Source organism: Mesorhizobium sp. M0522, assembly GCF_040321085.1.
GTDB lineage: Bacteria > Pseudomonadota > Alphaproteobacteria > Rhizobiales > Rhizobiaceae > Mesorhizobium.
In genome coordinates this window covers 1-56,240 of record NZ_JAMYQW010000002.1, presented here as the reverse complement: position 1 = coordinate 56,240, position 56,240 = coordinate 1, and the positions used below count along the sequence as shown (strand labels likewise).

Genomic DNA, 56,240 nt, shown 5'->3' with positions numbered 1-56,240 from the left:
AAGGCCGTGGTCATGGCGACGGGGCACAGCAAGGCGTCGCAGCCGTCGAAGAACCGTTCCCACGCCAGTATGGAGCGGTCGCGGCGGGCGAGCGCCTCGAACCAGCGCGAGACCGGTGTCGGCTTCTCCCGCGGTTCGGGCTGGGCCGCCTCCAGCATCATGCCGATCAGCGCACCGCCTTGTGCTAGGTCGTCGTGCAGGTCGAGCTTCGGCAATTTGGCATCCTCGACGATGGCGCCTGCCGACTGAAGCTCCTTTGCCAGACTTTCGACCGCCGCGCTGATCTCGCCGGCCACCGGAAAGCCCGGAAAGGACGGCGCGACGGCAATCCGCAAATTTCTGAGATCCAGCTCCGGCATGGTTTCGACCGGTACCGGCGCAAGGTCGGTATCGCTTCCATCCGGCCCGGCAATGAGGCCGTAGATCAGCGCCAGGTCCTCGACGCTGCGCGCCAGCGGTCCGAGGCAGGAGATCAGCCGCACGCTGCGCGGCGCCCCGCCTGGATCGGGAAAGGCGCCGGCGAGCGAGACGCGGTGCTCGGTCGGCTTGAGGCCGTAGACGCCGCAAAAGGCAGCGGGCAGCCGGATCGAATCCTGCATGTCGGTGCCGACCTCGAACGGCGTCATTCCAGTGCCGAGCGCCGCCGCCGCACCGCCACTGGAGCCGCCGGCGGTGCGCTGGAGGTTCCAGGGGTTGCCCGTGCGGCCGAACAGTGGATTGCTCGACTGCCAGTCACCGAGCATTGTCGCCACGTTCGTCTTGCCCACCAGTATGCCGCCTGCCGCCTTCAGCCGGGCAACGACCGGACTGTCTGCCCTCGGGGCATAGTCGGCGAAAGCCGGGAAGCCGACAGTGGTCTCATGCCCGCTGTTTCGTGCGTGTCCTTCAGTGTGAACGGCACGCCGTGTAGCGGCCTAAGGGCCTCACCGCGGGCCTGGGCTTCATCGGCCTTGCCAGCGCGTTGCCGCGCACCGTCCCGATCGAGGGTTACGACTGCGTTGACCGCCTCATTGTGCCTGTCAATCTGCGTCAGATGCGCGTCCAGCGCTTCCACAGCGGAAATCTTGCGGTCGCGAATGGCGGCAGCCAATTCTGTCGTCGGGGAAAAGACGATATCCATCGTGGATGCTCCGGGCTATCGCGCCGCGCTCCTCAAAATGGCGGATTGCGGCGCGGCTTCAAGCCTGGCTCGACATTTCGACGATGGCGGCGCTTGATCGGGATTGCGCTGCCGGGATCCGTTGAGCGTTGGCGCCGTCCAGCGGCCTCGCCGCGCTCGTTACCTCTACGGCTTACCGTCCTCTGTTATGCGTCCGCTCATAGAGCTCACGGATGATGCCGCTTGCCGTGGTCTCGAACAGAAACGGCAAGAAAGCATGAATGAGCGCGGCAAAGGCCGCCATGAACAATCGCGACGAGAACCATGCGGCGAAAGCCATATGGCCGAAATAGCTCTCGCCGACCGCGGCCGGGTGAGAGGTGAAAAGTCTTGCGAGTCGTGCCGTCATGTCGATCCCTCCTGCCGGCATGAAGAGCCGGCGATGAGTATACTGGCATGGGTGTTCGGTTCATCGGTCTCAAATTGTCCTTGTGAAAGGCTGAATTTTGGGACAAACATCTCACATGACGCCGGAAATCGACGAAATAGACCGGAGATTGCTGGCCGAGCTGCAACGCGACGGCACGCTGTCCGTCGACCAGCTCTCGGCAAGAATATCGCTGTCGCGCAATGCCTGCTGGCGCCGGGTCAAGCGGCTGGAGGAAGACGGCGTCATCACCGGCCGGGTGGCGCTGGTCGACGCCGACAAGCTTGGGCTGGGCCTTTCGGTGTTCATCCTGATCCGCACCTCGAACCACGATCCCGACTGGCTGCAAAGATTCCGAGCGGCGGTGACCGGCTTTGCCGAGATCACCGGCGCTTACCGCATGTCCGGCGATCTCGACTATGTCCTGCGCGCCCGCGTCGCCGATGTGAAGGCCTATGACCGGCTCTATCAACGGCTGATCGCCAAGGTGGCACTGTCGGACGTTTCGGCCTCCTTCGTCATGGAGGAGATCAAGGAGACCACGGTCGTTCCGATGGAACTGCGCTGAAGCGGAACTGTGCTGAAAGAAAGCCGTTGATAGCATTGCCGCCGAGTTGACTGAACCGGCGTTCGCGACGATAGGATCAGCCTCATGCGCGCAGCACTTTATCCCACCTCCGTCATCGGTCCGGCTGTCGGTTTCGTCAGGCTGCCGCATGGCGAGGGATTGCCGCTTCCTGCCTATGAGAGCTCGGGCGCCGCCGGCATGGACCTGCGCGCCGCCGTCCCGGACGACAGGCCGCTCTTGATTCTGCCGGGAAAGCGCGCGCTGGTGCCGACCGGGCTGGTCCTGGAAATTCCGGAGGGCGTCGAGGGCCAGGTCCGGCCGCGTTCCGGCCTCGCCTTCAAGCACGGGCTCACCTGCCTCAACACGCCGGGCACCATCGACAGCGACTATCGCGGCGAGGTCAAGGTGCTGCTGATCAATCTCGGCGACGAGGATTTCGCGGTGACGCGCGGCATGCGGATCGCCCAGATCGTCTTCGCCCCGGTGACGCAGGCGACCGTCGAGGAGCGCACATTGGCTGGCGGCACAACGCGCGGCTCGGGCGGCTTCGGATCGACCGGCACGGCCTGATGAAAATACCCAAGCTCGTCATCTTCGATTGCGACGGGGTTCTGGTCGACACCGAGAACCTGGCCAATCGGCGCCTCGCCGAATGGCTGACCGCGGCCGGCTTTCCGGCCAGCTTCGAATATTGCCGCAAGAATTTCTCCGGCCGCAGCATGGTCTCGGTGCAGAAGGAAGTCGAGGCGACCGGCGTCAGCCTCGGCGCCGATTTCGTCGAGCGCTGGAACGCCGGCCTGCCGGACCTGTTCGCGCATGGCGTCGAGGCCATCCCCCACGTTCGCGAGTTCATCGAAACCGTGCACGCCGCCGGCATCGCCACCTGCGTCGCCTCGTCGGCACGGGTGTCCAAAATGCACATCACGCTTGGCCAGACCGGACTGCTGCCGCTGTTCGAGCATGCGCTGTTCAGCTCGACCATGGTCTCGCGCGGCAAGCCGTTCCCCGACCTCTTCCTGCATGCGGCAGCGACGATGGGCTTCGCGCCCGCCGACTGCATCGTCATCGAGGACAGCGTCGCCGGCACGGCAGCCGGCATCGCCGCCGGCATGCGCGTCTATTCCTACCACGGCGACCCGCTTTCCGACCGCGATGGACTGATCGAAGCCGGCGGCATCCTGTTCGACGACATGCGTGAACTGGCCGGGCTGGTGCCGATCCACTGATCGCCTATGCGCAAGCTGCACGCGCGCCCGATCTCAGACCGGGCGCGGCGCTCCAAGTACTCGGTCGACCGTGTCGCGTATGAGACTGCGCAGATTGGCCGGCCTGTCGAGATGACTGACGACAAGGAGGCCGTCGGCCGCCACCGTTAGCGCGTCCGCGGTGCGGTCCGGATCGGGATTTGCTTCAGCGATCAGCAGATCCCTTAGGATGCCCCACTTCCAGTGACGATGCTTATCGATTGCCTCGCGAACCGGGCTCCTCGGGTTGGGGTATTCGGCCGCGGCATTCTGGAACGGGCAGCCGCGGTAGCCCGGCTGATCCGCCGCGTCGGCGATGAGATCGAATATGGCAAGGATCATCGGGCGAGGTGGCCGCCGGCCAAGGCTCGCGATTGCTGCCCGTCCTCCCTTGCTGATCTCCTCGATATAGGCGCGGACGAGATCGTCCTTGGCCGCGAAGTGATGATAGAACGTCGCCTTGGCAACGCCGGCCTCGGCGATGATGCGGTCGATGCCGACGGCACGGACCCCCTCCAGAGAAAACAGCGCGGTCGCCGTATCGAGGATGCGGCGGCGCGCAAGACTTTCGGGACGATCGTTGATTCGGGCTGCGGACATGCCTTGACCGTATAGCAGACAGGTCTGTATACATCCACATGTAGACAGATAGGTCTACCTGTTAACAGAGGGACCAGCGAACATGGCTTCGATAATCAGGGAAATCATCGTAGACGCTTCACCGGAAAGCGTATGGGCGACGGTCGGCGACTTCGCCGGCGGCGCCCAACGGATAGCCCCAGGCGTTTTCGTCGACTGCCGGGTTGATAAGGGCGACGTGCGGGCCCTTACTTTCGCCGACGGCAAGATTGTGCGAGAGCGGCTCATCGCCCGCGACGAGCAGAGCCGGCGGATCGTGTGGGGATGGCTCGGCGACGAGGTCACCCACGATAATACCTCCATGCAGGTCTTTGCCGAGCGCGAGGGCCGGAGCCGCCTGGTCTGGATCCACGACACTCTGCCCGACGAACTCGGCGCATGGCTCGCAGCCGCCATGGATCAGCTGGTGCCGGTTTTCCGGCAGACTCTGGCGAGCCAAGCCAAGCCAACATAGTGAGGCAACGCCAGGTGTTTCCTCTTGGCCGCAAAATGCTCTAGCTTGCGCGCGCCCGACATAACGAGCGCGCGCGCATGACCTTCTCCCTGCTTCGTTTCATCTTTGCCTGCCTGCTGCTGCCCTGTCTTTGGACGACGGCCAGCGCGGAGGCCGTCAGCTTCCCGGAGCTCGGCAGCGCCGTCCCCGGTCACGGCGATGTCACCTATCTCGATCTCGCCAGGATGGTCATTCCCGATCTGGCGGCGGACAAGGCCGGCTTTTTCCGGGGTTCGATGCCGATCGAGATGCGCCACATCGCTGGACCGGAGTACGACGGCTCGCCGCCGGCGACGTCGGGTCTTTCCAGCGGCGACGTGCTCGACATCAAGGCCGGCGGCAAGGACCGGCTGGCGATGCTGCTCGACCTCGGCGACTCGCCTGACAGCGCCGAGGGCTATGCAGTGCTGGCACTCTACGACATCACCGGCAAGCCGGCCTTGCTCGACGCGGTCAATGTTGCCGTCGACCGCAGCACCTACTTTCGCGATCCGGGCAAGCTGTCGATCGGGCCCGGCGATGACGTCATCATCACCACGAGCACGCATTTCAATTCGAGCCAGGGCTATGTGATCACGCCGCTGGTCATGGTCCGCAACGACAGGTTCGAGCTGATCGACATGATCTATACGTTCGACGAAAACCTCTGCACCAACCGAAGGACGCAGAATGTGGCCTTCCAGGCGATTGCCGACGGCCAGCCCTATGCAGCCATCAAGGTCACGGTGACCGACGCGACAGTGCCGGGCGATGAAAGCTGCGACGGCCAGCCGCCGCCAGAGGCGTCTTCGCGCGACATCTCCGTCACCTATCATTGGGACAAAATCGCTTCGCGCTACGTCAAGGATTCCGATGCGCTGGACCGATTGGCGGATGAGAACGCCAAACGCTTCTGAGCCAATCGCATTTGTTTGCCCGGCGCCTTCCGCCGGGCTAGAATTTGCCTCACATTCTGCACTGGAGGGGAGCATCCATGGACAAGGGCAAGATTTTTCGCGACCTGCATGTCTCGATCTTCGTCATGGCCAATTCCTGGGACGTCGGCACGACCAAGCTTTTGGCCTCGTTCGGCTTCAAGGCGCTGGCCACGACTAGCGCCGGCTTTGCTTTTTCGCGCGGCCTGCCCGATGGCGCGGTGACGTTCGAGGCAATGATCCACCATTGCCGCGAAGTGTCGGCGGCGACCGGGCTGCCGGTTTCGGCCGATCTCGAAAAGGGCAAGGGCGACAGCGCGACAAGTGCCGGCGAAACCATCTTCGCCGCCGAGGCGGCTGGCCTCGCCGGCTGCTCGATCGAGGACCATACCGGCGAGCCCGACAAGCCGATCTATGATTTCGCGCATGCCGTCGAGCGCGTCGCGGCGGCGGCGGAAGCGGCACGGGCGCTGAAACGCGATTTCGTCTTCACCGCGCGGGCCGAGAATTTCCTCTGGGGCAAGCCCGATCTCGACGACACGATCAAGCGGCTGCAGGCTTTCGAGAAAGCCGGCGCCGACGTGCTCTATGCACCGGGCCTGGGCGACATCGAGATGGTGCGAACCGTCTGCTCGGCGCTGACCAAGCCCGTCAACGTCATGGCCAGGCCCGGCTTCACGATCGCCGATCTTGCCATGGCGGGGGTAAAGCGCATCTCGCTCGGCCCATGGCTGACCAATTTCGCCTTCGGCATGCTGGAGACCGCGGCGCGCGAGATCCAGCAGGACGGCACCTTCGGCTTCACCCGCGCCGCCATGCCGTTCGGCAAGCTGCAGGCGCTGTTTGCCAAACCTTCCGCCTAGGTCGGGCCGGGCGAATGACGCTCACCGTCGTCGACATGCACACCGGCGGCGAGCCGCTGCGGATCGTCACCGGCGGCTACCCCGACATTCCCAAGGGCACGATCCTCGAAAAGCGTGCCTATGTGCGCGACCATCTCGATCATCTCAGAAAGATCCTGATGTTCGAGCCGCGCGGCCATTACGACATGTATGGCGCGCTGCTGGTGGAGCCCGACCTGCCGGGCGCCGACCTCGCGGTGCTGTTCATGCACAATGAGGGCTATTCGACGATGTGCGGCCACGCCATCGTCGCGCTCGGCCGCTACGCCGTCGACGAGCGGCTGGTGGCGCCACGCGAGCCGATGACGACCGTCAATATCGAGGCGCCATGCGGGCTGATTTCGGCTGCGGTCGAGGTAAGGGATGGCAAGGCCGGCGCGGTGTCCTTCGAAAGCGTGCCGGCGTTTCTGTTCGCCGGCGACCAGCGGATCGAGCTGCCGGGCTATGGTCCGGTCGGCTTCGACATCGCCTATGGCGGCGCCTTCTATGCACTGGCCGACTGCCGCCAGTTCGGGCTGGAATTTGGCAGGAACCGCGTCCGCGATTTCGTCGATGCGGCGACCGCGCTGACTGATAAGCTGAAGGCCGAATTGCCGCTGTCGCATCCCGACCATGCCGATCTCGCCTTTCTCTACGGCACCATCCTGACCGACGGACAGGATGCGTTCTCCGATACGCCGACCAAAAACATCTGCGTTTTCGCCGAGGCCGAGGTCGACCGTTCGCCGACCGGCTCCGGCGTCACCGCGCGGCTGGCGGCCATGCACGCCAAGGGGCAAATCGAGATTGGCCGGACGCGGCTGTTCGAGAGCATCGCCGGCTCGCGCTTTTCCGGCGCCGTCGTACGCACGGCCACAGCCGGGCCGCATGACGCCATCATCGCCCGCGTCGGCGGCCGCGCCTATTACTCAGGGCGGGCCGAACTCATCGCCGAGGACGATGATGAACTGGGGCGCGGCTTTCTGCTGCGCTAGCTCCCTTCCCGTGCCGAGATCGCCTTGTGCAGGTGCACCATCATGGCGGCGGCGAACAGTGGCGTCAGAAGGTTGAGCAGCGGCACGGCGAGGAAAGCGGCGACCACCAACCCGGCCAGGAACACGGTGATGGAGTGCTTTCTGCGCAGCGCCCTGGCCTCGGTCTCCGGGCGAAAGCGCATGGCGGCGAACTCGAAGAACTCGCGCCCGAGCAGATAGCCGTTGACGACGAAAAAGGCGGCGATGTTGATGCCCGGCAACAAGAGCAGCAGCAGGGCGACGATGTTGCCGAGGATGACGACGCCGAAAAACCGGATCGCCAGTACCAGCGAGCGCAACGCCGGCACGGCGCGGCCGGGCGGGTCGTTTGGATAATCGGTGCGCTCGACCACTTCGGCGACGTCGTCGAGGAACAGGCCGGCGATGATCGCCGTCACCGGCGCGATGAGCAGCGCCAAGCCCAGCGCAAGGCCGACGCCGGCGACGACGGCACCCAGCCACCCGGCCCAGGAGGGTAGGGCAGGCAGCCATGCATCGATCCACGGCCAGGCCAGCCATTCGAACAGGCTCTTGATCCCGAACCAAAGCGCCGCCAGCGCCAGCAAGGTCAGCCCCAGCGTCTTCAGGAACACGGAACGGAATTCGGGCGAGAACAGCCGGCTCAACGCGGCACGGGCGGCGTCGAGGATCACGGCGTTTCCAATTCCATGTCAAACGAGGCCCATGGGCGATATTTCGGGATAGGCGGAGACAGGTCGCGAGACAAGCGCAAACCGCGCGGTACGAGGCATGCGTTCTGCCCGGATTTATAACTCGCGGCCTAGGCAAAGCCGCATCAAACCGCTAGACCCGCCCGCGCCCGGCGTGGCAGAAAGCCGGTGGGTTTTTTGGCGGAGACATGAATTGATGCCGGACTATGACGTGCTTTGTATCGGAAATGCCATCGTCGACATCATCGCCCAGTGCGACGAGGCGTTCCTGGAGACCAACGGCATCATCAAGGGCGCGATGAATTTGATCGACACGAGGCGCGCCGAACTGCTCTACAGCCGCATGGGCCCGGCCATCGAAGCCTCGGGCGGCAGCGCCGGCAACACGGCGGCGGGCGTCGCCAGCTTCGGCGGCCGCGCCGCTTTCTTCGGCAAGGTCTCCAACGACGCGCTCGGCGAAATCTACGCGCATGACATCCATGCCCAGGGCGTCGCCTTCGACACCAGGCCGCTTAACGGCGAACCGCCGACAGCGCGCTCGATGATCTTCGTCACGCCCGACGGCGAGCGCTCGATGAACACCTATCTCGGCGCCTGCGTCGAGCTCGGCCCGGAGGACGTCGAGGCCGACAAGGCGTCGGGCGCGGCCGTCACCTATTTCGAGGGCTATCTGTGGGACCCGCCGCGCGCCAAGGAAGCGATCCGGCAGACGGCGAAACTCGCCCACGCCGCCGGGCGCGAAGTGTCGATGACATTGTCGGACTCGTTCTGCGTCGACCGCTACCGCGACGAATTCCTCGATCTGATGCGCTCCGGCACCGTCGACATCGTCTTTGCCAACAGCCACGAGATCAAGTCGCTCTACCAGACCGCGTCGTTCGACGAGGCGCTGGCCCAGATCCGCAAGGATTGCAAGATCGCCGCCGTCACCCGCTCGGAAAAGGGCTCGGTGATCGTGCGCGGCGACGAGACCGTGACCATCAATGCGACCCAGATCCGCGAGCTGGTCGACACCACCGGCGCCGGCGACCTCTACGCCGCCGGCTTCCTCTACGGCTACACGCAACGCCGCAGCCTGAAGCAGTGCGGCGATCTCGGCTCGCTGGCGGCCGGGCTGGTCATCCAGCAGATCGGCCCAAGGCCACGGCAGAATTTGCGCAGCGAGGCCGAGCAGGCGGGGCTGCTGTAGCGGCACCTCTCCCTTCTCCCCCTGTGGGAGAAGGTGGATCGGCGCGCAGCGCCGAGACGGTTGAGGGGTGCTGGACGGAGTGCTGCCGGTGCCAAGCTGGAACACCCCTTATCCGACCGAGCTTCGCTCGGCCACCTTCTCCCACAGGGGGAGAAGGGAGAGGCGCTGCTGCTGCCCCCCGCTCGTCAAGCTCCCGCGCTATACGCCGCGATTGCCGCCATGTTGACGATGTCCGAATCCTTGGCGTTCAGCGAGACGATCTGGACCGGCTTGTTCAGGCCGACCAGCAGCGGGCCGATGACGGTCGAGCCGCCGAGCTCCTGCAGCATCTTGGTCGAGATCGAGGCCGAGTGGAAGGCCGGCATGACCAGCACGTTGGCCGGGCCGGTCAGCCTGATGAACGGGTACTGCGCCATGGCACGGGCGTTGAGCGCCACGTCGGCGGCCATCTCGCCGTCATACTCGAAATCGACGCGGCGCTTGTCGAGGATGCGCACCGCTTCCTGGACGCGCTCGGAGCGCTCGCCCTGCGGATGGCCGAAGGTCGAATAGGCGAGCATGGCGAGCCTCGGCTCGTAGCCCATGCGGCGGGCAAAGCCGGCGGCCTCCTCGGCGATGTCGGCGATCTCGACGGCATCCGGCATGTCGTGCACCGCGGTGTCGGCGACAAGCACAGTGCGGCCCCGCGCGAGCACGATCGACACGCCGATGACGCAATGGCCGGGCCTTGCGTCGATGACGCGGCGGATGTCGTCGAGCGCCGTCGAATAGTTACGGGTAACGCCGGTGACGATGCCGTCGGCATCGCCCAGCGCCACCATGCAGGCGGCGAAATGGTTGCGGTCGTTGTTGATCAGCCGCTGGCAGTCGCGGAACAGAAAGCCTTTGCGCTGCATGCGTTCGTAGAGATAGTCGGTGTAGACCGAGTTGCGCCGCGACAGCCGCGCATTGATGATCTCGATGCCTTGCTTGCCGAGATCGATGCCGGCATTCCTGGCGTTTTCCTTGATGATGTCGTCGCGGCCGAGCAGGATGGCGGTGCCGAGCCGCTGGTTCACATAGGAGACGGCGGCGCGCATCACCTGCTCCTCCTCGCCCTCGGCAAAGACGATGCGCTTGGGCTGGCGGCGGACGCGGTCGTAGATGCGCTGCAGCGTCGAGGCGATCGGGTCGCGGCGGGCGGAAAGCTCCTGCGCATAGCGGTCGAGATCGAGGATCGGCTTGCGCGCGACGCCGGAGTCCATCGCCGCTTTGGCCACCGCAATCGGAATGGCCGAGATCAGGCGCGGGTCGAACGGCACCGGGATGATGTAGTTGGGGCCGAATTTCGGCCGCATGCCCTGATAGGCGGCGGCGACGTCGTCGGGCACGTCCTGGCGCGCCAGTTCGGCGAGCGCTTTGGCCGCGGCGATCTTCATGTCGTCGTTGATGGTGGTCGCCCGCACATCGAGCGCGCCGCGGAAGATGTAGGGGAAGCCAAGCACGTTGTTGACCTGGTTGGGATAGTCGGACCGTCCCGTCGCCATGATGGCGTCGGTGCGGATCTCGGCGACCTCCTCAGGCGTGATCTCGGGGTCGGGATTGGCCATGGCGAAGATGATCGGGTTCTTGGCCATCGACTGCACCATTTTGGTGGTCAGCGTGCCTTTGGCCGAGAGGCCGAGGAACACGTCGGCGCCGTCCAGCGCCTCGGCCAGCGAGCGCGCGCCGGTTTTCACGGCATGCGCCGATTTCCACTGGTTCATGCCTTCGGTGCGGCCCTGGAAGACGACGCCCTTGGTGTCGCAGAGGATGATATTTTCGGGCGCAAAGCCCATCGCCTTCATCAATTCGATGCAGGCGATGCCGGCAGCGCCGGCGCCGTTGCAGACCATTTTCGTGGTCTTCATGTCGCGGCCGGTGATTTCCAGCGCGTTGATCAGGCCGGCGGCCGAGATGATGGCGGTGCCGTGCTGGTCGTCATGGAAGACCGGGATGTCCATCAGCTCGCGCAGCCGCTGCTCGATGATGAAGCACTCCGGCGCCTTGATGTCCTCGAGGTTGATGCCGCCGAAGGAGGGGCCGAGAAAGCGCACGCAGTTGATGAATTCGTCGGCATCCTCGGTATCGACCTCGAGGTCGATGGAATCGACATCGGCGAAGCGCTTGAACAGCACCGCCTTGCCTTCCATCACCGGCTTCGAGGCCAGCGCGCCGAGATTGCCGAGGCCGAGGATAGCGGTGCCGTTGGAGATGACGGCGACCATGTTGCCGCGAACCGTGTAGTCGAAGGCGCGGCTCGGGTCCTCGGCGATGGCGAGAACCGGAACCGCGACGCCCGGCGAATAGGCGAGGCTGAGATCGCGCTGCGTCGCCATCGGTTTTGTGGCGACGATCTCCAGCTTGCCCGGACGCCCCATGGCGTGGAATTCCAGCGCCTCCTGGGCGCTGACGGAGGGCCCGTTGCTTTCGGTTTTCTTGGCCATGGTACTTTTGGTTTCCTCGCCCGTACGGCACCGCTTGAGATGGGGTGCGCATGCTTTCTTTTGTGGAAGGTTCGGGATTAAGGCTACACTTCGCCGCTGTAAACCGCCAAGCATGGCTTGCAAAATTTTGGAAGCAGCTTCTTGAACGACGAGACGCCCATTCGAAGCGACAACGCCACGCCGGCCTTCGCGCCGGCGACGCCGATGATGGAGCAGTATATCGAGATCAAGGCGGCGAACCCGGATTCGCTGCTGTTCTACCGCATGGGCGATTTCTACGAGCTGTTCTTCGACGATGCCGAGAAGGCAAGCCGGGCGCTCGGCATCGTGCTGACCAAGCGCGGCAAGCATCAGGGGCTCGACATCCCGATGTGCGGCGTGCCGGTGCATGCCGCCGACGATTATCTGCAGGAGCTGATCGGCCAGGGGTTCCGCGTCGCCGTCTGCGAGCAGATCGAGGATCCGGCGGAGGCCAAGAAGCGCGGCGGCAAATCGGTGGTGCGCCGTGATGTGGTGCGGCTGGTGACACCCGGCACCATCACCGAAGACAAACTGCTGGCGCCGTCGGAATCGAGTTTCCTGATGGCGCTGGGACGGGTCAAGGGCGGGGCAGAGCACGCTTTTGCCTTGGCCTGGATCGAGATCTCGACCGGTGTCTTCCGCGTCGCCGAGACAACCGCCGACCGGCTGCTCGCCGATGTCTTCCGCGTCGACCCGCGCGAGCTGATCGTCGCCGAGCCGGTGTTTTACGACCCGGAGCTGAAACCGGTCTTCGATGTGCTCGGCCGCGTCGCCAGCCCGCAGCCGCCGTCACTGTTCGATTCGGCTTCGGCCGCCGGCCGCATCGCCCGCTTCTTCGAGGTGGCAACGCCGGATGGTTTCGGCACGTTTTCGCGCGCCGAGCTGTCGGCGATCTCAGGCGTCATCGCCTATGTCGAGAAGACGCAGAAGGCCGAACGGCCGCCGCTGTCGCGGCCGCAGCGCGAGGAGCAGGGTTCGACGCTGTTCATCGACCCGGCGACGCGCGCCAATCTGGAGCTGCTGCGCACGCTGTCCGGCAGCCGCGAGGGGTCGCTGTTCAAGGCGATCGACCGCACGGTGACGGGTGGCGGCGCAAGACTGCTCGCCGACCGGCTGATGGCGCCGCTGACCGACCCGGCGGCAATCGCTGCAAGGCTGGACTCGGTGTCGTTCTTCCGCTCCGAGACGCGTTTTTGCCAGGCGGTGCGGGCAAGCCTGAAGAGCGTTGCCGACATGCCGCGCGCGCTATCCAGGCTGGCGCTCAACCGCGGCGGCCCGCGCGACCTCGGCGCGCTGCGCGCTGGTTTCGAAGCGGCCGGCGCCATCGCCGAACTGTTCGGCCAAACCGCATTGCCGGCCGAACTGACCGCGGCGTTGGGAGCTATCAAGGCACTGCCCAGTGAACTGGCGACGCATCTGGCACAGGCGCTCTGCGACGAGCTGCCGTTGCTCAGGCGCGACGGCGGCTTCGTCCGCGGCGGCTACCACGCCGAGCTCGACGAGATGCGGGCACTGCGCGACGAGTCGCGAAAGGTGATCGCCGGGCTGGAGCGTTCGCTGATCGACGAGACCGGCATCCGCTCGCTGAAGATCAGGCACAACAATGTGCTGGGCTATTATATCGAAGTCACCGCTAACCACCATGCGCTGATGACCGGCAGCGACGGCGCCAAGGCGCGCTTCATCCATCGCCAGACCATGGCCAACGCCATGCGCTTCACCACCACGGAACTCGCCGAACTGGAAACCAAGATCGCCAACGCCGCCGACCGGGCGCTGGCGATCGAGCTTGCCGCTTTCGAGGCGCTGACGGCGGAAGTGGTCGGCCAGGCCGACACGATCCGTGCCGGCGCCGAAGCGCTCGCCGTGCTCGACGTTTCGGCCGCACTTGCCTTGCTTTCCGAGAGCGAGGCCTGGTGCCGGCCGCTGGTCGATGCGAGCCTTGCCTTCGAGATTTCGGGTGGACGTCATCCGGTGGTCGAACAGGCGCTGCGGCGTTCCGGCGAAGGCCCGTTCGTCGCCAATGATTGCGATCTGTCGCCGCAAGGCGATGCCAAGGCCGGCGCGATCTGGCTGCTGACCGGCCCCAATATGGGCGGCAAATCGACCTTCCTCAGGCAAAACGCGCTGATCGCCATCCTCGCCCAGACCGGCTCCTTCGTGCCGGCGGCATCAGCCCATATCGGCGTCGTCGACCGGCTGTTTTCGCGGGTCGGCGCCTCCGACGATCTGGCGCGCGGCCGCTCGACCTTCATGGTCGAGATGGTCGAGACGGCGGCGATCCTCAACCAGGCAGGCGAGCGCGCACTGGTCATCCTCGACGAGATCGGCCGCGGCACCGCCACTTTCGACGGCCTGTCGATCGCCTGGGCGGCGGTCGAATATCTGCACGAGAAGAACCGCTGCCGGGCGATCTTCGCCACGCATTTCCACGAAATGACGGCGCTGGCCGGAAAACTGCCGCGGCTCTCAAACGTCACCATGCGGGTCAAGGAATGGGAGGGCGACGTGGTCTTCCTGCACGAGGTCGGCAAGGGTGCGGCCGACCGTTCCTACGGCGTCCAGGTAGCGCGGCTGGCCGGCCTGCCAGAGGCCGTCGTCGGCCGGGCCAAGGAAGTGCTGCACCAGCTTGAAGCAGGCGAGGTTTCGGGCAAGGCCAACCGCCTGGTCGACGACCTGCCGCTGTTTTCCGTGGCGGCGAAGCGGGAAGCGTCGAAGCCGGCGAAGAGTGACGGGCTGGGCGCGGCGCTAGCGGAGATCAATCCCGACGAGATGACGCCAAGGGAAGCGCTGGAGGCGCTGTACCGGCTGAAGGGGATGGCTGGGAAGTAGTGCTCGTCCGATAGCGCTCTACGGCACCCCCCCTCTGTCCTGCCGGACTGTCCGGCAGGACAGAGGGGGTATGACGGAACGCTGCTTTGGCTTGCCTTCCGCCCCACCCCTCAAATCATCGCCAAGCCGGACTTCCGCCTCGGCGGTGGGAAGGCGCGGTCAATTTCGGCGAAATCTTCGCTCGTGAGCTCGATCTCCAACGCCGCGACATTCTGCCGGATATGCTCCGGGCGGCTGGCCTTCGGAATGGCGATGACGCCCTCCTGCGCCATCACCCATGCAAGTGCGATCTGCGCCGGCGTCGCACCGTGGCGGGCGGCGATGGCATCTAACCTGGCGTTGCGCGCCAATACCCCCTGATCGACCGGCGAATAGGCCATCAGCGGCATGCCGCGTTGCCGGCTCCACGGGGCGAGGTCGAACTCGACGCCGCGCTGCGACAGATTGTAGAGCACCTGGTTGGTCTGGACGTTGCCGCCGGCCGGCAACCGGACCAGCTCCTCCATCTCGCCGGTATCGAAATTGCTGACGCCCCAATGGCGGATCTTGCCGGCCGCCTTCAACGCTTCGAACGCCTCTACCGTTTCCATCAAAGGAACGCTGCCCGGCCAATGCAAGAGATAGAGATCGATGCGGTCGGTGGCGAGATGCCTCAGGCTGTTCTCGCATGCCCGTTTCACGCCGGCGCGCGAGGCATTGGACGGCAGCACCTTGGAGACCAGGAAAACCTCGTCGCGGCGCCCGGCGATGGCCTCCGCCACCACCTCCTCGGCACCGCCGCTGGCATACATTTCGGCGGTGTCGATCAGCGTCATGCCGAGATCCAGCCCGAGCTTCAGGGCATTGGCCTCGTCGCCACGGCGGCGGCCGTCTTCGCCCATCTTCCAGGTGCCCTGGCCGAGCACCGGCACAGCTTCGCCGCAGGGCAGGGTGGTCGTTCTTATCGTCGATGGCATGGCATGCTCCAGTCCGAGGCCCGGATAGCACCATAGCCGCCAAGGGAAATCCAGGTGAAGCAGAAATCCAGGTGAAGCCTCTCGCCCGGATTCCCCGACAGCGTGACGCCTACTTCACCGGATGGGCGGCGAGCCAGTCCTGCATCTGCTTGATCTCGGCTCGCTGCGCGGCGATCACTGCTTCCGCCAGCTTGCGGATTTCCGGATCCTTGCCATTGGCGAGCTCGATCTTGGCCATGTCGATGGCCGCCTGGTGATGCGGGATCATGCCGCGGGCGAAATCGACATCGGCATTGCCGGAATATTCGATTGCCATCATGTCGGTATGCATCTTGTCCATCGCCGCCTTGTAGCCCTCGGTCGAGGGGCTCTGCGCGCCCATTGCGCCCATGTCGTGCTTCATCTCCTCGGCTTGTGCCGGAACGCTTTCGAGGAAAACAGCAAGCAGCATTCCCGCCGCCATCATCAGCAGCACGATCTTCTTGGCCAAGGTCATTCATCGTCTCCTTTTTTGAACAGGGTCTATCTGGAAGTTTTACTCAGAGTTTCAACGTCCTGAGCCGCAATGCGTTGGCGATGACCGAAACCGAAGACAGGCTCATCGCCGCCGCCGCGATCATCGGCGACAGCAGCGTGCCGGTGAGCGGATAGAGCACGCCGGCAGCAACCGGCACGCCAAGCACATTATAGAGGAAAGCGAAAAACAGGTTCTGGCGGATGTTGCGGATCGTCGCGCGGGCCAGCGTCCTCGCCCTGACGATGCCGTTGAGATCGCCCTTGACCAGCGTAATTCCCGCACTTTCGACCGCAACATCGGCGCCTGTGCCCATGGCGATGCCGACATCGGCGGCGGCAAGTGCGGGCGCATCGTTGACGCCGTCGCCGGCCATGGCGACGCCGGCACCGCCGGCACGCAATTCCTCGACCAGCGCGTTCTTCTGTTCGGGCAAAAGTCCGGCACGCACCGCGTCGATGCCGAGCTTGGCTGCGATGGCCCTGGCGGTGCGCTCATTGTCGCCCGTCGCCATGACGATCTTCAGCCCGCTGTCATGCAGCGCCTTGATCGCCTCGGCGGTGGTCGCCTTGATCGGGTCGGCAACGGCGACGAGGCCGGCGAGCTTGCCTGCGACAGCGACGAACATCACGGTCTTGCCATCGGCCTGCAGCGCCTCGGCGCTGGCCAGGACCGAAGCCGTCTCGATGCCGAGATCGACCATCATCGCGGCATTGCCGAGCGCTACCTTCTGCCCCGAGACCGTGCCGGAAACGCCCTTGCCGGTGACGGCCTCGAAACCGCCGGCGTCGGGGACCTTCACGCCGCGTTCGCGGGCGCCTTCGACGATCGCCTCGGCCAGCGGATGCTCCGAGCCTTTTTCGAGACCGGCGGCGAGCGCCAGCAGCTCGTCCTGTGCCATGCCTTCGACCGCGATGACGTCGGTCAGTTTGGGCCGGCCTTCGGTCAGCGTTCCCGTCTTGTCGACGATCAGCGTATCGACCGAGGCAAAGCGCTCGAGCGCCGCCGCTTCCTTGATCAGCACGCCGGCATGCGCGCCGCGCCCGGTGGCGGTCATGATCGACATTGGCGTGGCAAGGCCGAGCGCACAGGGGCAGGCGATGATCAGCACCGAGACCGCCGAGACGATGGCAAACACCAGGCTGGGTTCCGGTCCGACGATCGCCCAGGCGACAAACGCAATGATGGCAATCAGAACGACGGCCGGGACGAAGTAGAACGAGACGCGGTCGGCCAACCCCTGGATCGGCGCGCGTGAACGCTGCGCCTTGGCGACCAGCTCGACGATGCGCGCCAGCGTCGTCTCGGCGCCGATCTTTTCGGCGCGCATGATCAGCGAACCGTTCTTGTTGAGCGTGCCGCCGGTGAGGTTGTCGCCTTCGGTCTTTTCGACCGGCAGCGGCTCGCCTGTGATCATCGATTCGTCGATGGACGAGCGCCCTTCGAGCACAATGCCGTCGACCGGCACGGCGTCACCGGGGCGGATGCGCAGGCGGTCGCCGGCCTTGACGGTTTCGAGCGGCACGTCGTTTTCGGAACCGTCCGCGCCGATCTGCCGCGCCGTCTTCGGCGCCAGGTCGAGCAGCGCGCGGATCGCCGAGCCGGTTTTCTCGCGGGCGCGCAATTCCAGCACCTGGCCAAGGAACACCAGCGCGACGATCACCGCCGCCGCCTCGAAATAGACCGGCACGGTGCCGTCATGGCCGCGGAACTGGTGCGGAAAGAGGCCTGGAAACAGCGTGGCGACGACGCTGTAGAGATAGGCGGCACCGACGCCGAGCGAAATCAGCGTCCACATATTGGGGCTGCGGTTGAGGACCGAGTTCCAGCCGCGATGGAAGAACGGGAATGCCGCCCACAGCACCACCGGGCTGGCCAGCGCCAGCTCCAGCCAGACCTTCGCGCGGTCGTCGATGAAGGCCTGGAACGTCAGGCCGAGCATCGGCGCCATGGCGATGACCAGCAACGGCACGGACAGCACCGCGCTCACCCAAAAGCGCCTGGTGAAGTCGACCAGTTCGGGGTTAGGTCCCTCGTCGCCGGTCGGCACGCCCATCGGCTCCAGCGCCATGCCGCAGATCGGGCAGGAGCCGGGCTTGTCGCGGATGATTTCCGGATGCATCGGGCAGGTGTATTGCGTGCCCTTGGGCATCGGCTGCGGCGCCGGCCTGTCGCCGAGATATTTTGCCGGCTCGGTTTCGAACTTCGCCTGGCAAGCGGCCGAGCAGAAATAGAAGCCCCGGCCCTCGTGCCGCAAAAAGTGCTTGGCCGTGGCACGGTCGACGCTCATGCCGCAGACGGGATCGGTTGCGGTCAGGTATTTTTCCGGTTCGGCGACGAATTTCGAACGGCAGCTTTCGCTGCAGAAATGATAGCGATGGCCGTCATGCTCGGCCGTCGGCTTGCCGGCAGCCGGATCGACGGTCATGCCGCAGACCGGATCGCGGACGACGGCGTCCGCAGCAGAGGAGACGCCTTTTGGCGAGCAGCAGCTGCCATGGGCGTGATGATGGTGATCGGAATGCGTCATGCCGAAAGCCCCTGTATTTCGATGTTGCGGCGGAGGTAGTGCTTCCAGTAACTGGAAGGTCAAGGGCTGATTTCGATTTTTCGTGGCCAGGCCCAAACTGCACCGGCCGCGGGCATGAGACGATCGTCCCGTTCCACGGCTGCGGAGAACGCGTCCGTCCGCCCCATACCCAGCGCCGCGAAAACGCGCTATAGACGCCGCCGAAACGGCGAGGCCGAACGGCATTTATGGCAAGAATATCCCTGAAGCTCGAGGAACTGATCGACGGCGAAGCCTTGCGCCGCGAGATGACCGAACTGACCGAGGCGTCGGCAGGCGACGGCTCCGGCAAGGCCGCGCGCAGCGGCGTTCTCAAGCTTCTCAAAAGCCGGCTCGCTGACGGCCGCACGGTCGCCGAACGCATGCTGATGGACGATGGCAGCGGTACCGCCTGCGCCGCCCGGCTGTCGCATCTGATGGATGAGATCATCCGCGCGCTCTACGACTTCGCCGCCACCCATGTCTATCGCGTCAAAAACCCGTCATCGGCCGAGCGCATGGCGGTCGTGGCCGTCGGCGGCTATGGCCGTGGCACGCTGGCGCCCGGGTCCGACATCGACCTGCTGTTCCTCCTGCCCTACAAGCAGACGCCATGGGGCGAGCAGATCGTCGAATACATGCTCTACATGCTGTGGGATCTCGGGCTGAAGGTCGGCCACGCCACCCGCAACATCGACGAGTGCCTCAGGCTGTCGCGCACCGACATCACCATCCGCACCTCGATCCTGGAGGCGCGCTTCCTGTGGGGCGAGCAAAAGCTCTATGACGAGCTTTTGCAACGCTTCGACCACGAGGTGGTGCGCACCACCGGCCCCGAATATGTCCAGGCCAAGCTCGCCGAACGCGACGAGCGCCACGCCAAGGCCGGCGAGAGCCGTTACCTGGTCGAACCCAACGTCAAGGACGGCAAGGGCGGCCTGCGCGACCTGCAGACGCTGTTCTGGATCGCCAAATATTTCTACCGCGTGCGCACCGGCGAGGAACTGGTCGACAAGGGCGTCTTCACCGACGCCGAATACAGGGAATTCCAGAAGGCCGAGGATTTCCTATGGGCGGTGCGCTGCCACATGCATTTCCTCACCGGCAAGGCCGAGGAGCGGCTGCATTTCGACATCCAGCGCGACATTGCCGAGCGGCTGGGCTACACCACCCATCCCGGCCTGTCGGCGGTCGAACGCTTCATGAAGCACTACTTCCTCGTCGCCAAGGATGTCGGCGACCTAACCCGCATTTTCTGCGCCGCGCTCGAGGAGGAGCAGGCCAAGCATGTGCCGGGCTTCAACCGCATTTTCCTCACCTTTTCGCGCCGCAAGCGCAAGCTCGCCGGCACGGCCGATTTCATCGTCGACAACCACCGCATCAACATTGCCGACGACGAGGTGTTCGAGCGCGATCCGGTCAATCTCCTCAGGCTGTTCTGGTTCGCCGACAAGCACGGCCTGGAATTTCACCCCGATGCGCTGAAGCTGTTGACCCGTTCGCTCGGCCTCGTCGGCAAGGCACTGCGGCGCGACGAGGAAGCCAACCGGCTGTTCCTCGACATCTTGACCTCGGACCGCAACGCCGAGCTCAATCTACGGCGCATGAACGAGGCCGGACTGCTTGCCAAGCTGATCCCGGACTTCGGCAAGATCGTCGCCATGATGCAGTTCTCGATGTACCACCACTACACGGTGGACGAGCACCTCATCCGCTGCATCGGGGTGCTGGCCGAGATCGAGCGCGGCGACGGGGAAAAGATCCATCCACTCGCCCACTCGCTGATGCCGGGGCTGAAGAAGAGCCGCGAGGCGCTCTATGTCGCCGTGCTGCTGCACGACATCGCCAAGGGCAGGCCGGAGGACCATTCGCAAGCCGGCGCCAGGATCGCCCGGCGCATCTGCCCGCATATGGGGCTCTCGCCGGCCGACACCGAAACGGTCGCCTGGCTGGTCGAGAACCACCTCGTCATGTCTATGACGGCGCAGACCCGCGATCTCAACGACCGCAAGACGATCGAGGATTTTGCCGCCATCGTGCAGTCGGTCGAACGGCTGAAGATGCTGCTTGTGCTTACCGTCTGCGATATCCGCGGCGTCGGGCCCGGGGTCTGGAACGGCTGGAAGGGCCAGTTGCTGCGTACGCTCTATTACGAGACCGAGCTTTTGTTGACCGGCGGGTTTTCGGAGGTGTCGCGCGCCAAACGGACGGCGGCGGCGCGCGAACAACTGGCCGAGGCGCTTGCCGACTGGCCGGAAAAGGCCCGCAAGCGTTATGTCGGCCAGCACTACGAGAACTATCTGCTGGCGGTCGATCTTCCCGACCAACTCCGCCATGCCGAATTCATCCGCGAGGCCGATCACGCCGGCAAGAAGCTCGCCACCATGGTGAAAACCCACCAGTTCGAGGCAGTGACCGAGATCACGGTACTTGCGCAGGACCATCCGCGCCTGCTTTCGGTGATTGCCGGCGCCTGTGCCGCGGCCGGCGGCAACATCGTCGACGCGCAGATCTTCACCACCTCGGATGGTCGGGCGCTCGACACCATCCTGATCTCGAGGGAGTTCGACCTCGACGAGGACGAGCGCCGCCGTGCCGAGCGCGTCGGCCGGCTGATCGAGGACGTGCTATCGGGCAAGAGCTGGCTGCCCGAAATGATCGAGAAGCGGACCAAGCCGCGGCGCGGCGCCAAGGTTTTCCGTATTCCGCCACGCGCCGAGATCCGCAACACGCTGTCGAACCGTTTCTCGGTGATCGAGGTCGAGGGGCTGGACAGGCCGGGCCTTCTGTCGGAGATCACCGGCATGTTGTCGGACCTGTCGCTCGACATCGCCTCGGCCCACATCACCACCTTCGGCGAAAAGGTCATCGACACGTTCTACGTCACCGATCTCACCGGCCAGAAGATCGACAGCCCGTCGCGTACGGCGACCATCCGCAACAGGCTGATCGCGGTGCTCGAGGGCACGGCGTCCGAGCGCGGCAAGACCAAAACGGCCGCCGAGTGACTGTTACCTTCCATTTGCCCCAATCGCACAGGCAGTCTTCAAGCGCATGAGCCTTGTCAAGAAATTCGCCACGGTCGCTTCCGGCACGCTGATGAGCCGCGCCCTCGGTTTCGGCCGCGAGATGCTGATGGCTGCCGCACTCGGCACCGGGCCGATCGCCGACGCTTTCAACGCCGCCTTCCAGTTTCCCAACACCTTTCGCCGGCTGTTCGCCGAAGGCGCCTTCAATGCCGCCTTCGTGCCGCTGTTCGCCAAGGAGATCGAGACGCACGGCACCGACGGCGCCAAGCGCTTTTCCGAAGAGGTGTTCGGCGTCTTGTTCACGGCGCTTCTGGCGCTGACCATCGCCATGGAACTGGCGATGCCGCTGATCGTGCGCTACCTGGTGGCGCCGGGCTTTGCCGACACGCCGGGAAAATTCGAGACGACGGTGGCGCTGGCGACCGTCATGTTCCCCTACCTGATCTGCATGTCGCTCGGCGCCATGATGGCCGGCATGCTGAATTCGCTGCGCCGCTATTTCGCCGCTGCGGTGGCGCCGGTGTTCCTCAACGTCATCCTTATCGCCGTGCTTGCCTATGCCTGGTACAAGGGTTCGGACGCCCGCACCGTTGGTTTCGGCCTGGCCTGGGGCGTGCTGGCGGCCGGCCTGGTGCAGCTGGCGATCGTCTGGGCGGCGGTGCGCCATGCCGGCATTTCGATCGGCTTCCGGCGGCCGAAGATGACGCCGAACGTCAAGCGGCTGCTGATCCTGGCGCTGCCGGCGGCGATCACCGGCGGCATCACCCAGATCAACCAGCTGATCGGCACGGCGATCGCGTCGGCGCAGGACAGCGCGGTGTCGTCGCTGGCCTATGCCGACCGCGTCTACCAGCTGCCGCTGGGCGTCGTCGGCGTCGCCGTCGCCATCGTGCTTTTGCCGGAACTGTCGCGGGCGCTGAAATCAGGCAATCTGGTCGAGGCCGCCAATCTGCAGAACCGCTCGGTCGAGTTTACCCTGTTCATGACCTTGCCGGCGGCGGCCGCGCTGCTGGTCATGTCCGAGCCGATCGTGCGGCTGGTCTATGAGCGCGGCGCCTTTGCCGCCAACAATTCGACGCCGACGGTCGCGGCAATCCTGGCGATCTTCGGCCTCGGCCTGCCGGCCTTCGTGCTGATCAAGGCGTTCACCCCAGGCTATTTCGCCCGCGAGGACACGCGCACGCCAATGATTTTTGCCGCCATCTCGGTGGCGGTTAACATTACGACGGCGCTGACGCTGTTTCCGACCATGGGCGCGCCCGGCATTGCCGTTGCCTCCGCTGTCGCAGGCTGGGTCAATGCGGCGATGCTGCTCGCCGTGCTGATCCGGCGCGGCCATTGGGGCCGCGACGTGCCGCTCATGAAACGCATCCCGCGGCTGGTGCTGTCGGCGGCGGTGATGGCCGCGGCGCTCTATCTTGCCGAACACTGGTTCGCCGCAAGGCTCGGCTCCGGCTCGCCGCTGGTGATCAAGGCGGTAACGCTGCTTGCGCTCGTCGCCGGCGGGGCGCTGCTCTACTTCGTTACTGCCTTCGCCACCGGCGGCGCCGATTTCGGCATGATCCGCCGCAATATCGGGCGCAAGGGCTCCCAGCCGGTCAAGCAACAGTCTCCAGATCCGTGAAGCGGAATTCGTCCGCCGTCGAAAGCATCGGAACGGCATAGTAGCGCGCACAGGCGTAGTGGAAACAGTCGGCCATGTTCAGGCGGCCAGCGTTGTTGCGAAACCGCGATGCAGCCTCGACTGACAGAGATGCCGCGTCAGAGGCAGGCGGAAGCTCCCGCAAGGTGATTCCACGCTCTTCGAGAAAACGGCTGACTATCTTGAAGCTTGTGGCGACCGGGACGGCTAGCTTTTCCGATCGCGAAAGCGCCATCGCGGCTTCCCAAACCGCGATAGCCGACGTGAACGGAGCCGACGCCTTCATGACCGCCTGCGCGCAGCGCGGGGCTTCGGTCTCGTTGCTCAGTATTGCAACGATAGCGGCTGCATCGATGAACATCAGTCTTCACCGGACAATTCGTCGTAGACCGAGCGCGGCAGCGGCTTGCGCGCCTGCTCGCTCAGCTCAATACCGAACTCGGCCCGGAGCCGTGCCGCCGTCTCCAGCGGCGTCTCGCGATTGCGCCGGCGCTCCAAGGCTTCGCGCATGGCGATCACGATCGCCTCGGTGATCCCGACACCTTCAAGCCTGGCAAAAGCCCGCGTCAGGCTGTCCGCTTCCTTGTTGTTGATGTTGATCGTCATTGTTTTGCTTCCGCTGTGTAGCAAATATTATGTAGCTATCTACATCAGTCCGTCAATGTGGCCCTGAGCCAAATCGAAGCGATTGCCGAGGCGAGCTATTTTGTTCTTGCTTTGTGCCGGCAGCTATGCTACTAATATGGTGCTGATTCGCACCGACGACCCCGCCGCAAGGCGGGGTTTTTGATTCTGGTCGGCGCCATCCCTTCAAACAGCCTTCTGCGGCGTCTTGCTCGGCCACGGCCAAGGCCCTGCGCGGCCTAGCCAATACCCCTCTTGATCGCCTCCTCGCTCTCGTCCATAAGCGCGCCGTCGCAAGACTTTCGCCGCGCGCGAAACGGCCCTCCACAAGCCAGGGAAACACTATGACCGACCTCAACCAGCCCGCCTTCAAGCCGCTCGTCTTTTCCGGCGTCCAGCCAACCGGCAATCTGCATCTCGGCAATTATCTCGGCGCCATCAAGAAATTCGTCGCCCTGCAGGACACTTCCGACTGCATCTATTGCGTCGTCGACCTGCATTCGCTGACCGCACAGCTCGTCTATGAGGATCTTCAGGACCAGACGCGTTCGATCACCGCGGCGTTTCTCGCCTCCGGCATCGATCCGACCAAGCACATCGTCTTCAATCAGTCGAGGGTGATGCAGCACGCCGAGCTTGCCTGGATCTTCAACTGCGTGGCGCGCATCGGCTGGATGAACCGGATGACGCAGTTCAAGGACAAGGCCGGCAAGGACCGCGAGAACGCCTCGCTCGGCCTGCTCGCCTATCCCTCCCTGATGGCCGCCGACATCCTCGTCTACCGCGCCACCCACGTGCCGGTCGGCGACGACCAGAAGCAGCATCTGGAGCTGACCCGCGACATCGCGCAGAAATTCAACAACGACTTTTCGGACCGCATCGCAGCGCTTGGCGTCGGCGTCGAGATGCAGGTCGGCGAAGAGACGGTGAACGGCTATTTCCCGCTGACCGAGCCGGTCATCGGCGGCCCGGCAGCGCGCATCATGTCGCTGCGCGACGGTTCGAAGAAGATGTCGAAATCCGATCCGTCGGACCTGTCGCGCATCAACCTGACCGACGACGCCGATGCCATCTCGAAGAAGATCCGCAAGGCCAAGACCGACCCGGAGGCTTTGCCCGGCGAACTGGACGGGCTTGCCGGCCGGCCGGAAGCGGAAAACCTCGTCGGCATCTATGCCGGCCTCGCCGAAATCTCGAAAGAGGCGGTGCTGAAGGAATATGGCGGCCAGCAGTTTTCGGTGTTCAAGCCGGCGCTGGCCGACCTTGCGGTGGAAAAACTGGCGCCGATCGCCGGCGAGATGCGCCGCATCTCCAGCGACCGCGCCTATGTCGACGCGGTGCTGCGGGATGGCGGCGAGCGTGCCGGCACATTGGCCGAAGCGACCATGAAGACAGTGCGCGACATTATCGGCCTGCTGCAAGGCTAATGCATGTCGCGCAAAAGTGTGCAGCGGTTTTGCGATAACGACATGCATAAAACAAGAACCTGAAGCGCGTCGCTGGTCGAACGCGACGCGCTTTAAGCTGCACCAGCATTGCCACAGCCGCCGGTCGCTTGCGGGCGGGCTGTGGCGGTGGCAGATTGCGGCCGAAACCATCGAACAGGGTGAATATGGTCTCCAAACGCCTCAGCCGCGAAGTCGGTCATCGCCGCAAGTTCCTGGCGATCATCGACGACACGCCCGAATGCGAGCGCGCCGTCGCCTACGCCTCGAAGCGGGCGCAAAGCACGGGCGGCGTACTGGTGCTGCTCTATGTCATCGAGCCGGATGATTTTCAGCACTGGCTGGGCGTCGAGAAGATCATGCGCGAGGAGGCGACCGCCACGGCGCGTGCCGCACTGGACAGCTACGCCAACAAGGTGCGCCAGAAGCTCGGCATCGAGCCGGAACTGGTGGTGCGCGAAGGCAAGCCGACCGAAGAGATCCACAAGCTGATCGAGGAAGACCAGGACATCGCCATCCTGGTGCTGGCGGCAGGCGCCGGCAAGGAAGGGCCTGGGCCGCTGGTCGGCGCGGTCGCCGGCAAGGGCGCCGCCTTTCCCATCCCGGTCACGGTGGTGCCGCAGAACCTGTCGGACGAAGAGATCGACAGCCTCGCCTGAGATGTGCTGATATTCAGGTGAGGCCGGCCTGCAAATGGCAGCTTCCTGCGCTTCCGGTGCTCACGTACCAAAAGTACGCTCCGCTCCGGTTCACGGAAACCACCATTTTCGGCTCGGCCTGACCTGAATCTCAACACATCTCCAATCGTTTCAGCGAACTAGCAAAACATTCCGCCAGCCAGCCGTTCCCCCCGAGGCCTTTCCCTTGAATGTCGGGCGGATAAAGCCTAATTAGAATTATTCCAAACTAGCTGCCCGAAACGGGCACGGAGACGGCCATGTTCATCCAGACCGAGTCGACGCCAAACCCGGCGACGCTGAAATTCCTGCCCGGCAAGGAAGTGCTGCAAGAAGGCACCGCCGATTTCCGCGATGCCGATAGTGCCGCGACGGCTTCGCCGCTCGCCGGCCGGCTGTTCGAAATCCCCGGCGTCACCGGCGTCTTCTTCGGCTATGATTTCATCACCGTGACCAAGGACGGCCCCGACTGGCAGCATCTGAAGCCGGCTATCCTCGGCGCCATCATGGAGCATTTCATGTCCGGCGCCCCGGTGATGGCCAAGGCCGGCCCCGCCGCCGAGACCAGCCAGACCGGCGAATTCTACGACAAGGCCGACGAGGAGCTGGTCGTCACCATCAAGGAGCTGCTCGACACGCGGGTGCGCCCGGCGGTGGCCCAGGATGGCGGCGACATCACCTTCCGCGGCTTCGAGAACGGCACCGTGTTCCTGCACATGAAGGGCGCCTGCGCCGGCTGCCCGTCGTCGACGGCGACGCTGAAGCACGGCATCCAGAACCTGCTCCGGCACTTTGTGCCGGAAGTGCAGCATGTCGAACAGGTCTCCTGACGCGACGTTCCATCGTCAACATCGATAGACAACAAAAAACCGGGCCAAAGTGCCCGGTTTTCTGTTTGCGACGTCTGTGTTGTTGCCTAGACGGTCCGCGTATAAGGGTTTTATATCACAATGACCTTGGCGCCGACCGAGGTGCGGTCGTAGAGGTCGATAATGTCCTGGTTCATCAGCCGGATGCAGCCCGACGACATCGCCTTGCCGATCGAATTCCATTCCGGGCTGCCATGCAGGCGATAACCCATGTCGCCGCCCTTGTTGAACAGGTACATAGCGCGCGCGCCGAGCGGGTTCTTCAACCCCGGCTCCATGCCACCGGCAAACTTGGCCAACTCCGGCTGCCGCTTGATCATCTGCGAAGGCGGTGTCCAGGTCGGCCATTCGCGCTTCAGCGCGATATGGGCGGTGCCGTGCCATTCGAAACCCTCACGGCCGACGCCGATGCCGTAGCGCATCGCTTCGCCGTCGCCCATGACGAAATAGAGGAACTTGTTCTGCGTATCGACGATAATGGTGCCCGGCTTTTCCCTGGTGTCGTAGTCGACGATCTGCCGGCGGTATTTGAACGGCACCTTTTCGATCGGAACGCGCGGCAGGTGATAGCCGGCGTCGGTCACCGCGCCGTAGTTGTTGGTGAAGATCTGCGAGCCGATGGTGCTGCAACCGGCGACAGCCGTCGACAGCGCCAGGGCCGCGACGATTGCAAGTGACTTCATGCGCATGAAAAGGTCCGATGCCTGCCCAAACAACAGCGGCTCGAGTCGGCCGCTTTTTTCATCTTCATTCATGCTGGCATTTGCTTTGCTTGCCAAGCGGGCGATGCCTACATCCTTGGACTTGCGTGCTGGTAAACCTGCGACTATGGCATTTCGGCAACAGCCCCCGCAGGATTATGTTGCAAAATCAATGGGCCAGGAACAAGAACCCCGAGCCGAGGAAATCACCCATGAATGTCGGTGACGCTGCCCGGCGCTCTGGCCTGCGGCCAAGACCATCCGTTGCTACGAGGAGATCGGCCTGAGACGCGGCCGCCGCAGGGGAAAGTCCAGACAGGCCGGGTTTAATAAAGGACGCCGCGAAGCACGGTCCAAGCCAGAAGCCCGAACGTGCCGATCACCACCAATGCACCAAGGACCGTGCCGATCTTTTCAGGCAATCCATCGGGGCGACCAGGATCGTTGGCCATTCAACTATCGATCATGACGTAGGCCGCACCAAACACGGCAACGATAATTGCCCCAAGCACCGCCCAGCCTCTGATGGCCGAGCGGATTTCCTCCGGCGTCGGTCGTCATCTTCCGTCATCTAATGCTCCTCCTAGAATCCGTGGCAGACATTGAAAGCGCAAGCTGCAACGTGCGCCGTCCGAGAGCAAGCGTTCCCCAGCCTTCGACACTCCGCAAAGCGCGGGCGGCGGTCACGATCCCGGCGGGCGGTACCGGATCGACTTCGCTTTGCCAAGCGCGTCCATCGTCTCTTCGACACTTAACAGGACGGTGGTCTGGTACGAGCTGAGCGCGCCTCCCGCACCGATGGCGAGCATGACGGATGCCATCGACACGTTGTCCGGCGCCTCCCATAGGTTCCAGCCATCGTACTCCCCGAAGGCATACCAGAACCCGTGCAGCTTTCCGCCGACCGACTCGATGTAGGAACGGGCAGCCTCGCGTCTATCCTCGGGATTATCCATCAAGCGCGCCCAGGTTTCGGGCCTGTAGCTGAATCGCGTGAGATACATCGGCATGGTTCGTCTCTCCTCCCAGAGCTGCCCCCACCAAGACAGTTAAGCGCCCCAATCCGGGAGAACGCGAGTCGTTTCCGAGGCGTAGTACCGCTGGCTTAGTTGCGGGTCTGCTAATAGACCTGTTTCAATTGCCTTTCCCCAAGGGGAGTAAGGTCAATGGCCGCATATCTTATTGCTGATGTAGACATAACCGACGCCGCCGTTTTCGAGGAATACCGCCGGGATGTGCCGGCAACCGAAGCCCGCTATGGGGGGAGGTACATCGCTCGCGGCGGAGCCACCAAAGTGCTGGAGGGCGATTGGGAACCTCATCGCCTCGTCATTGTCGAATTCCCGGACATGGCGTCCCTCCTGGCATGGTACGACTCTCCAGAATACGGCCGCCTCAAAGCCATCCGCGAACGCTGCGCAAAGACGAGAATTATTGCTCTGGAGGGCATGATGCCGGTTAGCTAAAGGTGCTCGAGGCCGAAATGGACGAGGCGCTGGGCGCTTCGAAGAGCGAACGCACACCGGAGCGGCTTGGCTACCGCTCGGGTTATTATGGCCGCACCCTTGTCACCCGTGTCGGCAAGCTTGAGCTGCGGGTTCGGCAGGACCGGGGCGGCGGCATTGTTCTGGTCGCGCTGGTCGCCTGGATTTTGTGGGCAAAAACCGGACTTGGCTGGGTTCGTCGGCATGGGCTTAATTTTGGCTGGCGTATTGGTTCTCAACCTACTGTCCAAAACAAGCGCCCATTGATCAGCTAAATTAGCTGCTGCCAGATGCAAGCGGCCCACCTTGTGGAAAGGTGGAGTATTGCGAAATAATCGACTCAAAAAGTCGAAACGTACGCTAACAATATTTCGTCAGAGGGAAAGGGCTTTGCGCTCTATGAAGGGGATCGCCATTCCCCTACGGCTTGGTAACGCTGGCGGGTAGTGGCCTTTCTAGTTCTGCCTTCCCTTCAGAACGCCTTCAACGAGGTCATTGAACTCCTCGACGCTCAGACTGCACAGGGCCTCGGCCGCGCCTAAATGGCAGAATTTAAATTCCACGAATTTCTTGTCATTGTTTGGGTCGAACTTGATGAAGAACCGAAACGACCAAGCGCCGCGAAGGGGCACATAAACGTAACTCAAGTCTATGGCCATGAAGTGCCGTTTGACGCTTTTCCAAAACCGCATCGCTGGATTCCCCCAATGACCCCCTCTTTCATACCAGCGCAGGCGCAATTCGCCAGCGGGTTTGTCAACCATAGAATCGCCCCGCATAAAACAGTTCAAACCGTGAACAAAATCTGGCATGGTGTCCGCCATGCCCATCATTTCCCCGATTCCCCTCAACCCGCTCATCGACGGCCGCCAGTCGGAGCGTGCCATGCTGGTCAGGCGTGGCGTGCAGCGGCTGCTCGGGCAGATGGGCGCGCATGTCTTGCCCGAACTGTCGCTGGCCACCGGCCGGCGCGCCGATCTCGTCGCGCTGACCCGCCAGGGCGACATCTGGATCATCGAGATCAAATCCTCGATCGAGGATTTCAGGGTCGACCGCAAATGGCCGGACTACCGGCTGCATTCCGACCGGTTCTTCTTCGCCACCCATCCCGGCGTACCCCAGGAGATATTTCCGGAGGAGTGCGGCTTCATTCTCTCCGACGGCTACGGTGCCGAGATTTTGCGCGATGCGCCCGAGCACCGCATGGCAGCGGCGACGCGCAAGGCGCTGATGCTGCGGATCGCACGCGCCGGTGCGTCGCGGCTGCTCGCGGCCGAGCTTGCCGGCGTGTCGGTGCCGGCGCTGGACGGCGAGAGCGAGTAGGGGTTTTGCTCTCCGTGATCATGGAGGCTGCGCCGTCCCGGCCGGGCGGCCACCTTCTCCCCGAGGGGAGAAGAGGCTGAGATCAACGCCGGCGATCTCCTCTCCCCTCGCGGAGAGGTCGGATTGCCCGAATTGCCTTTCGCAATTCGGTTGGCAATCCGGGTGAGGGGGCATCTTCCCAAATGCGATAGCCCTGTTCCACAAGCTGGTGCCCCGACACCACATAGGGCTCCATCTCCTTGCCCCATTTGGCGTGCGCGTCGATCTTGCCGATCCTGGCGAAGAACGCCTCCAACTGGCGAGGCTTTCGACCTGGTGATGTGACCCGACCGTCGCTTCCCGCGTCGATCGATCCGGTCATGATCTGGAACTTGAGGTCGTCGAGACCGGCCTGCGAGCCGATCTCGCGTTCCCATTTCTTCAACAGAGCACGGTCTGCTTGTGGCCGAATTTTGCGTCGATCTGCCATCTGGCACTGAACATCGCCGCCTCCTTATTCGTCCCAGGCCTGCACGACCGTCTGCCGTGCGATCTGGCCGTTCTTCAGCTCCAGCATCGCCGCGCAGAATACCTTGGTCCCGTCCGGATAGGAGCAGGCCTGGGTGAAGGCGAGATTGTTGCCGTCGGCGATGGTGGTGTCGACCTTGTGGGTCATCGCCCGGCTGCAGATGTCGTCCCAGAACGTGGTGATCGCTGCGCGCCCGCGGATTTCGCGCGGCTTGCTCGGCGGGTTGTTGCGGTCGATCACCCGCACCAATGCGTCGTCGGCATAGAAGCTCGCCAGCAATTTTCCATCACGGCCCTCAATCGCCTTCTTGATCGCAGCGCCGTCTATCGTCTGTGTCTTGGTCAGCATTTTTTCCTCCATAGGCCCGTCTTCACCGGGCGTTCAATTGATCAGAACCGCCCGGCGCTCATAGACGGGCAGGTGGTTCACTGCGACTTCGCCTTGACGGCCGCGAACACCTCGTCGGACTGCTTCTTGAAAGTGGCGAGATCGACCTGGCTGCCGTTGAGCATCGTCGACCAGTGGCGCACGATCGCCGCCATCGCCACCGCCTCCTTGATCTCCTCGTCGCTGGCGCCATTGAGCTTGGCCGCCTGCGTGTGGAAATAGATGCAGTACTGGCAGGGGATCTGCGAGGCGACGGCGAGGCCCATCAATTCCTTGGTCTTGCCGTCGAGCGCGGTGTTCGGGTTGAGCTGCACGCCCTTGATCTCGGCCCAGGCGCCGGCAACGGCGACATCCGGCAGCGTCTTGAACATGTCCGGCACCAAGCCGAGCGTTGCCTGGATGTCCTTGTAGGCAGCGGTCGCTGAGGCGTCTTCGGCCTTGGCAGGAACGATCGCCAACAGCGCGCCAACGCCTGCCGCCAGCACCAGTGATTTGAGTGTCGACTTCAGCATTTTATTCCTCCCTTCGCAGCGCCTTTCCCGGCGACATCCGCCTGGCCTGCATGGGACGAAGTGATAGCGCTTACGCATGCCCGGCCGCTTCGCCCGAAAGCGCCATGGCTCCTATGGCCCGTGCGGGCCAGCGTGCCGGGCCGAGAACGCCGCCGCCGCCGCCCGCGACGGCAGGTCCAGCTTGAGCAGAATATTGGCGACGTGGCGCTTGACGGTGTGTTCGCTCAGCCCGAGTTCGGCGGCGATCGCGGCATTGCTCTTGCCATCGGCGATGAGGTTCACCACCTCGCTTTCGCGCGCCGTCAGTGCGGCCGGCTCGGCAGCTTTGGCCTTCGGCCGGCAGGCCGGCTCCAGATGCTGTTCCGAGGTCGCCTGCACCAGCGCCAGCGGCTCATCCAGCTCGTCAAGCGCGATGCGCCCGGCGTCATTGAAATGAAGGCCTGAACCGGCGGCGAGGTCGGCGACCAGCCGCGAAGCGAGGATGTCGCCGCGCCCGGCATGCCCGGCAAGCTGCATCGTCACGCGCGCCGTCAACCCCGTCGGCGGCCCACGCAACTCGACCTCGCCGACATGTACGCCCTGCGCGCTGGCGACGCCCATCTCCTGCGCCGCATCGCGCAGCGCCGCCGCGCAGCGTACGGCCCGCGCCGGGCCGTCGAAGCGCGCCATCATCAGCTCGCCATGCGTGCCGGCCGGGCGGCCGCCATGGCGCCCGACCAGCAGCCGCCATGTTTCCTGGAAACGCTGGCTGCGCTCGCTCCACATGCGGTCGCCAAGCCGCGCCGTGTCGTAGATCCGGGTGACCAGCAGTGCAGCCAGCACGCGCTCGGCCTCGGCAACGGCGCGCGCTCCGGTCAGGAATTCCTCGATCAGATCGGCCACCCGGTCGACATCGCCGGTCCAGATCGGGTGGTCGCGCCCGGCCACCTCGACCAGCCGCGAATTCGGGATATTCCTTGCCAGGAAGCGGCTGGCCTCCGGGTCGACGCGCGCATCGTTGCGGCGATGGACCAGCAGCGTCGGTGCGCTGATCGCCGCCAGCACGCCGCGCACGTCGATCGCTGCATTCATGCGGGCCAGGGCGATTGCCGCGGTCGGGCTCGCCGACAGCCGCTCGAAGCGCGCCCACCATGTGGCGAAACGCGGATCGTCGACGCGGCCGGGCGCGAAATGCGGCAGGGTGGCGCCGGTGCCCCATGCGGTCTCCGCCGTCGCGATGAACGCCTCAAGGCGTTCCGGCGGCATCACCCATTTGTGGAAATGCGCATAGCCGCCATAAAGCGTCAGCGCCCGCGTCCGCTCCGGGTAGGTGGCGGCGAACAGCATTGCCATCGGCGCGCCTTCCGAAGCGCCGAGCAAGGCGGCGCGGCCGCTGCCGGTCGCATCCATCACCGCGCGCACATCGTCCATGCGGGTTTCGAGGCTGGGCAGATGGTGGGCATCGACGCGATCGGACAGACCGGTGCCGCGCTTGTCGAACAGGATCAGCCGCGAGAACGCGGAAAGCCGCTTCAGCAGCCGGCTGTAGCCCTCGTCTTCCCAGTGCAGATCGAGATTGGAAATGAAGCCCGGCACCAAGACGAGATCGAACGATCCCTGGCCGACCACCTGATAGGCGATCCGCACGTCACCACTGAGCGCGTATCGAGTTTCGATCAGCCTCACGAGTTGTCCGCCCGACCCGACGATTTCTTATCGCCGGATCATAGCAGAGGCGCGCAGCTTGCGGCAGGTGAAACTTTAGAGAGCGTGAATGTGGGCCCGCGGCGCCTACTTCTGTGACGCGGCGGTCGTCTCGGTGTTCGCTCCGCCAGCGCTGAAACCTGCGCCCTCCGGCGCGCCCGGCCGCTTGATGTGTGGCGCGGCCGCGACGACAAGCTCGTTGAACCCCTCGCCGCCGCTGTCCAGCATCTCGAACAATTGCCGGCGCATCCTCGGCTCCCAGAACTTGTTGATGTGCTCGGCGACGCCGGCAATGCCTTGCTCGCGCGGCTTTGAGTGGAAAAAGGCGGCGATCTGGTTGGCCATGCGAACCAGCTTTTCGCTGGTGCTCATGAGGTGGCCCTCGTCATGCGACATGCTTGGCAACTCCGGAAACCACTCGGTCAGGATGGGTGAAAATATCGAAATCGTCGCCGCGCACCAGCGCCACCAGCGTCATGCCGGAATCGTCTGCGGTGCGGATGGCAAGTGCGGTCGGCGCCGAGACGGCAATGATGACGGCCGAGCCGATCGCCGCGGTCTTCTGCACCATCTCGACCGAAACGCGCGACGTGACGACGACGGCCCCCGACCTGCCGTCGATACCGGCTTTGGCCAGCGCGCCGGCCAGCTTGTCCAGCGCGTTATGGCGGCCGACATCCTCGCGCGCCATGACGATGCCCTTGCCGGAAAGGTAAAAACCGGCGGCGTGGACGGCACCGGTCTCGGCGTGCAGCGGCTGCAACTTCGACAAAAGCTTGACCGAGCGGACGATGTCATCGGACTGAAGTGTAAGTTGCGACGCACCGACCGGGTTTACCGAGCGCATTGCCTCTTCGATGGATTCGATGCCGCACAGCCCGCAGCCGACCGGCCCAGCGAGCCTGCGCCGCCGCGCTTCGAAGCGGGTGTTGGCCTGGTCCTTCAGCCGGATCTGGATATCGATGCCGGCGCCGTGATCCTCGACCTCGATCGCTTCGATTTCGTCCGGCGAGGCAATGATGCCTTCGGTCAGCGAGAAGCCGAGCGCGAAATCCTCGAAATCAGCCGGGCTTGCCATCATCACCGCATGCGTGGTGCCGGCAAAGGAGAACGCCACCGGCGTCTCTTCCGGCACCATGCGGTTGGCGGCCGCAGTACCGCCGGCGCGGCGCGCCAGGCGGCTGATCTGTGTGACAGCACGACGTTTGGGCATCACGCGGCATCCCCCTCTGGCCTGCCCTCTTTGTCATCATTTGGCATCTCCCCCTCAAGGGGGGAGATCGGCAGTTCAGGCGTCGCAGCGCACCTTTCGACTTTGGTGATTGGCGAAAGTCGAGATGACATCCAATCTCCCCCCCTGAGGGGGAGATGGCCGGCAGGCCAGAGGGGGGTACTCCGGCACGAAACCAAAACCGCTACTCCGCTGCTTGCAGCGGGGCGATGCGGCGGCTTTGCTTTGCCTGCTCGTCATAGTCGCGCTGCCATTCCGACGGGCCGTTGGATGCACCCACCTGCACCGCGGTCACCTTGTATTCCGGGCAGTTGGTCGCCCAGTCGGAGAAGTCGGTGGTAATGACGTTGGCCTGGGTGTCGGGATGGTGGAAGGTCGTATAGACGACGCCCGGCGACACCCGCTCGGTGATCAGCGCGCGCAGCGTCGTCTCGCCGGAGCGGCTGGTCAGCCGCACCCAGTCGCCGTCGCGCAGGCCGCGATTTTCGGCATCGTGCGGATGGATCTCCAGCCGGTCCTCGCTATGCCAGACCACATTGTCGGTGCGCCGGGTCTGCGCGCCGACATTGTATTGCGACAGGATGCGGCCGGTGGTCAGCAGCAGCGGGAAGCGCGGTCCGGTCCTTTCGTCGGTCGCCACATATTCGGTGCGGATGAACTTGCCCTTGCCGCGCACGAAGCCGCCGATATGCATGATCGGCGTGCCTTCCGGCGACTTCTCGTTGCAGGGCCACTGCACCGAGCCCACCCGGTCGAGAAGGTCGAAGGAAACGCCGGCGAAACTTGGGGTTGTCTTGGCGATCTCGTCCATGATCTGGGACGGATGCGTGTAGTTCCAGCCGAGGCCGAGCGCCTTGGCGAGCTCCTGCGTCGTTTCCCAGTCGGCATAGCCGCATTTCGGCTCCATCACCTTGCGCACCATGTTGATGCGGCGCTCGGCATTGGTGAAGGTGCCGTCCTTCTCGAGGAACGTCGAGCCGGGCAGGAACACATGCGCGTAGTTGGCCGTCTCGTTGAGGAAGAGGTCGTGCACGACGACGCATTCCATCGCGGCGAGACCGGCGGCGACATGCTTGGTGTCGGGGTCCGACTGCAGGATGTCCTCGCCCTGCACATAGAGCCCCTTGAACGAGCCGTCGACGGCCGCATCCAGCATATTGGGGATGCGCAGGCCGGGCTCGTCGTCGAGCTTGACGCCCCACAGGCTCTCATAGATGGCGCGCACCGCGTCGCCTGAAATATGGCGATAGCCGGGAAGCTCGTGCGGGAACGAGCCCATGTCGCAGGAGCCCTGCACATTGTTCTGACCGCGCAGCGGATTCACGCCGACGCCCGGCCGGCCGATATTGCCGGTCGCCATGGCGAGGTTGGCAATGGCGATGACGGTGGTCGAGCCCTGGCTGTGCTCGGTCACGCCGAGGCCGTAATAGATCGCGCCGTTACCGCCGCGGGCGTAGAGCCGCGCCGCGCCGCGTATGTCGTCGGGATCGACATTTGCAAGCTGGCCGACCACTTCCGGGCTATTTTCCGGCAGCGCCACGAACGATGCCCAGTCCTGGAACTCGTCCCAGTCGCAGCGCTCGCGGATGAAGGCCTCGTCGAACAGGCCCTCGGTGACGATGACATGGGCAAGTGCGGTCAGCATGGCGACGTTGGTGCCCGGCTTCAGCGGCAGATGGAACTGCGCCTCGACGTGGGCCGAGCGCACGATGTCGGTGCGGCGCGGATCGAGCACGATCAGCTTGGCGCCCTCGCGCATGCGCTTCTTCATGCGCGAGGCGAACACCGGATGCGCATCGGTCGGATTGGCGCCGATCAGCAGGATCACGTCCGTCTGCTCGATCGAATCGAAGTCCTGCGTGCCGGCGGAGGTGCCGAAGGTCTGGCCGAGACCATAGCCGGTCGGCGAATGGCAGACGCGGGCGCAGGTATCGACATTGTTGTTGCGGAAGCCCTGCCGGACAAGCTTCTGGACGAGGTAGGTCTCCTCGTTGGTGCAGCGCGAGGAGGTGATGCCGCCGATCGAGGTGCGGCCGTACTGGTATTGGATGCGGCGGAATTCATTCGCCGTATGGGTGAGCGCCTCTTCCCACGACACTTCGCGCCACGGATCGCTGACCTTCTCGCGGATCATTGGTTTCAGGACACGGTCCTTGTGCGTCGCGTAGCCATAGGCGAAGCGGCCCTTGACGCAGGAGTGGCCGTGGTTGGCCTTGCCTGCCTTGTAGGGCATCATGCGGATGACCTCGTCGCCCTTGACCTCGGCCTTGAACGAGCAGCCGACGCCGCAATAGGCGCAGGTGGTGACGGTCGAGCGCTCGGGAAGGCCTTTCGCCAGCACGGTCTTTTCCCTCAGCGCATCGGTCGGGCAGGCCTGCACGCAGGCCCCGCACGACACGCATTCGGAATCGACGAACGCCTCGTGCATGCCGGCCGAGACCCTGGATTCGAAGCCGCGGCCCTCGATGGTCAGCGCGAACGTGCCCTGCACCTCCTCACAGGCTCGCACGCAGCGCGAGCAGACGATGCACTGCGTCGGATCGTAGGTGAAATACGGGTTCGATTCATCGCGGGCGATGTAATCGATGGTCAGCGAGCCATGGCCGGGCGCCACGCCGTTTTCCTGCTTGACGTGGTTGCGGCCGTCCACGCCATAGCGGTTCTCGGTCAGGCCGACCGTCCTGACGACCTTGTCGAACTCGCTGGCGCCAGTGCCGGCCTTCTCGCCCCACGCGGCAGGATGGTCGGAGACGTAGAGTTCCATCACGCCGCGGCGAATGGCGTCTAGCCGGTCGCTCTGCGTATGCACGACCATGCCTTCGCCGACCGGCGTCGTACACGAGGCCGGCGTGCCGCCGCGCCCGTCGATCTCGACGAGGCAGACCCGGCAGGAGCCGAACGAGTCCAGCATGTCGGTGGCGCAGAGTTTCGGGATTTCGACGCCCGCTTCCATCGAAGCGCGCATGATCGAGGTCCCCGCCGGCACCGTCACCGACTTGCCGTCGACCGTCAGCGTTACCTTTTGTTCCGCTTCAGAGGCGGGTGTGCCGTAGTCGATTTCCTGGACCAGCGATTTGATGTCGAATGCCGCGTTCATACCTGTCCGCTCCTATTCCGCTGCTTCGGCGACCGGCGTCGGCCGAAAGTCGTCCGGGAAATGGTTGAGTGCACTCATCACTGGATATGGGGTGAAGCCGCCGAGAGCGCAAAGCGAGCCGAACTTCATCGTGTTGCAAAGGTCGGTGACCAGCGCGATCTGCTTTTCCGGTTCGACGTTCTGGGCGAGCCGGTCCAGCACCTCGACACCGCGCGTCGAGCCGATGCGGCACGGCGTGCACTTGCCGCAGCTCTCGATGGCGCAGAATTCCATGGCAAAGCGTGCCTGCTTCAGCATGTCGGCGCTGTCGTCGAAAACGACGATGCCGGCATGGCCGATCAGCCCGTCCTTGGCGGCAAACGCTTCGTAGTCGAACGGCGTGTCGAACAGCGCGCGCGGGAAATAGGCGCCGAGCGGGCCACCCACCTGCACCGCTTTGACCGGGCGTCCCGTCGCCGTGCCGCCGCCGATATCGTCGACGATCTCGCCCAGCGTCATGCCGAACGCCGCCTCGTAGAGACCGGGATACTTGACGTTGCCGGCAATCTGGATCGGGATGGTGCCGCGTGAACGGCCCATGCCGAAATCCTTGTAGAAGGCGGCGCCCTTGTCCATGATCACCGGCACCGAGGCCAGCGAGATGACGTTGTTGATCACTGTCGGCTTGCCGAACAGGCCCTTGTGCGCCGGCAGCGGCGGCTTGGCCCGCACCTGTCCGCGCTTGCCTTCGAGGCTGTCGAGCAGGGCGGTTTCCTCGCCGCAAACATAGGCGCCGGCGCCGACGCGCACTTCCATGTCGAATGAATTGGCCGAGCCGAGCACATTGACGCCGAGCACGCCGGCCTTGCGGGCGATCTCGACGGCCTTCTGCATAACCGCCACCGCGTGCGGATATTCGGAGCGGATATAGATAAAGCCCTTGGTCGCGCCGGTGGCGATGCCGGCGATCGCCATGCCTTCGATCAGCACGAAGGGGTCGCCTTCCATGATCATGCGGTCGGCGAACGTGCCGGAATCGCCTTCATCGGCATTGCAGACGATGTATTTGCGGTCGGCCGACGTATCGAGCACAGTTTTCCATTTGATGCCGGTCGGGAAGCCGGCGCCGCCACGACCGCGCAGCCCGGACTCGGTCACCTGCTTGACGACCTCGGCCGGCGTCATCGCCACTGCATTCTGCAGGCCCTTCAGCCCGCCATGCGCCTTGTAGTGATCGAGCGACAGCGGATCGGTGACGCCGCAGCGCGCAAAGGTCAGCCGCGTCTGCCTGGCAAGGAACGGGATCTTGTCCGGTGCGCCCAGCCAGCGCTTGTGGTGGCCGCCGGTGAGGAAGCCGCAGTCGAACAGGCCTTTGACGTCGGAGGGCTTCACCGGCCCATAGGCGACGCGGCCATTAGCTGTTGCCACTTCGACCATCGGCTCGAGGAAATAGGCGCCGCGCGAGCCGTTGCGCACGATCTTGGCCTCGATGCCGCGCTCGGCCAGTTCCGCCCGAATCGCCTTGGCGACCTTTTCCGCACCGAGCGCCAGCGCGCCGGAATCGCCGGGAATATAGATACGCGGGATCATGAGCGCACCTCGGCAACGATCTCGTTGAGCTTTTCGTCGTCGATCCGACCGATCACCTCCCCGTCCAGCATCGCCGACGGCGAGCAGGCGCAAAGGCCGAGGCAATAGACCGGCTCCAGCGTCACCGAACCGTCACGGGTTGTCTCGTGGAAGCCTATGCCCAGCAATGATTTGAGCTTGGCGGCGATCGCATCCGAACCCATCGACTGGCAGGCTTCCGCCTGGCAGAGCTTCAGCACATGGCGGCCAGCCGGCTGGCTGCGATAATCGTGATAGAAGGTCACGACGCCGTGCACCTCGGCCCTGGAAATGTTCAGCGCCTCGGCGATGACCGGCAGCGCGTCCTGCGGCACATAACCGAACTCTTCCTGGATACCGTGCAGGATCGGCAGCAGCGGGCCTTCGAGGCCTTTCAGCTCGTGGATGATCGCCGCGGTGCGCGATGCGATCTCGGTACTTGCAGGCTGCATCGTCATGCAGCGCCCTCCCTGGTCGTGGCGGTCTTCCGCTAAGTGGTTAGGAAATCAGAGGAAACCCGCTAAATCAATAAAGCCGATCCGTTGCTCGATAGAAATTTTCTATCGTTCGCGGTCACCAGCCTTGTCTAGCCTAGCGGCGGGCGCGGAAATCGTCCGCCAGCGCCATTGCCTCGTCCAACAGCGCCGAGACCAGTGGCGTGTGCGGTTCGCGCCGTGCCGCCACCAGCCCGACGGTGTGGCTGGCATCCGGCTCGACGATCGGGATCGCCCGGATCGGCTCGGAAAAACCGAAGGTTTCCGAGAGGTTAAGCGGCATGATCGACGACCATTTGCCGGTGCGGATATGCGAAAACAGCACGATCATCGAGTTGGATTCCAATGTCGGCCGCACCTGCACGCCGGCTTCGGCCAGATGCTGGTCGATGATGCGGCGGTTCTGCATGTCGGGCGTCAGCAGGCAGAGCGGCAGCTGACTGAGTTCCGCCCATGTCACTTTGTCGCGGTCGAAATAGGGGTTCCCGACGGCGGTGATCAGCTGGTAGCGCTCGTCGTAGAGCGGCACGCTGGTGACGCGTCCGAGCGGCTCGTTGTCGAGATAGGTGATACCGGCGTCGATGTCGAAATTGCCGAGCAGCGACAGCACCTCGATCGAGGTCCGCGACAGCACCGAGAAGGTGACGCCGGGGTGCTTTGCCCGAAACGGCGTCGTCAGTCGCGCCACCATGGCCAGCGCCGTCGGGATCGCGGCGATGCGGATGCGCCCTGACAGGCCGTGGCGTGCCGCCCGCATCTCCTCGCGCATGGTCCTGCTGTCGCCGACGATGCGGCGCGCCCACACCAACACCTGCTTGCCTTCCGGCGTCAATCCCTGGAAGCGCGAGCCGCGCAGCACCAGCATCACGCCGAGCTGGCCTTCCAGTTGCTTGATGCCGGCCGAAAGCGTCGGTTGGGTGACGCCGCACACCTCCGCCGCCCGGCCGAAATGTTCTTCCCTGGCAAGTGCTATGAAGAATTCCAGCTTATCGATCATGCCGTCGGGAGCCTGTCACGGACGCTGTGTCCGATTGTAGCGCGCAACGTCGTGGAAATCGCCTTCGGCCGCAAGCCGCGTGTGTAAATCGTCCGCATCCACATCTTTCAGCCGGCTTACTGTTTCCCGCGATGGAATGCGGCGCTATGTGAATGAGACGGGGTCGTGGACTGGACACGACGGGAGACCGAACATGCTGGGCTGGTTCCGCAAGCTGCTGCCGCGCGAAGATCGCTTCTTCGACCTGTTCGAGCGGCATTCCCGCACCGTGGTCGGTGGCGCCGAGGCACTGCAGCAGCTTTTGCAGGGCAACGACATCGACCGCTGGTGTCAGACGATCATCGATCTCGAGGACGAAGCCGATCAGATCACCGCGGAAGTGCTGCTGGCCGTGCGCCGCTCCTTCATCACGCCCTTCGACCGCGGCGACATCAAGGACCTGATCCAGTCGATGGATGATGCCATCGACATGATGCACAAGACCGTCAAGACGGTAAAGCTGTTCGAAAAGAAGGAATTCGACCCGCTGATGCAGGAAATGGGGGGCGTCATCGTCGAGGCCGCCAAGTTGGTGGCCGAGGCGATCCCGCTTCTCGGCAAGGTCGGGGCGCATACGGTGCGCCTCAACGCCATCGCCGAGGAAGTCATGCGCGCCGAAGGCCGGGCCGACGACCTGCACGAGCAAGGCCTGAAGGACCTGTTCAAGCGGCACGGCCGCAGCGATCCGATGGCCTATCTGATCGGCAGCGAGATCTACGGCCAGCTGGAAAAGGTGGTCGATCGCTTCGAGGACGTCGCCAACGAAATCAGCGGCATCGTCATCGAGAACGTATAGTGGAAGCCGCAATAGCCTTTCCCGTGCTGGTCGGCCTTGTCGTCGTCGCGCTGTTCTTCGATTTCCTCAACGGCCTGCACGATGCCGCCAACTCTATCGCCACCATCGTCTCCACCCGGGTGCTGCGGCCGCATTATGCGGTGTTCTGGGCGGCCTTCTTCAATTTCATCGCCTTCATGTTCTTCGGTCTTCACGTGGCGGAGACGCTCGGAACCGGCATCATCGACGCCAGCATCGTCACGCCGGCAGTGATCTTTGCAGCACTTGTCGGCGCCATCGTCTGGAATATCGTCACCTGGCTCGTCGGCATCCCGTCCAGCAGCTCGCACGCGCTGATCGGCGGTTTGGTCGGCGCCGGCGTTGCCAAGGCAGGCACCGGCGCCATCGTCTGGACCGGGTTGGGCAAAACGACGGCGGCCATCGTGCTATCGCCGGCGGCAGGTTTTCTGCTGGCGCTCGTCCTGATCCTCGCGGTCTCCTGGCTGTTCGTGCGGCGGACGCCGTTCGCCGTCGACAGCACCTTCCGCGTCATGCAGTTCTTTTCCGCCTCGCTCTATTCGCTCGGCCATGGCGGCAACGACGCGCAGAAGACTATGGGCATCATCGCCGTGCTGCTCTATTCGCAAGGCATGCTCGGCGCGAATTTTTACGTGCCGCTGTGGGTCGTCATCACCTGTCAGTCGGCGCTGGCGCTGGGCACGTTGCTCGGCGGCTGGCGCATCGTCCACACCATGGGCTCGAAGATCACCCGGCTGAACCCGATGCAGGGTTTCTGCGCCGAGACCGGCGGAGCGATCACCCTGTTCGCCGCCACCTGGCTCGGTATTCCTGTATCGACCACGCACACGATCACCGGCGCCATCATCGGGGTCGGCGCCGCCCGCCGCGTCTCCGCCGTTCGCTGGGGCATTGCCGGTAACATCGTGGTGGCATGGATCGTCACCCTGCCGGCAACCGCGGCGATCGCGGCTCTCACCTACCTCGCGGTCGGCCTGGCAAGGTGACAGCACCGTAGCACTGCGCGGCAGGCGATGCGCCGTATCTACCTATCCACAAGGTTCAGGATGTTGCCGTCCGGATCCTTGAACCATGCGACCTTCATGCCCTGACCGACATGAACATCGCCCTCCAGCGTCAGGCCTGGCATGTCGTAATGCTCGAAGGTCACGCCCTTCGATTTCAATGCCTCAACGATCTTGCCGAGTTCGTCGCCGACCGTCCATGTCACAGCCGTCGCCTTGTTGGTCCCAGCGAAGTTCGAACGGTAGACGTTGATGCTGGTGTCGCCGCTTTTATAGACGATCAGTTCGCCACCTTCATTGTGCACCTCTTTCAGGCCAAGGACCCCTTCGTAGAATGCCTTGGCCTTGGCCAGGTCCTTCACGGCGAGATTGGCCGTCGCGTTGCTGTTTGCGAGCATGATTCGTCTCCTTCCCTGGCTGTCATTCCATGCTCATGAAATAGGCTGCGTTGACGATTTGGCGACGGCTGCTCCCACTGGAAATGCCGTCATATGCTCGCTGCCTCCCCGATACGCCGCTGCAATTGGTGGTCCATCGCTTGGTTCTGTTCCGGAACTGCATTATCTGGAGCGGAAAAGTAGAGGAAAAACTCATGCCCGCCGCCAATGAAAACGTGACCAAGGAAATCGTTATCGAGCGCCTGAAGACGGTCAATGGGCCGGATTTCACCGGCAATATCGTCGACCTCGGCCTGGTTTCCGAGATTTTCATTGCCGATGCCAAGGTGTTCTTTTCGATCACCGTTCCCGCTGCCCGTGCCCAGGAGATGGAACCGCTGCGTGCGGCGGCCGAACGTGTCGTCAAGGCGATCCCCGGTGTTGCCGGCGCCGTGGTCGCGCTGACGGCGGAAAAGAAGGGTGGCGGCATGGAGGCGCCGGTTCCGCAAAGACCGGCTCAGAGGCCCGCTCCGCCGGCCGCACCTGCGCGTCCCGCGCCGCAGGCGCCCGCCTCGCACAGCCAGGGCAAGCGCGGCGTACCCGGCATCGAAGCGATCATCGCCGTCGCTTCCGGCAAGGGCGGCGTCGGCAAGTCGACCACCGCCGTCAATATCGCCCTTGGGCTTGCCGCCAACGGGCTGCGGGTCGGGGTGCTCGATGCCGACATTTATGGCCCTTCCATGCCGCGTCTGCTCAACATTCGTGGCAGGCCGCAGACCGTCGACGGCAAGATCCTGAAGCCGATGCAGAATTATGGCCTCAAGGTCATGTCGATGGGCTTCCTCGTCGATGAGGAGACGCCGATGATCTGGCGCGGGCCGATGGTGATGTCGGCATTGACGCAGATGCTGCGCGAGGTCGAATGGGGACCGCTTGATGTGCTCGTCGTCGACATGCCGCCCGGCACCGGCGACGCCCAGCTGACCATGGCCCAACAGGTGCCGCTGGCCGGCGCCGTCATCGTCTCGACGCCACAGGACCTGGCCCTGATCGATGCGCGCAAAGGCCTCAACATGTTCAGAAAGGTCGACGTGCCGCTATTGGGTATCGTCGAAAACATGAGCTATTTTCTCGCCCCCGATACGGGAAAACGCTACGACATCTTCGGCCATGGCGGCGCCCGCCGCGAGGCCGAGCGTCTCGGCGTCACCTTCCTTGGCGAAGTGCCGCTCGAGATGGGCATCCGCGAAAGCTCCGATGCCGGCACGCCGGTGGTGGTCTCCAAGCCGGATGGCGCTGAGGCGAAAATCTATCGCAACATCGCCGCCAAGGTCTGGGACCGCGTCAATGAAGAGCGCGGCGCGGCCGAGGCTGCAGTGCCGAGCATCGTGTTCGAGTGATACGGATGTCCCTCCCCCAAGTGGGCCCCTTGAGGGGGAGGGTGGCCGGAAGGGTCAGGTAGGGTCCGCGGCGACGCGCTCCAACTTTTCCGGGATAGCGGGCTGACAAACCACGATCCCGTCTAGCGCGGAGGCAGATGTATGTCTTTCGTACCAAAGAGCGGATTCGGATGGCGCGTGCCCCTTGCCTGCTCCCGCGCGTTGTCATATCGATTTGTCATACAAATACGGAGACCACGATGGCAGGCGCCCCCACCCACAAGAAAAAATTTCGCTCGCAGGAGTGGTTCGACAATCCCGACAATCCGGGCATGACGGCACTCTATCTGGAGCGCTACCTGAATTACGGGCTGACGCGGGCCGAACTGATGTCCGGCAAGCCGCTGATCGGCATCGCCCAGACCGGCTCCGACCTGTCGCCCTGCAACCGCCATCACATCGAACTGGCCAAGCGCGTGCGCGAAGGCATCGTCTCGATGGGTGGCATCCCTTTCGAGTTCCCTTGCCACCCGATCCAGGAGACCGGCAAGCGGCCGACTGCTGCACTTGACCGCAACCTTGCCTATCTCAGCCTGGTAGAGGTGCTCTACGGCTATCCGCTCGACGGCGTGGTGCTCACCATCGGCTGCGACAAGACGACGCCGGCCATGCTGATGGCCGCGGCCACCGTCAACATTCCGGCTATCGCGCTTTCGGTCGGCCCGATGCTCAACGGCTGGCACAAGGGCAAGCGCACCGGCTCCGGCACCATCGTCTGGGAATCGCGCCAGCGCCTGTCGGCCGGCGAGATTGGCTATGACGAGTTCATGGATATCGTTGCCTCCTCGGCGCCGTCGACCGGCTATTGCAACACGATGGGTACCGCCACCACGATGAATTCGCTGGCCGAGGCGCTCGGCATGCAATTGCCGGGCTCGGCCGCTATCCCCGCCCCCTATCGCGAGCGCGGCCAGATCGCCTACGAGACCGGAAAGCGCATCGTCGACATGGTGCATGAGGATCTGAAGCCCTCCGACATCATGACCCGTAAGGCCTTCGAGAACGCCATCGTCGTCAACTCGGCGATCGGCGGCTCGACCAATGCGCCGATCCACCTCAACGCCATCGCCCGCCATCTCGGCGTGCCGCTCGACAATGACGATTGGCAGAAGGTCGGCCTCAACATACCGCTAATCGTCAATCTGCAGCCGACGGGCGAATATCTCGGCGAGGACTATCACCATGCCGGCGGCGTGCCGGCCGTGGTCGCCGAATTGATGAAGGGCGGCCTGCTGCCCTATCCGGAAGCCATGACAGCTAACGGCAAGACCATCGGCGACAATTGCAGCGGCGCCGTCAACGAGAACCTCGACGTCATCCGCACGGTTGCCGAGCCGCTGAAAGCCAATGCCGGCTTCATCAATCTCAAGGGCAATCTGTTCGATTCGGCGATCATGAAGACCAGCGGCATCTCGCCCGAATTCCGCGAGCGCTATCTGTCGAACCCGAAGGACCCCGAAGCCTTCGAGGGCAACGCCATGGTCTTCGACGGCCCCGAGGACTATCACGCCCGCATCGACGACCCGGCACAGGGAATTGACGAGCACACCATCCTGTTCATGCGCGGCGCCGGCCCGATCGGCTATCCCGGCGGCGCCGAAGTCGTCAACATGCAGCCGCCTGCCTATCTGATCAAAAAGGGCATCCACGCGCTGGCCTGTATCGGCGACGGTCGCCAGTCGGGCACGTCGGGCTCGCCGTCGATCCTCAACGCCTCGCCGGAAGCCGCCATCGGCGGCGGCCTGGCGCTGCTGAAGACCGGCGACCGCGTCCGCATCGACCTGCGCAAGGGCACCGCCGACATCCTCGTCAGCGACGACGAGATCACGCGGCGCCGCGCCGAGCTGCAAAACAATGGCGGCTATCAGTATCCGAAGCACCAGACGCCCTGGCAGGAAATCCAGCGCGGCATGGTCGACCAGTTTTCCGGAGGCATGGTGCTGAAGCCGGCGGTGAAATACCAGGATGTGGCTCATACAAGCGGCGTGCCGAGGGACAATCACTGACCAGGGTCCGTCGCACGAGCCAGCCGCCGGTGCAGGCAATTTGCCGAGGTCAGCGCCAGGAGGGGTAGGGGGTGGGGGTACATCGTAGAGCGAAAGCCTCGGCTTTCCACCCGCGATAGCCTGCCGTTAATGGCCAGAAATGCCCGGCACAGGGTTGGACGCGGTCATTTGTCAACAGCGATTGCTCCCGCGAGAACGGCAATGCTTGACAAGCGGGCGTGACAAATCCACGATCATCGCAAGGGGTGCATCGCGACGACCCCGTGAGGCGTCAGCCCAACGTTCGCGTCCAAGCTTCTCTTTCAAGGAGGTGGACGCCATGCCGTCAACAACCGCTATCACTGTATCGCAACTGTCCCGTCTGATTGGGCTGCCGGGTGCACCCGCAATCATCGACGTCCGCATCGATGATGACTACAACGCCGATCCGCGCCTGCTGCCGGGGTCGGATCGTCGTGATTTCAGGAGTGTCTCGAACTGGGCTGCCGACTTCGCCGGCAGGCAAGTGACAGTCGTCTGCCAACAGGGAAAAAAAGCTCTCGCAAGGCGTGGCCGCATGGCTACGGCAGGAGGGCGTTGCCGCCGAATCGCTCGATGGCGGGTTTGAAGCGTGGCGCGATGCCAAGGGCCTTCTCGTTCACGCCGACAAGATACCGCCCGCCGATGCCAAGGGCCGCACCGTTTGGGTGACGCGTACGCGCCCGAAAGTCGACCGCATCGCCTGCCCCTGGCTGATCCGGCGCTTCATCGATCCTCACGCGGTCTTTCTCTTCGTCGAGCCGGCCGAAGTGGCGGCAGTCGCCGATCGCTTTCAGGCCATCCCTTTCGACATCGAGAACGTGTTCTGGAGCCACCGCGGCGAACGCTGCACCTTCGACACCATGATCGAGGAGTTCGGGCTCAAATCCGAAGCGCTCGATCGCCTGGCCACGATCATACGCGCTGCCGATACTGCGAGCCTCGATCTTGTTCCACAGGCGGCCGGGTTCCTGGCCGCCTCGCTTGGACTGTCACGGATGTTTCGCGACGATCTGGAGCAGCTCGAGGCCGGCATGCTGCTTTACGATGCGTTTTTCCGCTGGTGCCGCGATGCCACCGAGGAGACGCATAACTGGCCGGTCGCCGGCGCAGTCAGTCTCGGCGCAGGCAAACCATCGTGAGCGCCGTCCTTTCGAAAAAGCCGGCGGAGATCCAGGAGCCCGCTGTGCCGAGCTTCCGGCAGGCCGTGAAGGTCTGGGCGAAAATCGGCGTGCTCAGCTTTGGCGGCCCGGCCGGGCAGATCGCGCTCATGCACAAGGAACTGGTCGAGGAACGGCGCTGGATCGGCGAACAGCGCTTTCTGCATGCGTTGAACTACTGCATGCTGCTCCCTGGCCCCGAGGCCCAGCAACTCGCCATCTATATCGGCTGGTTGCTGCACAAAACGGTCGGCGGCCTTGTTGCCGGCCTCCTCTTCGTCGTGCCGGGCGCGCTTGTCATGCTCGTCCTGAGCAGCCTCTATGCGCTCTATGGCGATGTACCACTCGTCGCGGCGCTGTTTTTCGGGGTCAAGGCGACCGTGCTCGCCATTGTCATCGAGGCGGTGATCCGGATCGGCAGACGCGCGCTGAAAAACCCGGTCATGGTGTCGATCGCACTCGCCGCCTTCATCGCCATCTACGCGTTGAACGTGCCGTTTCCGCTGATCGTGCTGCTTGCCGGGCTGGCAGGCTGGATCGGCAACCGTAGTGCGCCGGCAGTTTTTTCCGGCGCCTCGCATGGCAAGGGCGATGTTCCCGACATAAAGGGCGTGGTCGATCTGATGTTCGAGCGCGGTGAACTGACCCACGTCAGGCCGACACGATGGCACGCGCCGCGCACTTTGGCGACCTGGCTGCCGATCTGGCTGGGGCCTGTTCTGCTGGTCTGGGCTTTCACCGGCCCTGCCAGCGTTTGGACTCAAATCGGTGGCTTCTTCAGTGTCATGGCGGTCGTCACCTTCGGCGGCGCCTACGCAGCCCTTGCCTATGTCGCGCAGGCAGCGGTCGAGTACTTCGGCTGGCTGGCACCCGGTGAAATGGTCGACGGCCTCGGACTTGCCGAAACCACGCCGGGTCCGCTCATCCTGGTCTTGCAGTTCGTCGGCTTCGTTGCCGCGTTCCGCCAGCCGGGCTTGCTGGCGCCGCTGCTTGCCGGACTGTTTGGCGGGCTGTTCACGCTGTGGGCGACCTTTACCCATGTTTCCTATGGATATTCCTTGGGGCGCCTTACATCGAAGCGCTGCGCGGCAACAAGGCGCTGTCGGCGGCGCTCGGTGCGATCACCGCCGCCGTCGTCGGCGTCATCATGAATCTCGCTCTATGGTTCGGCTTGCACGTCATCTTCGGCGAAGTGCGCAATGTCGGGCTTGGAATGGACGTGCCGGTGCTTTCATCGATAGACTGGCGCGCGGCGCTGCTTTCCTGTGCCTCGATGATCGCCATTCTGAAGCTGAAGATCGGTATGCTGCCGACGCTTGCCGGATCGGCGCTGGCCGGTGTCTTGTTGCTGGCGGCGAGCGGGTAACGCTCAGCCGCCCATTCTGCCGCGCGGCAGCTTGATCATATCGCCGAAGCGGGCGCGCAATTTGTCGTCGACCGGCTTTGGCACATGGCGCGGGAAGCGTTCGGCAAGCACGCGTTTCTTCTCGATGATCGCCCGCTGCAGGATATCGGGCCTGCCTTTCTCATTCCATTCCTTCGGCGAAAAGCGGTCGCCGACGGCCGGATAGAAATATTCGGTCTGCATCAGCCGCAGCGTCTGCTCGTTGCCGAGATAATGGCCCGGGCCCTTCAGGCAGACATCGGCAATCGTGTCGATCGACAGCGACTCGTCCGTCACTTCGATGCCGCGCACGCAGCGCAGGCAGTGGCCGAGCATGTCGTTGTCGATGATCAGGCTCTCAAGGCAAAAGCCGAGCAGCGAGGCGTGCATGCCGGCCGATTCGTAAACCAGGTTGAGGCCGGCAAGACCGGCCATCACGTCGGTTATGCCCTTTTCGTAGCCGGACTGAATATCAGGCAGTTTCGAATCTGTCATGCCGGCGGCCGAACCGCCCGGCAGGTCGTAAAATTGCGCCATCTGCGCGCAGGCCGCGGTCAGCACCGCCTGCTCGGCCGAACCGCCCGACATGGCGCCGGTCCGGAGATCCGAGACAAACGGCCAGGTACCGAAAATCGCCGGATGGCCTGGCTTGATGGCGTTGACGTAGATGAGGCCGACGAGGACTTCGGCGACCGCCTGCACCACGGCGCCGGCAATCGCCGCCGGTGCCGTCGCACCCGCCTGTCCTGCCGACAGCAGCAGGATCGGAATGCCGCCCTCGACGCAGGCTTCGAGAACGCCACAGGCGTCCTCGGCAAACTTCATCGGCGGCACGACGAAGCAGTTCGAATTGGAGACGAAAGGCCGCGCGCGAAAATTCTCTTCGCCGCCCGCGATCGCATAGAGCATGTCGAGCGCCGGCTTGACGTTCTCACGCACGGTAAACGAGGTGCCGACATGCTTCGACGTGCCCATGACGCAGGCGTAGAGCGTGTTGAAATCCATATCGAGCGGGTCGGGAATGTCGCGCGGCACCATCGGCCGCTGGAAGAAATGGATGTTGTCGAGCCCTTCGACCAGGCGCGCGGCATCATAAATATCCTGCAGCAGCGACTCGCGATACTCACGCTTTTCGACATCGACAAGATGCACCGCAGCACCGGCCGTGCCGTAGTGCACACGCTTGCCCTGGATCACCATGTCGTGCTTCGGATCCTGGCCGTGGAGGGTGAAATGCCGCGCCGCGTTCTTGATGGTGTCGAGCACAAGGCCGCGAGGAAAGCGCAGGCGGCCGTCCTCACTGAAGGTCGCGCCGGCTTTGGTCAGCGCCTCGATGCAGGAGGGAATGGCGTTGGCGAAGCCGACCGTCTCCAGAAGGGTAAGCACGGCCTCGTGGATACGTTCGCAATCGCTGCCGCTGAGCGGGCTGTAGCTTCCGCCTTCGAGGCCGGCACGCACCGGCTTGACGTCGTCGGCAAGCGGTGCCGCCCGCATGGCGCGGCGCGCCTCGCGCCCGCCGGACCGCCGCGAACGCTGGTCTGCGGACACGTCCTGCTTCTCATGGGCCATTGGCATGAAGGCACTCCAACTTTAGCTGCGGAGCGGGCGCGGCGGTTGGTCCACCATCGGCCTGCTTCGTCCCCTCTATACAGCGACTATGCCGCCGGCATTGGCACAGCCTATGTGCCAGCCGGTCCCGTCGCATATGCCAAGGAGCTAAAGAACCGGAGCCGCACTACATGCGCCAGGCTCCGGTCGGGGAAGGGAGATCAGGCCGCTGCCGGCCTGCGTCCAGCTGCCGTCGCTAGTTCGCGGATGCCGGGTTCGATGTGCTGCAACGCGATCGAGGAAATGCCCAAGCGCATGAAACGCGATGGCTTTTCGGTGCGGTCGAAGAAGCGGTCGCCAGGCTCGATGATGACGCTGCGCGAGGCCGCGGCCTCCGCCAGCCCGCGCGAATCGGTGCCGCGCGGCCCCTCGAGCCAGAGCGACGTGCCGCCGGCCGAATCGGTCGAGCGCCACTCCGGCAGGAAGGCGGAAATCGCATGGACCAGACGCTTGCGCCTCTCGTCGAAGGCGCTCGACAGCCGCCGCACCAGCGCCTCGTGATGGCCGAGCGACAGGAACAATGCGACGGCGCGCTGGTTGTTCGCCGGCGGATGGCGCAGCATGAAGCGGCGTAGCGCCCGAAGCTCGGAGATCAGCCCGGCCGAGGCGACGATGTAGCCGAGCCTGAGGCCGGGAGCCAGCGTCTTCGACATCGAGCCGACATAGACGACGCGGCCGGAGCGATCGAGGCTCTTCAGCGCCTGCTGCGGCGCCTCGTCCAGGAGCTGGCTGTCATATCCGTCCTCGATGATGATCTGGTTGTGCCGGTTGGCGCGCGCCAAAAGCTCCTGCCGCCGCTCTGCCGACAGCGGCACCATGGTCGGGCAATGGTGGCTGGGCGTGACGAAGACGAAGCCGGAATCATTGGGAATGGCCGAGGTTACGATGCCGGAGTGGTCGACCGGAACCGGCTGGATCTCGGCGCCGGCCAGCCGGAAGATCGAACGTGCATCGGGATAGCCCGGGTCCTCCATCGCCACCTTGGAGCCCTTGGTCATCAACAGCGTCGCCAGCATGTAAAGCGCGTTTTGCGCGCCCAACGTCACGATGATCTCGTCCGGATTGGCGAAGATGCCGCGTCGCGGCAGCAGCCGTGCCTGGATCTGCTCGATCAGGAGCGGATCGTCGCGGTCGACCATGTCGGATGCCCAGTTGCGGATTTCGAGCACCGCCAACGCCATGCGGTTGCACTCGCGCCATTCGGCGGTCGGGAACAGCGCCGGGTCGAATTGGCCATAGACGAAGGGGTATGACGACTTGATCCAGTTGTCGTGCTTGGCCGGCGGCGGCATGTCGCTCGCCGCGATCTGCCGACGCGCCTTCCAGTCGATCTCGTTGGCCTGGTCGGGCGCCTTCTGATGCGGCTTGGCAGGCGTCGCCAGCACTTCGGGATTGACGAAATGGCCGCGGCGCTCGCGCGCCACCAGGAAGCCTTGGTCGACCAGCTGCTGGAAGGCCAGCACCACGGTGCCGCGCGCCACGCCGAGTTTTTCGGCAAGAATCCGGCAGGACGGAAGCGGCATGGAAGCCGCGATCTGCCGGTCGAGGATGGCGGCGACGATCGCCTGGCGGATCTGCGCCTGCAGGGTCTGACCGGATTCCGCCGAAATCCGGAACAGGCCGGACCATATGGCCGTGTCGTTTCGCTGTGGCATGGGAAATGTTCCTCGATGGCCAGCTTTTTTCACTTGGCTGGACCAGTCGAATGTACCGGTGGCACAAGGTGTTGCGCCAATCAATTTTTCTGATCGCTGGGATTTATGCCAGTGATCCTTTGAGCCGGCCCACGCTGCGCTGCGGCATCGCTGCGCATTGAAACAGATGGAATTCGACCCGATAGTTTGCCGCGACGACACGCGCCGGAAACATCCGGCCTGATAAGATGCATCTCAAGAGACCGGAGCGAAGCAGTGGATCAATCGTCCTTTCAAAAGCAGCTCGACGCATTGCGCGATCATCGTGCGGCCAAATCGGGCTCGATGCGCGAGGTTTTCGCTGCCGATCCGCAGCGCTTCGAGAGATTCTCCGCCAGTGACGGCGACCTGCTGCTCGACTGGTCGAAATGCGCGGTCGATGCGCGGACTATGGAGTTGCTGGAGAAGCTGGCTGAGGCCGCTGACCTCGAAGGCCGGCGCGACGCGATGTTTGCCGGCAAGAAGATCAACGTCACTGAAGGCCGTGCCGTGCTGCACACGGCGCTGCGCAACCTGACCGGCAAGGGCATCGGGCTCGACGGCCAGGACGTGAAGGCGGAAGTCCTTGCCGTACTCGACGCGATGGGTGCCTTCGCCGACGCGGTGCGTTCCGGCAAGGCGGCCGGCGCGACCGGCAAGAAAATCACCGACATCGTCAACATCGGCATCGGCGGCTCCGATCTCGGCCCGGCCATGGCGACGCTGGCGCTGGCGCCCTATCATGACGGGCCGCGCGCGCATTACGTATCCAATATCGACGGTGCCCATATCCACGACACGCTGAAGGGTCTTTCCGCCGAAACCACCCTGTTCATCATCGCCTCCAAGACCTTCACCACGGTCGAGACGATGACCAATGCCGAAACCGCGCGCAGATGGGTCGAGAAGGCGCTCGGCAAGGAAGCGGTCGGCAAGCATTTCGCCGCCGTCTCGACGGCGCTCGACCTGGTCGCCAAATTCGGCATCGCGCCCGATCGCGTCTTCGGCTTCTGGGACTGGGTCGGCGGCCGCTATTCCGTCTGGGGTGCGATCGGTCTGCCAGTGATGATCGCCATCGGCCCGAAGGATTTTCGCGCCTTTCTCGACGGCGCCCATGAGATGGACGAGCATTTCCGCACCGCGCCGCTGGCGAAGAACCTGCCGGCGCTGATGGGGCTGATTGGCTGGTGGCACCGCGTGATCTGCAAATACCCCGCTCGCGCCGTCATCCCCTACGATCAGCGTCTGTCCAGGCTGCCGGCCTATCTGCAGCAGCTCGACATGGAATCGAACGGCAAGAGCGTCACCCTGGAAGGCGGCGCTGTAACGACGCCGACCGGCCCGCTGGTCTGGGGCGAGCCCGGCACCAATGGCCAGCATGCCTTCTTCCAACTTCTGCATCAGGGCACCGATTTCATTCCGGTCGAATTCCTTGCCGCTGCCGTCGGCCACGAGCCGGAACTGAAGCATCACCACGACCTTCTGCTTGCCAATTGCCTGGCGCAGTCGGAAGCCTTCATGAAGGGCCGCACGCTTGAGGAAGCCCGAGCGCAGATGCTGGCGAAAGGCATGAAGCCGGCCGATGTCGACAGGATTGCTCCGCACCGCGTCTTCTCCGGCGACCGCCCCTCGGTGACGATTCTCTACAGAAAGCTCGACCCGCATACATTCGGACGGCTGATTGCGCTTTACGAACACCGCGTCTTTGTCGAAGGCACGCTGTTCAACATCAACTCCTTCGACCAATGGGGCGTCGAACTCGGCAAGGAACTGGCGACCGGGCTGCTGCCCGTCGTTGAAGGCAAGGAGAACGCCGCAAAGCGGGATGCCTCGACTGCCGGACTGGTGGAATACATTCACCGCTTGCGCGGCCTGGAGTGAAAAGCTTGGCGGACATCAAGGGAATATTGTTCGACAAGGACGGCACGCTCGTAGATTTCAACGCGACATGGCTGGGCATCGCCGACTTCATGGCGATGGATGCGGCCGAAGGCGATCGCTGGAGGGCAGACAGGCTGCTTGCGGCGGCGGGCTTCGACTTCGCCAACAAGCGCTTCAAGCCGGATTCAATTTTTGCCTCCGGCACCAACATGGACGTCGTCGAGCTGTGGTTTCCGCGGCTGTCCGACGAGGACCAGATGCTTGCCGTCGCCCGTTTCAATGCCATCACTTCGGCGCAAGGATCGGCGATGGCCGTGGCGCTGCCGGGTGTGGTCGAGACGCTTGGGCTGCTTCACAGAAAATCCTACCGGCTTGGCGTCGCCACCAACGACTCGACCAGCGGCGCGGAAAAGACCTTGGTCACTCTGGGCGTCGCGCAGCTTTTCGAAGCCGCCTATGGTTACGACGCGGTGGCCAATCCAAAACCGGCGCCGGATACGATCCTTGCCTTTTCGGATCTGACAGGGCTCAGGCCGGCGACGATCGCAATGGTCGGCGACAATCGTCACGATCTGGAGATGGCGCGCGCCGGCGGCTGCGGCCTGGCGATTGGCGTGCTGTCCGGCACCGGCACACGTGAATCGCTGTCGCAGATAGCCGACGTCATTCTGGATTCGGTGGCCGACCTGCCTGATTTTCTTTCGGCGCGAGTGACGGAGACAGCCTGACGGCCGAGGCCATCTCTTCCTTGCATAGGACTTCTTCCGGAGCCTAATCGACCATCAGATGGGTACAGTTGATGGTCGTATTCTCGATGGCCGTCAGTTTGGCCAGCAGGTCCAAGCGGATCATCTCGACAGTCCGGCTCGGTAGAACCCCTTCCACTGTCAGCTGAATATCATACCAGTCCTCGACATAGCGCACGGTGACGCCTTCGACGCAGAGGCGATAGACACGATGCTCGTCCGTGATTTCAGGCATCTTCGAGTGAGGCACGTCGGGCGTGTACAATGTTTCGAGCAAGTCTATTCGAGGATTGGGGCCGAGATGGCGAAGATGTTTGGCTCGAAAGCCGTCGCTGTCCTCTGGTCTGCCGCTGGCGCGATCTGAAAGGCGGCGGCGAAGCCAAAAGATATGATTTTGACAGCCATCATCTCGAACGAATGCAAATCGCGGCCAGAGCCGCCTGGTAAGGCGCTCCCAGCGGCCTGTATGGAGGTCCAGGCGCCAATCGTCGATGTTCTCGACCACTCCAGGCCATCGCGGCCCGATCAGGCGCCCGCCGCGAACCAGGAGTGCGCCACCATCTTCCACGAGTTCCGAAGAGTGCTTGTATATCCATGGCGGCGTTTCTCCGGTCGTATCGAAGCGGCCAACACCAAAGTTTGTTATGTCTAAAACGAGCACCTGGGCCTTGTGACCGCGAACATTCGGATAAGATAGGTTGCCTACTATAAATATTCGGTCGTCGACAAGATTTGCCGTATGAAAGTCGGTCGGTGGAAAAACCTCATCCGAGTAGCCCAAAATCTCGGTGCCGCTCCCAGGATGACTCACGATCACATCGTTGTAGATATAGAAATCTGCATCATAGTGATCTTCATACTCGCCGCCGATCCTGACAAGGCGGCCGTCTGGCAGCACCGTTTCAGTGCGCCCGTACCGGCTGAAGCTCCAGCACGGCCCGACATCCTTTGAAGGCGGGCCGTGGAACGCTTTGTTCAGGGAGTAACCGGTGAGACGGTGCTCAATTGCCCATACCCAGACAGGGTTGGTCATAGGTTCCGGATTGCCAGAACCTCGACTGGGCGAACGAAACTGTAAAAACAGGTCTTGGTCTATGTTCGCGGGCGGTATGATCAAGTTCAAGCGGGGCTAGCAAGGCTGCTACATCGAAGGACGAGCCGATACCCCATCGCTGGATTATAGCCTCCATAGAATCGTCTGCAAGGGGTCGAACTCAGTCATGTCGTAAGCAGATGAGTTGTCCGGGTTAGGTAGCAGACGAGTTGTCCGGTTTGATCTTCAGCGAACGGAGGCTGGGGATGAGAC

50 protein-coding genes and 5 pseudogenes (1 of these 55 running past the window's edge) are annotated in these 56,240 nt (G+C 63.9%); 26 read left to right on the top strand and 29 right to left on the bottom strand.

The window, feature by feature from the left end; translation table 11 throughout:
- The 3 genes and pseudogenes from NKI58_RS03050 to NKI58_RS03040 all read right to left on the bottom strand — a co-directional run.
- On the bottom strand, positions 1-158 hold the 5' portion of the coding sequence (locus NKI58_RS03050) for an amidase family protein (RefSeq protein ID WP_352826582.1). The gene continues 253 nt to the left of window position 1, outside the view; 158 of the gene's 411 nt are visible here — the first part of the coding sequence; the start codon lies at positions 156-158; the stop codon falls past the left edge of the window.
- Between the two features lie 90 nt (positions 159-248).
- A pseudogene (locus tag NKI58_RS03045) lies at positions 249-1,120 on the bottom strand (amidase); the annotation flags it as partial.
- Between the two features lie 172 nt (positions 1,121-1,292).
- Positions 1,293-1,508, bottom strand: a complete 216-nt coding sequence (locus NKI58_RS03040) for a DUF6356 family protein (protein WP_023717932.1) — start codon at positions 1,506-1,508, stop codon at positions 1,293-1,295.
- A gap of 115 nt (positions 1,509-1,623) precedes the next feature.
- Here NKI58_RS03040 and NKI58_RS03035 point away from each other — a divergent pair, with 115 nt between their 5' ends.
- From NKI58_RS03035 to NKI58_RS03025, 3 genes are all read left to right on the top strand, one after another.
- Positions 1,624-2,094 (top strand): Lrp/AsnC family transcriptional regulator, encoded by a 471-nt coding sequence (locus NKI58_RS03035; protein WP_292662427.1) that lies wholly within the window; start codon positions 1,624-1,626, stop codon positions 2,092-2,094.
- A gap of 84 nt (positions 2,095-2,178) precedes the next feature.
- Positions 2,179-2,664 carry a dUTP diphosphatase gene (dut, locus tag NKI58_RS03030; RefSeq protein WP_023717930.1) on the top strand — a complete coding sequence of 162 codons (486 nt, stop codon included), beginning with the start codon at positions 2,179-2,181 and terminating at the stop codon, positions 2,662-2,664.
- On the top strand, positions 2,664-3,320 hold the full coding sequence (locus tag NKI58_RS03025; protein WP_352784052.1) for an HAD family hydrolase: 657 nt from the start codon (positions 2,664-2,666) through the stop codon (positions 3,318-3,320). The genes dut and NKI58_RS03025 overlap by 1 nt, the downstream gene beginning before the upstream one ends.
- A 33-nt stretch (positions 3,321-3,353) precedes the next feature.
- Here the strand turns inward: NKI58_RS03025 and NKI58_RS03020 are convergent, their stop codons facing one another.
- On the bottom strand, positions 3,354-3,938 hold the full coding sequence (locus NKI58_RS03020) for a TetR/AcrR family transcriptional regulator (RefSeq protein WP_352785477.1): 585 nt from the start codon (positions 3,936-3,938) through the stop codon (positions 3,354-3,356).
- Positions 3,939-4,020: 82 nt separating this feature from the next.
- On the opposite strand from NKI58_RS03020, the gene NKI58_RS03015 reads away from it, so the two are divergent.
- From NKI58_RS03015 to NKI58_RS03000, 4 genes are all read left to right on the top strand, one after another.
- A complete protein-coding gene (locus NKI58_RS03015; protein WP_352785479.1) occupies positions 4,021-4,431 on the top strand; it encodes an SRPBCC family protein in 411 nt (136 codons plus the stop codon).
- 77 nt (positions 4,432-4,508) lie between these two features.
- Positions 4,509-5,366, top strand: a complete 858-nt coding sequence (locus tag NKI58_RS03010; protein ID WP_352784065.1) for a hypothetical protein — start codon at positions 4,509-4,511, stop codon at positions 5,364-5,366.
- A 77-nt stretch (positions 5,367-5,443) separates the two neighbouring features.
- The gene (locus NKI58_RS03005; protein WP_352853053.1) at positions 5,444-6,247 is read left to right on the top strand and encodes an isocitrate lyase/PEP mutase family protein; all 804 of its coding nucleotides are present in this window, start codon (positions 5,444-5,446) and stop codon (positions 6,245-6,247) included.
- Positions 6,248-6,261: 14 nt separating this feature from the next.
- On the top strand, positions 6,262-7,260 hold the full coding sequence (locus NKI58_RS03000; RefSeq protein WP_352784074.1) for a proline racemase family protein: 999 nt from the start codon (positions 6,262-6,264) through the stop codon (positions 7,258-7,260).
- Here the strand turns inward: NKI58_RS03000 and NKI58_RS02995 are convergent.
- Positions 7,257-7,952 (bottom strand): sulfate transporter family protein, encoded by a 696-nt coding sequence (locus NKI58_RS02995; RefSeq protein WP_352784081.1) that lies wholly within the window; start codon positions 7,950-7,952, stop codon positions 7,257-7,259. The genes NKI58_RS03000 and NKI58_RS02995 overlap by 4 nt on opposite strands.
- A gap of 214 nt (positions 7,953-8,166) precedes the next feature.
- On the opposite strand from NKI58_RS02995, the gene NKI58_RS02990 reads away from it, so the two are divergent.
- Positions 8,167-9,159 (top strand): adenosine kinase, encoded by a 993-nt coding sequence (locus NKI58_RS02990; RefSeq protein WP_352784086.1) that lies wholly within the window; start codon positions 8,167-8,169, stop codon positions 9,157-9,159.
- A gap of 185 nt (positions 9,160-9,344) precedes the next feature.
- On the opposite strand, the gene NKI58_RS02985 is transcribed toward NKI58_RS02990, so the two are convergent.
- On the bottom strand, positions 9,345-11,624 hold the full coding sequence (locus tag NKI58_RS02985; RefSeq protein ID WP_023676376.1) for an NADP-dependent malic enzyme: 2,280 nt from the start codon (positions 11,622-11,624) through the stop codon (positions 9,345-9,347).
- A 204-nt stretch (positions 11,625-11,828) separates the two neighbouring features.
- On the opposite strand from NKI58_RS02985, the gene mutS reads away from it, so the two are divergent.
- Entirely contained in the window at positions 11,829-14,477 is a 2,649-nt protein-coding gene (gene mutS / locus NKI58_RS02980; RefSeq protein WP_352784167.1) for a DNA mismatch repair protein MutS, read from the top strand.
- A gap of 110 nt (positions 14,478-14,587) precedes the next feature.
- On the opposite strand, the gene NKI58_RS02975 is transcribed toward mutS, so the two are convergent.
- From NKI58_RS02975 to NKI58_RS02965, 3 genes are all read right to left on the bottom strand, one after another.
- Entirely contained in the window at positions 14,588-15,433 is an 846-nt protein-coding gene (locus tag NKI58_RS02975) for an aldo/keto reductase (protein ID WP_352784093.1), read from the bottom strand.
- A gap of 109 nt (positions 15,434-15,542) precedes the next feature.
- Complete coding sequence (copM, locus tag NKI58_RS02970) at positions 15,543-15,929, bottom strand: CopM family metallochaperone (protein WP_352703292.1); 387 nt, start codon at positions 15,927-15,929, stop codon at positions 15,543-15,545.
- A gap of 43 nt (positions 15,930-15,972) precedes the next feature.
- On the bottom strand, positions 15,973-18,477 hold the full coding sequence (locus NKI58_RS02965) for a heavy metal translocating P-type ATPase (protein WP_352784102.1): 2,505 nt from the start codon (positions 18,475-18,477) through the stop codon (positions 15,973-15,975).
- A 227-nt stretch (positions 18,478-18,704) separates the two neighbouring features.
- Between NKI58_RS02965 and NKI58_RS02960 the strand changes: the two genes are divergently transcribed.
- Both NKI58_RS02960 and murJ read left to right on the top strand, forming a co-directional pair.
- Positions 18,705-21,503 carry a [protein-PII] uridylyltransferase gene (locus NKI58_RS02960; RefSeq protein WP_352577462.1) on the top strand — a complete coding sequence of 933 codons (2,799 nt, stop codon included), beginning with the start codon at positions 18,705-18,707 and terminating at the stop codon, positions 21,501-21,503.
- A gap of 46 nt (positions 21,504-21,549) precedes the next feature.
- Complete coding sequence (murJ, locus tag NKI58_RS02955; protein ID WP_352577463.1) at positions 21,550-23,148, top strand: murein biosynthesis integral membrane protein MurJ; 1,599 nt, start codon at positions 21,550-21,552, stop codon at positions 23,146-23,148.
- Here murJ and NKI58_RS02950 read toward each other — a convergent pair.
- Together NKI58_RS02950 and NKI58_RS02945 are read right to left on the bottom strand one after the other, a co-directional pair.
- Positions 23,123-23,527, bottom strand: coding sequence for a type II toxin-antitoxin system VapC family toxin (locus NKI58_RS02950; protein WP_352743092.1), 405 nt, complete (start codon positions 23,525-23,527; stop codon positions 23,123-23,125). The genes murJ and NKI58_RS02950 overlap by 26 nt on opposite strands.
- A complete protein-coding gene (locus NKI58_RS02945; protein ID WP_023676383.1) occupies positions 23,527-23,772 on the bottom strand; it encodes a type II toxin-antitoxin system VapB family antitoxin in 246 nt (81 codons plus the stop codon). Before NKI58_RS02945 ends, NKI58_RS02950 begins: the two co-directional genes overlap by 1 nt.
- Before the next feature lie 362 nt (positions 23,773-24,134).
- Between NKI58_RS02945 and trpS the strand changes: the two genes are divergently transcribed.
- From trpS to NKI58_RS02930, 3 genes are all read left to right on the top strand, one after another.
- Positions 24,135-25,217 (top strand): tryptophan--tRNA ligase, encoded by a 1,083-nt coding sequence (trpS, locus tag NKI58_RS02940; protein ID WP_352703305.1) that lies wholly within the window; start codon positions 24,135-24,137, stop codon positions 25,215-25,217.
- Between the two features lie 185 nt (positions 25,218-25,402).
- Entirely contained in the window at positions 25,403-25,894 is a 492-nt protein-coding gene (locus NKI58_RS02935; protein ID WP_023676385.1) for a universal stress protein, read from the top strand.
- 278 nt (positions 25,895-26,172) lie between these two features.
- Complete coding sequence (locus tag NKI58_RS02930) at positions 26,173-26,742, top strand: NifU family protein (RefSeq protein WP_023676386.1); 570 nt, start codon at positions 26,173-26,175, stop codon at positions 26,740-26,742.
- Between the two features lie 110 nt (positions 26,743-26,852).
- Here the strand turns inward: NKI58_RS02930 and NKI58_RS02925 are convergent, their stop codons facing one another.
- The 3 genes from NKI58_RS02925 to NKI58_RS02915 form a co-directional block, all read right to left on the bottom strand.
- The gene (locus tag NKI58_RS02925) at positions 26,853-27,470 is read right to left on the bottom strand and encodes a L,D-transpeptidase (protein WP_352448678.1); all 618 of its coding nucleotides are present in this window, start codon (positions 27,468-27,470) and stop codon (positions 26,853-26,855) included.
- Between the two features lie 338 nt (positions 27,471-27,808).
- Entirely contained in the window at positions 27,809-27,934 is a 126-nt protein-coding gene (locus NKI58_RS02920) for a hypothetical protein (RefSeq protein ID WP_352448513.1), read from the bottom strand.
- Positions 27,935-28,165: 231 nt separating this feature from the next.
- Entirely contained in the window at positions 28,166-28,492 is a 327-nt protein-coding gene (locus NKI58_RS02915) for a GYD domain-containing protein (RefSeq protein WP_023676390.1), read from the bottom strand.
- Positions 28,493-28,648: 156 nt separating this feature from the next.
- Here NKI58_RS02915 and NKI58_RS02910 point away from each other — a divergent pair, with 156 nt between their 5' ends.
- The 3 genes and pseudogenes from NKI58_RS02910 to NKI58_RS02900 form a co-directional block, all read left to right on the top strand.
- Entirely contained in the window at positions 28,649-28,948 is a 300-nt protein-coding gene (locus tag NKI58_RS02910; protein ID WP_023717905.1) for a DUF1330 domain-containing protein, read from the top strand.
- Positions 28,948-29,100, top strand: a pseudogene (locus NKI58_RS02905) (transposase); the annotation flags it as partial. The gene NKI58_RS02910 and the pseudogene NKI58_RS02905, both read left to right, overlap by 1 nt.
- Positions 29,095-29,233 (top strand): annotated as a pseudogene (locus NKI58_RS02900) (DMT family transporter); the annotation flags it as partial. The pseudogenes NKI58_RS02905 and NKI58_RS02900, both read left to right, overlap by 6 nt.
- A gap of 188 nt (positions 29,234-29,421) precedes the next feature.
- Here the strand turns inward: NKI58_RS02900 and NKI58_RS02895 are convergent.
- Positions 29,422-29,790 (bottom strand): hypothetical protein, encoded by a 369-nt coding sequence (locus NKI58_RS02895; RefSeq protein WP_352703308.1) that lies wholly within the window; start codon positions 29,788-29,790, stop codon positions 29,422-29,424.
- Here NKI58_RS02895 and NKI58_RS02890 point away from each other — a divergent pair.
- Entirely contained in the window at positions 29,789-30,289 is a 501-nt protein-coding gene (locus tag NKI58_RS02890) for an MmcB family DNA repair protein (protein ID WP_352703310.1), read from the top strand. The genes NKI58_RS02895 and NKI58_RS02890 overlap by 2 nt on opposite strands.
- Before the next feature lie 82 nt (positions 30,290-30,371).
- Here the strand turns inward: NKI58_RS02890 and NKI58_RS02885 are convergent, their stop codons facing one another.
- From NKI58_RS02885 to NKI58_RS02840, 10 genes are all read right to left on the bottom strand, one after another.
- Positions 30,372-30,713, bottom strand: coding sequence for a hypothetical protein (locus NKI58_RS02885; RefSeq protein WP_352703312.1), 342 nt, complete (start codon positions 30,711-30,713; stop codon positions 30,372-30,374).
- A 69-nt stretch (positions 30,714-30,782) separates the two neighbouring features.
- Positions 30,783-31,145: a nuclear transport factor 2 family protein gene (locus NKI58_RS02880; RefSeq protein ID WP_352448516.1), complete on the bottom strand. Its 363-nt coding sequence runs from the start codon at positions 31,143-31,145 to the stop codon at positions 30,783-30,785.
- A gap of 77 nt (positions 31,146-31,222) precedes the next feature.
- The gene (locus NKI58_RS02875) at positions 31,223-31,696 is read right to left on the bottom strand and encodes a carboxymuconolactone decarboxylase family protein (protein ID WP_352455046.1); all 474 of its coding nucleotides are present in this window, start codon (positions 31,694-31,696) and stop codon (positions 31,223-31,225) included.
- 111 nt (positions 31,697-31,807) lie between these two features.
- Positions 31,808-33,361 (bottom strand): alpha/beta fold hydrolase, encoded by a 1,554-nt coding sequence (locus tag NKI58_RS02870; RefSeq protein WP_352784125.1) that lies wholly within the window; start codon positions 33,359-33,361, stop codon positions 31,808-31,810.
- 105 nt (positions 33,362-33,466) lie between these two features.
- Positions 33,467-33,775, bottom strand: coding sequence for a formate dehydrogenase subunit delta (locus tag NKI58_RS02865; RefSeq protein WP_352570237.1), 309 nt, complete (start codon positions 33,773-33,775; stop codon positions 33,467-33,469).
- Positions 33,765-34,592 (bottom strand): formate dehydrogenase accessory sulfurtransferase FdhD, encoded by an 828-nt coding sequence (fdhD, locus tag NKI58_RS02860; RefSeq protein ID WP_502897038.1) that lies wholly within the window; start codon positions 34,590-34,592, stop codon positions 33,765-33,767. The genes NKI58_RS02865 and fdhD overlap by 11 nt, the downstream gene beginning before the upstream one ends.
- A gap of 202 nt (positions 34,593-34,794) precedes the next feature.
- Positions 34,795-37,707, bottom strand: coding sequence for a formate dehydrogenase subunit alpha (fdhF, locus tag NKI58_RS02855; RefSeq protein WP_352784132.1), 2,913 nt, complete (start codon positions 37,705-37,707; stop codon positions 34,795-34,797).
- A gap of 12 nt (positions 37,708-37,719) precedes the next feature.
- Entirely contained in the window at positions 37,720-39,276 is a 1,557-nt protein-coding gene (locus tag NKI58_RS02850; RefSeq protein ID WP_352577475.1) for a formate dehydrogenase beta subunit, read from the bottom strand.
- Positions 39,273-39,752 (bottom strand): formate dehydrogenase subunit gamma, encoded by a 480-nt coding sequence (locus tag NKI58_RS02845; RefSeq protein ID WP_352853050.1) that lies wholly within the window; start codon positions 39,750-39,752, stop codon positions 39,273-39,275. The genes NKI58_RS02850 and NKI58_RS02845 overlap by 4 nt, the downstream gene beginning before the upstream one ends.
- 133 nt (positions 39,753-39,885) lie before the next feature.
- Entirely contained in the window at positions 39,886-40,785 is a 900-nt protein-coding gene (locus NKI58_RS02840; protein ID WP_352703321.1) for a LysR family transcriptional regulator, read from the bottom strand.
- Positions 40,786-40,978: 193 nt separating this feature from the next.
- On the opposite strand from NKI58_RS02840, the gene NKI58_RS02835 reads away from it, so the two are divergent.
- Together NKI58_RS02835 and NKI58_RS02830 are read left to right on the top strand one after the other, a co-directional pair.
- Positions 40,979-41,620, top strand: a complete 642-nt coding sequence (locus NKI58_RS02835) for a DUF47 domain-containing protein (RefSeq protein ID WP_023676807.1) — start codon at positions 40,979-40,981, stop codon at positions 41,618-41,620.
- A complete protein-coding gene (locus NKI58_RS02830; protein WP_352703323.1) occupies positions 41,620-42,624 on the top strand; it encodes an inorganic phosphate transporter in 1,005 nt (334 codons plus the stop codon). The genes NKI58_RS02835 and NKI58_RS02830 overlap by 1 nt, the downstream gene beginning before the upstream one ends.
- Positions 42,625-42,662: 38 nt before the next feature.
- On the opposite strand, the gene NKI58_RS02825 is transcribed toward NKI58_RS02830, so the two are convergent.
- On the bottom strand, positions 42,663-43,040 hold the full coding sequence (locus NKI58_RS02825) for a VOC family protein (RefSeq protein WP_023676809.1): 378 nt from the start codon (positions 43,038-43,040) through the stop codon (positions 42,663-42,665).
- A gap of 194 nt (positions 43,041-43,234) precedes the next feature.
- Here NKI58_RS02825 and NKI58_RS02820 point away from each other — a divergent pair, with 194 nt between their 5' ends.
- From NKI58_RS02820 to chrA, 4 genes and pseudogenes are all read left to right on the top strand, one after another.
- Positions 43,235-44,419, top strand: a complete 1,185-nt coding sequence (locus NKI58_RS02820) for an Mrp/NBP35 family ATP-binding protein (RefSeq protein WP_352623218.1) — start codon at positions 43,235-43,237, stop codon at positions 44,417-44,419.
- A gap of 239 nt (positions 44,420-44,658) precedes the next feature.
- Complete coding sequence (locus NKI58_RS02815; RefSeq protein WP_352623219.1) at positions 44,659-46,464, top strand: IlvD/Edd family dehydratase; 1,806 nt, start codon at positions 44,659-44,661, stop codon at positions 46,462-46,464.
- 319 nt (positions 46,465-46,783) lie between these two features.
- Positions 46,784-47,624: pseudogene (locus NKI58_RS02810) on the top strand (chromate resistance protein ChrB domain-containing protein).
- Positions 47,621-49,008 (top strand): annotated as a pseudogene (gene chrA / locus NKI58_RS02805) (chromate efflux transporter). The pseudogenes NKI58_RS02810 and chrA overlap by 4 nt, the downstream one beginning before the upstream one ends.
- 3 nt (positions 49,009-49,011) lie before the next feature.
- Here chrA and NKI58_RS02800 read toward each other — a convergent pair.
- Together NKI58_RS02800 and pdxR are read right to left on the bottom strand one after the other, a co-directional pair.
- Entirely contained in the window at positions 49,012-50,601 is a 1,590-nt protein-coding gene (locus NKI58_RS02800) for a trimethylamine methyltransferase family protein (protein WP_352455053.1), read from the bottom strand.
- A 194-nt stretch (positions 50,602-50,795) separates the two neighbouring features.
- Positions 50,796-52,289 (bottom strand): MocR-like pyridoxine biosynthesis transcription factor PdxR, encoded by a 1,494-nt coding sequence (pdxR, locus tag NKI58_RS02795; protein ID WP_023676815.1) that lies wholly within the window; start codon positions 52,287-52,289, stop codon positions 50,796-50,798.
- Positions 52,290-52,544: 255 nt separating this feature from the next.
- Here pdxR and pgi point away from each other — a divergent pair, with 255 nt between their 5' ends.
- Positions 52,545-54,188 (top strand): glucose-6-phosphate isomerase, encoded by a 1,644-nt coding sequence (gene pgi / locus NKI58_RS02790; protein WP_352853049.1) that lies wholly within the window; start codon positions 52,545-52,547, stop codon positions 54,186-54,188.
- A 5-nt stretch (positions 54,189-54,193) separates the two neighbouring features.
- The gene (locus tag NKI58_RS02785) at positions 54,194-54,916 is read left to right on the top strand and encodes an HAD family hydrolase (RefSeq protein WP_352614515.1); all 723 of its coding nucleotides are present in this window, start codon (positions 54,194-54,196) and stop codon (positions 54,914-54,916) included.
- Between the two features lie 43 nt (positions 54,917-54,959).
- On the opposite strand, the gene NKI58_RS02780 is transcribed toward NKI58_RS02785, so the two are convergent.
- A complete protein-coding gene (locus NKI58_RS02780; RefSeq protein WP_352703331.1) occupies positions 54,960-55,967 on the bottom strand; it encodes a hypothetical protein in 1,008 nt (335 codons plus the stop codon).
- Between the last annotated feature and the right edge of the window lie 273 nt (positions 55,968-56,240).

Bases quoted from the DNA above. Each gene is read 5' to 3' on its own strand.
- NKI58_RS02930 (WP_023676386.1), top strand. From the start codon at position 26,173: ATGTTCATCCAGACCGAGTCGACGCCAAACCCGGCGACGCTGAAATTC.
- NKI58_RS02950 (WP_352743092.1), bottom strand. From the start codon at position 23,527: ATGTTCATCGATGCAGCCGCTATCGTTGCAATACTGAGCAACGAGACC.
- NKI58_RS02875 (WP_352455046.1), bottom strand. From the start codon at position 31,696: ATGCTGAAGTCGACACTCAAATCACTGGTGCTGGCGGCAGGCGTTGGC.
- NKI58_RS02915 (WP_023676390.1), bottom strand. From the start codon at position 28,492: ATGCCGATGTATCTCACGCGATTCAGCTACAGGCCCGAAACCTGGGCG.
- NKI58_RS02985 (WP_023676376.1), bottom strand. From the start codon at position 11,624: ATGGCCAAGAAAACCGAAAGCAACGGGCCCTCCGTCAGCGCCCAGGAG.
- murJ (WP_352577463.1), top strand. From the start codon at position 21,550: ATGAGCCTTGTCAAGAAATTCGCCACGGTCGCTTCCGGCACGCTGATG.
- NKI58_RS03015 (WP_352785479.1), top strand. From the start codon at position 4,021: ATGGCTTCGATAATCAGGGAAATCATCGTAGACGCTTCACCGGAAAGC.
- NKI58_RS02850 (WP_352577475.1), bottom strand. From the start codon at position 39,276: ATGATCCCGCGTATCTATATTCCCGGCGATTCCGGCGCGCTGGCGCTC.
- NKI58_RS02925 (WP_352448678.1), bottom strand. From the start codon at position 27,470: ATGCGCATGAAGTCACTTGCAATCGTCGCGGCCCTGGCGCTGTCGACG.
- NKI58_RS02845 (WP_352853050.1), bottom strand. From the start codon at position 39,752: ATGACGATGCAGCCTGCAAGTACCGAGATCGCATCGCGCACCGCGGCG.
- pdxR (WP_023676815.1), bottom strand. From the start codon at position 52,289: ATGCCACAGCGAAACGACACGGCCATATGGTCCGGCCTGTTCCGGATT.
- NKI58_RS03005 (WP_352853053.1), top strand. From the start codon at position 5,444: ATGGACAAGGGCAAGATTTTTCGCGACCTGCATGTCTCGATCTTCGTC.
- NKI58_RS02920 (WP_352448513.1), bottom strand. From the start codon at position 27,934: ATGGCCAACGATCCTGGTCGCCCCGATGGATTGCCTGAAAAGATCGGC.
- NKI58_RS03010 (WP_352784065.1), top strand. From the start codon at position 4,509: ATGACCTTCTCCCTGCTTCGTTTCATCTTTGCCTGCCTGCTGCTGCCC.
- NKI58_RS02780 (WP_352703331.1), bottom strand. From the start codon at position 55,967: ATGACCAACCCTGTCTGGGTATGGGCAATTGAGCACCGTCTCACCGGT.
- mutS (WP_352784167.1), top strand. From the start codon at position 11,829: ATGATGGAGCAGTATATCGAGATCAAGGCGGCGAACCCGGATTCGCTG.
- trpS (WP_352703305.1), top strand. From the start codon at position 24,135: ATGACCGACCTCAACCAGCCCGCCTTCAAGCCGCTCGTCTTTTCCGGC.
- NKI58_RS02960 (WP_352577462.1), top strand. From the start codon at position 18,705: ATGGCAAGAATATCCCTGAAGCTCGAGGAACTGATCGACGGCGAAGCC.
- NKI58_RS02910 (WP_023717905.1), top strand. From the start codon at position 28,649: ATGGCCGCATATCTTATTGCTGATGTAGACATAACCGACGCCGCCGTT.
- NKI58_RS02975 (WP_352784093.1), bottom strand. From the start codon at position 15,433: ATGCCATCGACGATAAGAACGACCACCCTGCCCTGCGGCGAAGCTGTG.
- dut (WP_023717930.1), top strand. From the start codon at position 2,179: ATGCGCGCAGCACTTTATCCCACCTCCGTCATCGGTCCGGCTGTCGGT.
- NKI58_RS02965 (WP_352784102.1), bottom strand. From the start codon at position 18,477: ATGACGCATTCCGATCACCATCATCACGCCCATGGCAGCTGCTGCTCG.
- fdhF (WP_352784132.1), bottom strand. From the start codon at position 37,707: ATGAACGCGGCATTCGACATCAAATCGCTGGTCCAGGAAATCGACTAC.
- NKI58_RS02825 (WP_023676809.1), bottom strand. From the start codon at position 43,040: ATGCTCGCAAACAGCAACGCGACGGCCAATCTCGCCGTGAAGGACCTG.
- NKI58_RS02890 (WP_352703310.1), top strand. From the start codon at position 29,789: ATGCCCATCATTTCCCCGATTCCCCTCAACCCGCTCATCGACGGCCGC.
- NKI58_RS03025 (WP_352784052.1), top strand. From the start codon at position 2,664: ATGAAAATACCCAAGCTCGTCATCTTCGATTGCGACGGGGTTCTGGTC.
- fdhD (WP_502897038.1), bottom strand. From the start codon at position 34,592: ATGCCCAAACGTCGTGCTGTCACACAGATCAGCCGCCTGGCGCGCCGC.
- NKI58_RS03000 (WP_352784074.1), top strand. From the start codon at position 6,262: ATGACGCTCACCGTCGTCGACATGCACACCGGCGGCGAGCCGCTGCGG.
- NKI58_RS02895 (WP_352703308.1), bottom strand. From the start codon at position 29,790: ATGGCGGACACCATGCCAGATTTTGTTCACGGTTTGAACTGTTTTATG.
- NKI58_RS02840 (WP_352703321.1), bottom strand. From the start codon at position 40,785: ATGATCGATAAGCTGGAATTCTTCATAGCACTTGCCAGGGAAGAACAT.
- copM (WP_352703292.1), bottom strand. From the start codon at position 15,929: ATGACCTTGGCCAAGAAGATCGTGCTGCTGATGATGGCGGCGGGAATG.
- NKI58_RS02835 (WP_023676807.1), top strand. From the start codon at position 40,979: ATGCTGGGCTGGTTCCGCAAGCTGCTGCCGCGCGAAGATCGCTTCTTC.
- NKI58_RS02990 (WP_352784086.1), top strand. From the start codon at position 8,167: ATGCCGGACTATGACGTGCTTTGTATCGGAAATGCCATCGTCGACATC.
- NKI58_RS02800 (WP_352455053.1), bottom strand. From the start codon at position 50,601: ATGCCAATGGCCCATGAGAAGCAGGACGTGTCCGCAGACCAGCGTTCG.
- NKI58_RS03035 (WP_292662427.1), top strand. From the start codon at position 1,624: ATGACGCCGGAAATCGACGAAATAGACCGGAGATTGCTGGCCGAGCTG.
- NKI58_RS02820 (WP_352623218.1), top strand. From the start codon at position 43,235: ATGCCCGCCGCCAATGAAAACGTGACCAAGGAAATCGTTATCGAGCGC.
- NKI58_RS03040 (WP_023717932.1), bottom strand. From the start codon at position 1,508: ATGACGGCACGACTCGCAAGACTTTTCACCTCTCACCCGGCCGCGGTC.
- NKI58_RS02865 (WP_352570237.1), bottom strand. From the start codon at position 33,775: ATGTCGCATGACGAGGGCCACCTCATGAGCACCAGCGAAAAGCTGGTT.
- NKI58_RS02880 (WP_352448516.1), bottom strand. From the start codon at position 31,145: ATGCTGACCAAGACACAGACGATAGACGGCGCTGCGATCAAGAAGGCG.
- NKI58_RS03020 (WP_352785477.1), bottom strand. From the start codon at position 3,938: ATGTCCGCAGCCCGAATCAACGATCGTCCCGAAAGTCTTGCGCGCCGC.
- NKI58_RS02815 (WP_352623219.1), top strand. From the start codon at position 44,659: ATGGCAGGCGCCCCCACCCACAAGAAAAAATTTCGCTCGCAGGAGTGG.
- NKI58_RS02935 (WP_023676385.1), top strand. From the start codon at position 25,403: ATGGTCTCCAAACGCCTCAGCCGCGAAGTCGGTCATCGCCGCAAGTTC.
- NKI58_RS02945 (WP_023676383.1), bottom strand. From the start codon at position 23,772: ATGACGATCAACATCAACAACAAGGAAGCGGACAGCCTGACGCGGGCT.